This is a genomic window from Bradyrhizobium zhanjiangense, assembly GCF_004114935.1.
Lineage (GTDB): Bacteria > Pseudomonadota > Alphaproteobacteria > Rhizobiales > Xanthobacteraceae > Bradyrhizobium > Bradyrhizobium zhanjiangense.
The window spans coordinates 4,683,652-4,740,429 of record NZ_CP022221.1; the positions used below are offsets into that span (position 1 = coordinate 4,683,652).

Annotated in this window: 54 protein-coding genes (2 of these 54 cut by a window edge); 27 read left to right on the top strand and 27 right to left on the bottom strand. The window is 64.1% G+C overall.

Annotation, left to right across the window (positions count from 1 at the left end):
• Positions 1-205 carry the 5' portion of a citrate synthase gene (gene gltA, locus XH85_RS22365; RefSeq protein ID WP_128933499.1) on the bottom strand. 1,097 nt of this gene lie to the left of the window's left edge, so only the first 205 of its 1,302 coding nucleotides appear in the window; it begins with the start codon at positions 203-205; its stop codon lies beyond the left edge, outside the window.
• 148 nt (positions 206-353) lie between these two features.
• A complete protein-coding gene (gene gltX, locus XH85_RS22370; RefSeq protein ID WP_128933500.1) occupies positions 354-1,781 on the bottom strand; it encodes a glutamate--tRNA ligase in 1,428 nt (475 codons plus the stop codon).
• Positions 1,782-1,925: 144 nt separating this feature from the next.
• On the opposite strand from gltX, the gene XH85_RS22375 reads away from it, so the two are divergent.
• Positions 1,926-3,602, top strand: a complete 1,677-nt coding sequence (locus tag XH85_RS22375) for a glutamine--tRNA ligase/YqeY domain fusion protein (RefSeq protein WP_128933501.1) — start codon at positions 1,926-1,928, stop codon at positions 3,600-3,602.
• An 8-nt stretch (positions 3,603-3,610) separates the two neighbouring features.
• On the top strand, positions 3,611-3,997 hold the full coding sequence (locus XH85_RS22380) for a nuclear transport factor 2 family protein (RefSeq protein ID WP_128933502.1): 387 nt from the start codon (positions 3,611-3,613) through the stop codon (positions 3,995-3,997).
• Between the two features lie 41 nt (positions 3,998-4,038).
• Here XH85_RS22380 and XH85_RS22385 read toward each other — a convergent pair whose 3' ends face one another.
• The 6 genes from XH85_RS22385 to XH85_RS22410 all read right to left on the bottom strand — a co-directional run bounded on the left by XH85_RS22385 (position 4,039) and on the right by XH85_RS22410 (position 9,962).
• Entirely contained in the window at positions 4,039-4,524 is a 486-nt protein-coding gene (locus tag XH85_RS22385) for an adenosine-specific kinase (protein ID WP_128933503.1), read from the bottom strand.
• Positions 4,525-5,001: 477 nt separating this feature from the next.
• Complete coding sequence (locus XH85_RS22390; protein WP_245473783.1) at positions 5,002-5,667, bottom strand: phosphoribosylanthranilate isomerase; 666 nt, start codon at positions 5,665-5,667, stop codon at positions 5,002-5,004.
• A 173-nt stretch (positions 5,668-5,840) separates the two neighbouring features.
• Positions 5,841-6,989, bottom strand: coding sequence for a CapA family protein (locus XH85_RS22395; RefSeq protein WP_128933505.1), 1,149 nt, complete (start codon positions 6,987-6,989; stop codon positions 5,841-5,843).
• A 24-nt stretch (positions 6,990-7,013) separates the two neighbouring features.
• Entirely contained in the window at positions 7,014-8,030 is a 1,017-nt protein-coding gene (locus XH85_RS22400) for a ribonuclease Z (RefSeq protein WP_128933506.1), read from the bottom strand.
• Positions 8,031-8,180: 150 nt separating this feature from the next.
• Positions 8,181-9,611, bottom strand: coding sequence for a type I glutamate--ammonia ligase (gene glnA / locus XH85_RS22405; RefSeq protein WP_128933507.1), 1,431 nt, complete (start codon positions 9,609-9,611; stop codon positions 8,181-8,183).
• Positions 9,612-9,779: 168 nt separating this feature from the next.
• Positions 9,780-9,962, bottom strand: coding sequence for a hypothetical protein (locus XH85_RS22410; protein ID WP_164935201.1), 183 nt, complete (start codon positions 9,960-9,962; stop codon positions 9,780-9,782).
• A gap of 239 nt (positions 9,963-10,201) precedes the next feature.
• Here XH85_RS22410 and XH85_RS22415 point away from each other — a divergent pair, with 239 nt between their 5' ends.
• Complete coding sequence (locus XH85_RS22415) at positions 10,202-10,564, top strand: SPW repeat domain-containing protein (RefSeq protein WP_164939531.1); 363 nt, start codon at positions 10,202-10,204, stop codon at positions 10,562-10,564.
• 161 nt (positions 10,565-10,725) lie between these two features.
• Here XH85_RS22415 and XH85_RS22420 read toward each other — a convergent pair whose 3' ends face one another.
• Positions 10,726-12,048: an MFS transporter gene (locus XH85_RS22420; protein ID WP_128933509.1), complete on the bottom strand. Its 1,323-nt coding sequence runs from the start codon at positions 12,046-12,048 to the stop codon at positions 10,726-10,728.
• Between the two features lie 509 nt (positions 12,049-12,557).
• Between XH85_RS22420 and XH85_RS22425 the strand changes: the two genes are divergently transcribed.
• Positions 12,558-14,837 (top strand): ComEC/Rec2 family competence protein, encoded by a 2,280-nt coding sequence (locus tag XH85_RS22425; protein ID WP_128933510.1) that lies wholly within the window; start codon positions 12,558-12,560, stop codon positions 14,835-14,837.
• Positions 14,838-14,975: 138 nt separating this feature from the next.
• Here XH85_RS22425 and XH85_RS45260 read toward each other — a convergent pair whose 3' ends face one another.
• The 6 genes from XH85_RS45260 to XH85_RS22460 all read right to left on the bottom strand — a co-directional run bounded on the left by XH85_RS45260 (position 14,976) and on the right by XH85_RS22460 (position 20,441).
• Positions 14,976-15,410: a hypothetical protein gene (locus XH85_RS45260; RefSeq protein WP_164940408.1), complete on the bottom strand. Its 435-nt coding sequence runs from the start codon at positions 15,408-15,410 to the stop codon at positions 14,976-14,978.
• 578 nt (positions 15,411-15,988) lie between these two features.
• The gene (gene lexA, locus XH85_RS22440; RefSeq protein WP_091886069.1) at positions 15,989-16,690 is read right to left on the bottom strand and encodes a transcriptional repressor LexA; all 702 of its coding nucleotides are present in this window, start codon (positions 16,688-16,690) and stop codon (positions 15,989-15,991) included.
• Positions 16,691-16,867: 177 nt separating this feature from the next.
• Positions 16,868-18,079 (bottom strand): molybdopterin molybdotransferase MoeA, encoded by a 1,212-nt coding sequence (locus tag XH85_RS22445; RefSeq protein ID WP_128933512.1) that lies wholly within the window; start codon positions 18,077-18,079, stop codon positions 16,868-16,870.
• Between the two features lie 222 nt (positions 18,080-18,301).
• A complete protein-coding gene (locus XH85_RS22450; RefSeq protein WP_128933513.1) occupies positions 18,302-18,508 on the bottom strand; it encodes a hypothetical protein in 207 nt (68 codons plus the stop codon).
• A 161-nt stretch (positions 18,509-18,669) separates the two neighbouring features.
• Positions 18,670-19,293 (bottom strand): HAD family hydrolase, encoded by a 624-nt coding sequence (locus XH85_RS22455; RefSeq protein ID WP_128933514.1) that lies wholly within the window; start codon positions 19,291-19,293, stop codon positions 18,670-18,672.
• A gap of 14 nt (positions 19,294-19,307) precedes the next feature.
• On the bottom strand, positions 19,308-20,441 hold the full coding sequence (locus tag XH85_RS22460; RefSeq protein WP_128933515.1) for an alpha-hydroxy acid oxidase: 1,134 nt from the start codon (positions 20,439-20,441) through the stop codon (positions 19,308-19,310).
• A 319-nt stretch (positions 20,442-20,760) separates the two neighbouring features.
• Between XH85_RS22460 and XH85_RS22465 the strand changes: the two genes are divergently transcribed.
• On the top strand, positions 20,761-22,098 hold the full coding sequence (locus XH85_RS22465) for a S41 family peptidase (protein ID WP_128933516.1): 1,338 nt from the start codon (positions 20,761-20,763) through the stop codon (positions 22,096-22,098).
• Between the two features lie 212 nt (positions 22,099-22,310).
• Here XH85_RS22465 and XH85_RS22475 read toward each other — a convergent pair whose 3' ends face one another.
• The 5 genes from XH85_RS22475 to XH85_RS22495 form a co-directional block, all read right to left on the bottom strand.
• The gene (locus XH85_RS22475; RefSeq protein ID WP_128933517.1) at positions 22,311-25,031 is read right to left on the bottom strand and encodes a bifunctional diguanylate cyclase/phosphodiesterase; all 2,721 of its coding nucleotides are present in this window, start codon (positions 25,029-25,031) and stop codon (positions 22,311-22,313) included.
• Positions 25,032-25,206: 175 nt separating this feature from the next.
• Entirely contained in the window at positions 25,207-25,710 is a 504-nt protein-coding gene (gene moaC, locus XH85_RS22480; RefSeq protein ID WP_128933518.1) for a cyclic pyranopterin monophosphate synthase MoaC, read from the bottom strand.
• Position 25,711: 1 nt separating this feature from the next.
• Entirely contained in the window at positions 25,712-26,533 is an 822-nt protein-coding gene (gene trpC / locus XH85_RS22485; protein WP_128933519.1) for an indole-3-glycerol phosphate synthase TrpC, read from the bottom strand.
• A 7-nt stretch (positions 26,534-26,540) separates the two neighbouring features.
• A complete protein-coding gene (trpD, locus tag XH85_RS22490) occupies positions 26,541-27,554 on the bottom strand; it encodes an anthranilate phosphoribosyltransferase (RefSeq protein WP_128933520.1) in 1,014 nt (337 codons plus the stop codon).
• Between the two features lie 14 nt (positions 27,555-27,568).
• The gene (locus XH85_RS22495; protein WP_128933521.1) at positions 27,569-29,467 is read right to left on the bottom strand and encodes a SurA N-terminal domain-containing protein; all 1,899 of its coding nucleotides are present in this window, start codon (positions 29,465-29,467) and stop codon (positions 27,569-27,571) included.
• Between the two features lie 222 nt (positions 29,468-29,689).
• On the opposite strand from XH85_RS22495, the gene tpiA reads away from it, so the two are divergent.
• The 3 genes from tpiA (at position 29,690) to XH85_RS22510 (ending at position 32,766) form a co-directional block, all read left to right on the top strand.
• Complete coding sequence (gene tpiA, locus XH85_RS22500) at positions 29,690-30,445, top strand: triose-phosphate isomerase (protein WP_128933522.1); 756 nt, start codon at positions 29,690-29,692, stop codon at positions 30,443-30,445.
• Between the two features lie 139 nt (positions 30,446-30,584).
• A complete protein-coding gene (gene secG / locus XH85_RS22505; RefSeq protein ID WP_128933523.1) occupies positions 30,585-30,968 on the top strand; it encodes a preprotein translocase subunit SecG in 384 nt (127 codons plus the stop codon).
• Positions 30,969-31,134: 166 nt separating this feature from the next.
• The gene (locus tag XH85_RS22510; RefSeq protein WP_128933524.1) at positions 31,135-32,766 is read left to right on the top strand and encodes a CTP synthase; all 1,632 of its coding nucleotides are present in this window, start codon (positions 31,135-31,137) and stop codon (positions 32,764-32,766) included.
• On the opposite strand, the gene XH85_RS22515 is transcribed toward XH85_RS22510, so the two are convergent.
• From XH85_RS22515 to XH85_RS22525, 3 genes are all read right to left on the bottom strand, one after another.
• Positions 32,733-33,395: a class I SAM-dependent methyltransferase gene (locus XH85_RS22515; protein WP_164940409.1), complete on the bottom strand. Its 663-nt coding sequence runs from the start codon at positions 33,393-33,395 to the stop codon at positions 32,733-32,735. The genes XH85_RS22510 and XH85_RS22515 overlap by 34 nt on opposite strands.
• A gap of 101 nt (positions 33,396-33,496) precedes the next feature.
• The gene (locus XH85_RS22520; protein WP_128933526.1) at positions 33,497-34,873 is read right to left on the bottom strand and encodes a sensor histidine kinase; all 1,377 of its coding nucleotides are present in this window, start codon (positions 34,871-34,873) and stop codon (positions 33,497-33,499) included.
• On the bottom strand, positions 34,870-35,544 hold the full coding sequence (locus XH85_RS22525) for a response regulator transcription factor (protein ID WP_128933527.1): 675 nt from the start codon (positions 35,542-35,544) through the stop codon (positions 34,870-34,872). Before XH85_RS22525 ends, XH85_RS22520 begins: the two co-directional genes overlap by 4 nt.
• Before the next feature lie 197 nt (positions 35,545-35,741).
• Between XH85_RS22525 and XH85_RS22530 the strand changes: the two genes are divergently transcribed.
• The 3 genes from XH85_RS22530 (at position 35,742) to XH85_RS22540 (ending at position 38,257) form a co-directional block, all read left to right on the top strand.
• Positions 35,742-36,068 carry an NIPSNAP family protein gene (locus XH85_RS22530; protein WP_128933528.1) on the top strand — a complete coding sequence of 109 codons (327 nt, stop codon included), beginning with the start codon at positions 35,742-35,744 and terminating at the stop codon, positions 36,066-36,068.
• 117 nt (positions 36,069-36,185) lie between these two features.
• On the top strand, positions 36,186-37,049 hold the full coding sequence (gene kdsA, locus XH85_RS22535; RefSeq protein WP_128933529.1) for a 3-deoxy-8-phosphooctulonate synthase: 864 nt from the start codon (positions 36,186-36,188) through the stop codon (positions 37,047-37,049).
• Positions 37,049-38,257, top strand: coding sequence for an MFS transporter (locus XH85_RS22540; protein WP_128933530.1), 1,209 nt, complete (start codon positions 37,049-37,051; stop codon positions 38,255-38,257). Before kdsA ends, XH85_RS22540 begins: the two co-directional genes overlap by 1 nt.
• Before the next feature lie 40 nt (positions 38,258-38,297).
• On the opposite strand, the gene queF is transcribed toward XH85_RS22540, so the two are convergent.
• Positions 38,298-38,750, bottom strand: a complete 453-nt coding sequence (gene queF / locus XH85_RS22545; RefSeq protein WP_164940410.1) for a preQ(1) synthase — start codon at positions 38,748-38,750, stop codon at positions 38,298-38,300.
• A 51-nt stretch (positions 38,751-38,801) separates the two neighbouring features.
• Positions 38,802-39,779 carry a Vgb family protein gene (locus tag XH85_RS22550; RefSeq protein ID WP_128933532.1) on the bottom strand — a complete coding sequence of 326 codons (978 nt, stop codon included), beginning with the start codon at positions 39,777-39,779 and terminating at the stop codon, positions 38,802-38,804.
• 174 nt (positions 39,780-39,953) lie between these two features.
• Here XH85_RS22550 and eno point away from each other — a divergent pair, with 174 nt between their 5' ends.
• Positions 39,954-41,237, top strand: a complete 1,284-nt coding sequence (gene eno, locus XH85_RS22555) for a phosphopyruvate hydratase (protein WP_128933533.1) — start codon at positions 39,954-39,956, stop codon at positions 41,235-41,237.
• A 43-nt stretch (positions 41,238-41,280) separates the two neighbouring features.
• Complete coding sequence (locus XH85_RS22560) at positions 41,281-42,417, top strand: zinc-binding dehydrogenase (protein ID WP_091885673.1); 1,137 nt, start codon at positions 41,281-41,283, stop codon at positions 42,415-42,417.
• 29 nt (positions 42,418-42,446) lie between these two features.
• On the opposite strand, the gene XH85_RS22565 is transcribed toward XH85_RS22560, so the two are convergent.
• A complete protein-coding gene (locus XH85_RS22565) occupies positions 42,447-43,184 on the bottom strand; it encodes an SDR family oxidoreductase (RefSeq protein ID WP_128933534.1) in 738 nt (245 codons plus the stop codon).
• Positions 43,185-43,282: 98 nt separating this feature from the next.
• On the opposite strand from XH85_RS22565, the gene XH85_RS22570 reads away from it, so the two are divergent.
• From XH85_RS22570 to adh, 6 genes are all read left to right on the top strand, one after another.
• Positions 43,283-44,251, top strand: coding sequence for an AraC family transcriptional regulator (locus XH85_RS22570; RefSeq protein ID WP_164940411.1), 969 nt, complete (start codon positions 43,283-43,285; stop codon positions 44,249-44,251).
• A gap of 114 nt (positions 44,252-44,365) precedes the next feature.
• On the top strand, positions 44,366-45,364 hold the full coding sequence (locus tag XH85_RS22575) for an MBL fold metallo-hydrolase (RefSeq protein ID WP_128933535.1): 999 nt from the start codon (positions 44,366-44,368) through the stop codon (positions 45,362-45,364).
• Between the two features lie 217 nt (positions 45,365-45,581).
• The gene (locus tag XH85_RS22580; RefSeq protein ID WP_128933536.1) at positions 45,582-46,133 is read left to right on the top strand and encodes an NADPH-dependent FMN reductase; all 552 of its coding nucleotides are present in this window, start codon (positions 45,582-45,584) and stop codon (positions 46,131-46,133) included.
• Positions 46,134-46,340: 207 nt separating this feature from the next.
• On the top strand, positions 46,341-46,658 hold the full coding sequence (locus XH85_RS22585; protein ID WP_008567889.1) for an FtsB family cell division protein: 318 nt from the start codon (positions 46,341-46,343) through the stop codon (positions 46,656-46,658).
• Positions 46,659-46,870: 212 nt separating this feature from the next.
• Positions 46,871-47,830 (top strand): GAF domain-containing protein, encoded by a 960-nt coding sequence (locus XH85_RS22590; RefSeq protein WP_164940412.1) that lies wholly within the window; start codon positions 46,871-46,873, stop codon positions 47,828-47,830.
• Positions 47,831-48,102: 272 nt separating this feature from the next.
• Positions 48,103-49,620 carry an aldehyde dehydrogenase gene (gene adh / locus XH85_RS22600; RefSeq protein ID WP_128933539.1) on the top strand — a complete coding sequence of 506 codons (1,518 nt, stop codon included), beginning with the start codon at positions 48,103-48,105 and terminating at the stop codon, positions 49,618-49,620.
• A 65-nt stretch (positions 49,621-49,685) separates the two neighbouring features.
• Here adh and XH85_RS45265 read toward each other — a convergent pair whose 3' ends face one another.
• Entirely contained in the window at positions 49,686-49,835 is a 150-nt protein-coding gene (locus XH85_RS45265) for a hypothetical protein (protein ID WP_164934894.1), read from the bottom strand.
• A gap of 54 nt (positions 49,836-49,889) precedes the next feature.
• Between XH85_RS45265 and pdhA the strand changes: the two genes are divergently transcribed.
• The 8 genes from pdhA to XH85_RS22640 all read left to right on the top strand — a co-directional run.
• Positions 49,890-50,912 carry a pyruvate dehydrogenase (acetyl-transferring) E1 component subunit alpha gene (gene pdhA / locus XH85_RS22605; RefSeq protein ID WP_128933540.1) on the top strand — a complete coding sequence of 341 codons (1,023 nt, stop codon included), beginning with the start codon at positions 49,890-49,892 and terminating at the stop codon, positions 50,910-50,912.
• A 29-nt stretch (positions 50,913-50,941) separates the two neighbouring features.
• Positions 50,942-52,333, top strand: a complete 1,392-nt coding sequence (locus tag XH85_RS22610; protein ID WP_128933541.1) for a pyruvate dehydrogenase complex E1 component subunit beta — start codon at positions 50,942-50,944, stop codon at positions 52,331-52,333.
• Between the two features lie 3 nt (positions 52,334-52,336).
• Positions 52,337-52,639, top strand: a complete 303-nt coding sequence (locus XH85_RS22615; protein ID WP_027559362.1) for a DUF5076 domain-containing protein — start codon at positions 52,337-52,339, stop codon at positions 52,637-52,639.
• Position 52,640: 1 nt separating this feature from the next.
• On the top strand, positions 52,641-53,093 hold the full coding sequence (locus tag XH85_RS22620) for a nucleoside deaminase (RefSeq protein WP_128933542.1): 453 nt from the start codon (positions 52,641-52,643) through the stop codon (positions 53,091-53,093).
• 62 nt (positions 53,094-53,155) lie between these two features.
• Positions 53,156-54,499 carry a pyruvate dehydrogenase complex dihydrolipoamide acetyltransferase gene (locus tag XH85_RS22625; protein ID WP_128933543.1) on the top strand — a complete coding sequence of 448 codons (1,344 nt, stop codon included), beginning with the start codon at positions 53,156-53,158 and terminating at the stop codon, positions 54,497-54,499.
• A 22-nt stretch (positions 54,500-54,521) separates the two neighbouring features.
• Entirely contained in the window at positions 54,522-54,755 is a 234-nt protein-coding gene (locus XH85_RS22630; RefSeq protein ID WP_128933544.1) for a hypothetical protein, read from the top strand.
• 17 nt (positions 54,756-54,772) lie between these two features.
• Entirely contained in the window at positions 54,773-56,194 is a 1,422-nt protein-coding gene (gene lpdA, locus XH85_RS22635) for a dihydrolipoyl dehydrogenase (RefSeq protein ID WP_128933545.1), read from the top strand.
• Positions 56,195-56,413: 219 nt separating this feature from the next.
• Positions 56,414-56,778, top strand: the 5' end (the start) of a protein-coding gene (locus XH85_RS22640) for a threonine synthase (RefSeq protein WP_128933546.1). 877 nt of this gene lie beyond the right edge of the window; the window shows 365 of its 1,242 coding nt (coding positions 1-365); it begins with the start codon at positions 56,414-56,416; its stop codon lies beyond the right edge, outside the window.

Here is a 56,778-nt window from a genome sequence, read left to right on the forward strand (position 1 = left end):
CCGCGTCACCGTCGATATAGGTGATCTTGGACTGGCAGCTCGCGGTCGAGGTGAAGCCCGGATCGTAGGTGAACAGGCCGGACTGGCCGTAGAGCTTGCCGATATCGATCACATCGGGCCCGACGCTGCCGCTGAGGATCGGAAGATCGTAATTCTTGTTTCCGACCGTCAGCGTGGCGGTCTTGTTGCTTGGTTTTGCGTCCATCGTAGGTCCCCGATGTGTGGTGAAACGGGCCGGAGCCGGAGGCCCCTGAGGAGATCGTTGGGGGCAGGCCGGATGTTCCAGAATGTACGGGGGAGATGGGTATATTATTGCTGTGTGCGCTGCAAGATCACCCCCACGCATGGTCGACTTACGTCGTAGATTGATTTTGAAGCCGGCCCAGGCTTTCCTGGCGTCCCAGGACGTCCAAAACCTCAAATATACCAGGCGACGTCGTCCGTCCGGTCAGCGCGGCCCGTAAGGGCTGGGCGACCGCGCCTAGCTTGAGACTATTTTCCTCGGCAAAGGTGCGCAGCGCGGCTTCCGTGCTGGCACCGCTCCATGTCTCGACTTTCCCCAGCGCGGAATGAAGCTGGCCGATCAGCTTGCGGTTCTCAGCTGTCAGCAGCGCCTGCGCCTTGGCATCGAGCTGCAGCGGCCGGTCGGCGAAGATGAAGTAGGCGCCGTCGATCAGCTCGATCAGCGTCTTGGCGCGCTCCTTCAGGGCCGGCATGGCCTTCAGGAGCTGCGCCCGCGTGGTGTCGTTTAACTTGGCCTTAATGTCGTCGCGGCTGGGCACGACGTGGTCGAGCACATCCTCGAACATCTTCACGAGTGATTGATCGTCGGCGTTGCGGATGTAGTGGCCGTTGAGATTCTCCAGCTTGGCGAAATCGAAGCGGGCGGCGGCACGGCCGACGCTGCCGAGATCGAACGCGGCGATCATCTCCTCGGTCGAGAAGATCTCCTGGTCGCCATGGCTCCAGCCGAGCCGGACGAGGTAGTTGCGCAGCGCCGCCGGGAGGTACCCCATGGCGCGGTAGGCATCGACGCCGAGTGCGCCATGGCGCTTCGACAGCTTCGAGCCGTCCGGGCCGTGGATCAAGGGGATGTGGGACATGCTCGGCAGCGCCCAGCCCATCGCATCGTAGATCTGCTTCTGGCGGGCGGCGTTGATCAGATGGTCGTCGCCGCGAATGACATGGGTCACGCCCATGTCGTGGTCATCCACCACCACCGCGAGCATGTAGGTCGGGTTGCCATCACCACGCAGCAGGACGAGGTCGTCGAGGTTCTCATTCTGCCAGACCACGCGGCCCTGGACCTGGTCCTCGATTACGGTCTCACCGGTCTGCGGCGCGCGCAGGCGAATGGTGGGCTTCACGTCGGCCGGGGCGGTCGCGGGATCGCGGTCGCGCCACATGCCGTCATAGAGGCGGGTGCGGCCTTCGGCGCGCGCCTTCTCGCGCATGGCGGCAAGCTCCTCGGCGGTGGCGTAGCAGCGATAGGCCTTGCCGTCGGCGAGCAGCTGCTCGGCGACCTCGCGATGGCGGGCGGCGCGGGCGAACTGGTAGATGACCTCGCCGTCCCAGCCGAGCTCCAGCCATTTGAGGCCGTCGAGGATGGCGGCGATGGCGGCCTCGGTGGAGCGCTCCCGGTCGGTATCCTCAATCCGCAGCAGCATCTTGCCGCCGTGCTTTTTCGCATAGAGCCAGTTGAACAGCGCCGTGCGGGCGCCTCCGATATGGAGGAAGCCGGTCGGCGAGGGAGCGAAGCGCGTGACGACGGAATCGGTCATTCTTGGCAGGGCCTATGCATTGGAGGCGGTGGTATATATCAGGACCGGAGCATAACTAAAGCCCGAGAGCGGACCTGCTAAAGGCTTGGCGCGGCCCAGCGAATTTGGCAGAAGGACCGCTGATTTCCCTACAGGATTTTCGTAATGACAGAACCGGTGGCGACTGAGGTTGGGCGCGATTTCATTCGTGACATCGTCCAGGCCGATCTCGATCAGGGCAAATACAAGGAGATCGTGACCCGGTTCCCGCCGGAGCCGAACGGCTATTTGCATATCGGCCACGCCAAGTCGATCGCACTCAACTTCGGCATCGCCCAGGAGTTTCCGGGCCGCTGCCATCTGCGCTTCGACGACACCAACCCGATCAAGGAAGAGCAGGAATATATCGATTCCATCCAGGCCGACGTGCGCTGGCTCGGCTTCGACTGGGGCAAGAACCTGTTCTTCGCCTCGGACTATTTCGATCGCCTCTATGAATGGGCGGAGCAGCTGATCCGCGACGGGCTCGCCTATGTCGATGACCAGACCCAGGAGGAGATCCGCACTTCGCGCGGCTCGCTGACCGAGCCCGGCAGGAACTCGCCGTTCCGCGACCGCTCGGTGGAGGAAAATCTCGACCTGTTCCGCCGAATGAAGGCCGGCGAATTCCCGAACGGGGCGCGCGTGCTGCGGGCCAAGATCGACATGGCCGCGGGCAACATCAACCTGCGCGACCCCGTGCTGTATCGCATCCTGCATGCGCATCATCCGCGCACCGGCACCAAATGGAGCATCTATCCGAGCTACGATTATGCCCACGGCCAGTCGGACGCGATCGAGGGCATCACGCACTCGATCTGCACGCTGGAGTTCGAGGACCATCGGCCGCTCTATGACTGGTTCATCGAGAAGCTGCCGGTGCCGTCAGAGCCGCACCAGTACGAGTTCGCGCGGCTGAACCTGACTTACACGCTGCTCTCGAAGCGTGTGCTGACCCAGCTTGTTCGCGAGGGCCATGTCGCGGGCTGGGACGATCCGCGCATGCCGACCATCGCGGGGATGCGCCGCCGCGGCGTGCCGCCGGCCGCGCTGCGCGAATTCGTCAAGCGTATCGGCGTCGCCAAGGCCAACAGCGTGGTCGATGTCGGCATGCTCGAGTTCTGCATCCGTGAGGAACTGAACCGCACGGCGCAGCGCCGCATGGCGGTGCTGAAGCCGCTGAAAGTGGTGATCGAGAACTATCCGGAAGGGCAGGTCGAGGAGCTCGAGGCGATCAACCATCCCGACGATCCCAGCGCCGGCACGCGCAAGATCAACTTCGGCCGCGAGCTCTATATCGAGCGCGACGACTTCATGGAGAATCCGCCGAAGAAATTCTTCCGCCTGTCACCGGGCAACGAGGTGCGGCTGCGCTATGCCTATTTCGTCAAGTGCACCGGCGTGATCAAGAACGAGGCGGGTGAGGTGGTGGAGCTGCGCTGCACCTACGACCCCGCGACCAAGGGCGGCAACGCGCCCGATGGCCGCAAGGTCAAGGCGACCATGCACTGGCTGCCGGCAGCGGCATCCAAGCCAGCGGAGATCCGCATCTACAACCAGATGTTCTCCAATCCGAATCCGGATGCCTCGAACTTCGCCGCCGATCTCAATCCGCAGTCGCTGGAGATCCTGGCTGATGCCCGTGTCGAGGCATCGGTTGCGGAAAGCAATTCGATGGAGCCGATGCAGTTCGAGCGGCAGGGCTATTTCGTGCGTGACACGGATTCGACGCTGGGCAAGCCGGTGTTTTCGCGCACCATCGGCCTGCGCGACACGTTTGCGAAGGAAGTCGCGAAAGGCTGAGATACGACATGAACAATGAGGCCGACGCCATCGTTTCCGCCATCATCGCGAAATGGTGCGCCGGCTTCGCGACGCTCGACGCGGCCGCGCTGTCGTCGCTCTATTCGAAGAATGCGTTCTTCTTCGGCTCCAACCCGACGCTATATCGTGGCAGGGACGGAGTAGCGGCCTATTTCAATGGCCTGCCGCGCTGGCGCTCGCCGAGCGTCCGCTTTTCCGAGGTGGCCGCGGCGCAGGTCGCGCCCAAAGTGATCAACATGGCCGCGATCGCCTCGTTCGACCTCGGCGAGGAGGCCGCGCCGCTGTCGGTCAAACTTACCTGGGCAATCGTGTGTGAAGGCGGCGACTGGAAGATCGCGAGCCACCACGTGTCGTCCAGGGTTGCACTGATCTAACGCCGGGGGCGTTCTTCATCGCATCCGGCTTCATCGGGCCGCTACAGCTTGTAGCCGATCTTTCTCAGGAGGTCCTTCCGCCACGCAATGTCAGCGTCGGTCTCGATACCCAGCGGTGAGGCGCCATCCACTACGCCGAGCACGCCGCGGCCAAGCTCCGTTTGCGCGACGATCACCTGCGTGGGGTTGGCCGTCGCGCAGTAGATGCGGCAGACCTCCGGCACCGCGCGCACGGCAGCCAGCACGTTGACGGGAAAGAACCCGTCGCCCAGGAAGATCAGGAAAGTGTGGCCGGCGCCGATGGCCGATGCATTGTCGCGTGCGAGAGAGAGGGCGGCTTCGTCATTACCTGACCAGCGCACCAGCCGCTTGCCGGAAGCCTCGCAGAAGGCCAACCCGAAGCGGATGCCCGGGACCGCGCCTACCAGCGCCTCGTGGAGGTCTTCCACGGTCTTGATGAAATGCGACTGGCCAAAGATGAAGTTGGCCGCGTCCGGTTTGACGATGGGCACCACGGTGAGTTCCATGGCTACGCTCCTATCGGCAGAGTTCCACATGTTAGGCCGCCGGAAGGTGATTGCAAGCCGTACAGCCGGCCGCGCAACGAGCGCGATTACCGCACCCGATATTTGCTCGCGTAGTGCTTGCCGAGAATCTTGCGGGTCTGATCGGCCAGCCGCTTGTTACCAGTCGTCGGCCGCCTGGCGTGGCGCGTCTTCGGCTTTGGCCAATCCGTTCCTGAGCTCTGCTTTCTTGGCGTGCGCATAACTGCAGACCACGTTGCGACATAACCATCGACATAACCATCTAAGGGACGAATCTCAACCGGGCTGCCGGTCGAAAGGCCAAGATCGCGGTCCGCACGACCCTGGGATTCCCGATGGGCGCATCGGTGAAGAGGTCAATAGCGGGTATGCCAGGCGCCATGCCTTCATCTGGCCCGTCTAGGGGCCGTGCAATCCGAAATCCGTGAACAAAACAATCATGATGTCAGCTGCTCCACACTATGACGGCGCCGCCGCCCGAGCCGCTTCGTGGAAGCGGCGGACTCGATCCAGGTCCTTGGCATGCGATCCGTCCTGATCCGTTCTCGTCTTGGAATCAACACCGGCTGGACGGACGGTGCGGATCGCCTCTGCGACGTTGTCCGGTCCGAGACCACCGGCAAGGACAACAGGAACGGGGGCGAGGTCCACGATCCGGCGGCTGATACCCCAGTCATGCGTCACGCCGAGCGCGCCGATCTGCTCGTCCGTGGCTCGATAGCTGTCGAGAAGCAGAAAGTCTGCAATGCCAACGTAGCTGCGGGCAATCGCGATGCTCTCCTCGCCGAACACCGGTATGCTCCTCATCACGACCATCCCGGGCAACATGCGTTTGAGGGAAGCAACGTCTTGCGGCGAAAGCAATTCGGCGCTGGCTCCCAAATGGACGATCGCGGGGGTGAGTTCGCGCGCCCATGAGGCAATCAAGGAGAGATCGCAGGTCAGAAACAGTGCTGAGAACTTCGATGGTGGTACAATCGCCGCGGCGATTTCGGAAGCTCCTGAGATCGGCAGCTCGCGCGGAAATCGACCGTCTCCGACGAGCACACCGACATGATCGATGCCAATGGCTGAAACAGCGGACGCCTCTTCGATGGTCGAGATTTCATAAATCTGGGTCAACATCGCGCGTAACCTCCGCGGCGGACATTGAGCATAAAACATCCGAAGGCGGCGTTTGGCAAAGCCACAGCCTTCGTCGGCTAGCGGGAGTCGAAGATTAGGTCAGCTGCCCGGCGGGGACGCAGTCCTGGTCGCGCCGGCCCGCCAATTCTATCGGGGAGTGCTTGTTACGAGAGTCAGGTCGTTGCCCTCTGCGCGACACATGCAAGCTGCTGTTCGGATTCAAAAATGACCCTCGTTCCGAACGGCCGGCATTCCCTATCCAGGGTTTGCCGGATCCATTCAATGTCGCGCCGCGATGGAATGGAGAGACGAAAGTTCTTGATCTGCATGGGAACCAGTTTGAGCGCATGGAGGCTTCCGCTGGTTGGATCCAGGTCGACGAAATACATCAACGCCAGGTCGTCGCGGTAGCGCTCGTAACCACGGATCCCCTCATAGTCGTTCAGAAAATCACCGCAGCCATAGAGTATAAGGCGGTCTCGATAGATTTCGATCGCTCTCGGATGGTGCGAAGAATGCCCGTGAACGATCGACACGCCTGCCTTGTCGACCAGGGCCCGGGCAAAAATCCTCTGCTCATCGGGAATGTCATATCCCCAATTGGATCCCCAATGGATCGACACCACCGTGAGATCGCCCGGCCTTCTGGCCGCCATGACCTGGTCAGCGACCTCGAACGCGCTCGCCCCGCTGAGGTCAGGCAGCAGGTTGACGCCCGGAGTGTCTGACATTGCAACCCACTTGAACGGGATTCCGCTCGATGTCGATCCGAACGCAAAGACCAGGAGCCGCGCGTCGGCAAGGCTCAGCACTGCGGGTGCGCGCGCTTCCCGATCATTGCGGCCTGCGCCCGCCACCTTGATGTTGAGCTTCTGCAATGTCGTCAGCGTCTCTACTAGGCCGGCGCGACCCCAATCGAGCACATGGTTGTTGGCCAATAGACAGCAGTCGATCCCCGCGGCCGCGAGACACTCTGCGTTCTCGGGGCTCATGCGGTAGTTGATGCCCTTATTCGCGCGGTCGTTGCTGCCCGTCACAGCCGTTTCGAGATTGATGATCCGCGCGTCCGGCTGCATGGACTCGAATTGGTCCAGTGCAGCGCCCCAGACGTAGGACGATCCATTGCGCCGCGGAATAGGCCCGTTTGCCTGCTCGGCGAGCTGCACGTAGCCAGACGCCGATCGCATGTAATCCTCGTAAATCTCGGGGCTACAGGGGTGCGCCAGCACCTGGTCGATGCCGCGGCCGCACATGACATCTCCGCATAGGAAGAGCCGCACCGGTTTCCGACACACCGCTGGCAGATGTCGTTCCTCGGACATGACTTTCCACTCCGGTCCTGCCGCTTAGCTCTTTGCGTCAGGTGCGAGATGCCTGAACGCCGCCATCACCTCGGCCAGCATCCGCTCCTGCTCTCCCGCATAGCGCGGAGAGAAGTGGAAGGGCTCGACGCGGCGCACATTGGCTTCCCGTGCGATTTCTCCGGCAGCCGTGGTTGTAAGATGAGCCCGCTCACTCGCCAATACGGCGTCGGCCCCCGCAAACGCCGCCTCGATGAAGAGGATGTCTGCATTCTGAATCAGCGCTACGATGGCGGCACGATTGGCCGGCGTGTCGGCAACATCGGTTACATAGGCAATTTTCTGGCCCGCAGTGACCGTCACGAGATCGCGCAGGCTGGCGAGCGGAACGAGGCGATCTGACGTTGCCGTTTCATCGATGCGGATCAAATGATCGTCGGCGCGACGCTCGACGATGGCCTTCTTCAGCGACAGCAACCAGGGACCGACGGGCAGTCCGCGCTCCAACAGCCGGTTCTTCCATACGTTGACATGCGCTGCCTCCTGCAGCGCAAAGGCGAGGCAGGGCGTGCCATGTTCAAGGATCGCGGCGGACACGCGATGGGTCGGTTCATCGCAGAGTACGCCGCCAAAGGTCTTGCGAGAGACTGATGGCTCTGCTGCGAACGCCTTCCTCAGGTGGAACCGCGTGGTCGAGATGGAATCCGCCGTTCCGAGTTCGGTTACATCGAATACGAGATCGCAGGGATAGGTTTCGACCAGGTTCCAGCAATAGGCCTGAAGCTTGTGAAAGACGTGCTCGACAAAGCCGGACGGACCGAACAGCTGCACCGATTTCTCATGCCCGACGAGCAAGCGAAGCAGATGGTCGAAGCCCACGAAATGATCAATATGTGCATGCGAGACAAAGACCTGGTCGACGCGCCGTATCCTCCGCGGCGCTAGTGAAGCAATCTCTCCGACATCGAACAGCAGACTTCGCTTTTCGAACAGCGTTTCGACATAGACCGTCGGGTCGCCGTAGCGACCGTTGACCAGGCTCGGATGGAAAAGTGGTCGCATGGCAAACTATTCTGCTGCAACAGCGCCCGATCGATTTCAGCCCGAGGAGAGAGCCATGAAACTCATTTCAAGCGCCTTCGCCGATGGTGCCGACAGGGGCCACGACGCGATTTTGGTCAGCCGCGGACGATCCCGCAGTGAGGACCGCTGTCAGATGTCGTAGTAGAGGTGGAATTCATAGGGATGCGGTCGCAGCCGGATCGCATCGACCTCCTTTTTTCGCTTGTAGTCGAGCCAGGTCTCGATCAGGTCGGCCGTGAAGACGTCGCCGCGCAGCAGGAATGCGTGGTCGCGCTGGAGTGCGTCGAGCGCCTGATCCAGCGATCCCGGTGTCGACTTCACTTGCTTGGCTTCGGCCGGTGGCAGGTCGTAAAGGTTCTTGTCGATGGGGCTGCCGGGATCGATCCGGTTGTCGATACCGTCGAGGCCCGCCATCAGCATTGCGGCAAAAGCCAGGTAGGGATTGCAGGAGGGGTCGGGTGAACGAAACTCGACGCGCTTTGCGCGTGGATTCGGCGAGTACATGGGAATTCGGCAGCAGGCCGAACGATTGCGTTGGGAGTAGACGAGGTTGATGGGGGCCTCATAGCCCGGCACCAGGCGCCGATAGGAGTTGGTCGTCGGGGCGCAAAGCCCGCACAACGCCCAGGCGTGGGTCAGGAGGCCGCCGATGTAGTAGCGGCCGAGCTGGCTCAATTCGGCATAGTCGCCCTGGTCGTAGAACAGGTTGGTCTCGCCATTCCACAGCGACTGGTGCACATGCATGCCCGAAGCGTTGTCCTCGAACAGCGGTTTCGGCATGAAGGTCGCGGTCTTGCCGTGCTCATGCGCGGTATTCTTCACCACATATTTGTAGATCATCAAATTGTCGGCCATGCGGGTCAGGGTTGTGAAGCGCATGTCGATTTCGTTCTGGCCGCCCGTTGCGACCTCGTGGTGATGAGCTTCGATCTGGATTCCCAGTTGCTCCATGGTCAGCACCATTTCGGTGCGTAGCGCCTGCATGCTGTCGGTCGGAGGAACGGGAAAATATCCCTCCTTAGGGCGCGGCTTGTGCCCCAGATTCGGCGCTTCCTCCGCGCCGGTGTTCCAGCTGCCTTCGCTGGAATCGATCTCGTGCATGGCGTAATTGATGCCTTGACCGTAGCGGACGTCGTCGAAGACGAAGAACTCCGCTTCCGGGCCGAAGTAACTCGTATCGGCGCGACCAGTGCCCTTGAGATAGGTTTCAGCCTTCTGGGCGATGTAGCGTGGATCGCGGCTATAGGATTGGCCGGTCACGGGGTCGCGGATGTTGCAGATGAGGACCAGCGTCGTTGCCGGACTATAGGGGTCGACGAAGGCCGTCGTCGGATCGGCGACGACCAGCATGTCGCTCTCCTGAATCTCCTGGAAGCCGCGGATCGATGAGCCGTCGAACCCGATGCCCTCCTCGAGCGCATCGACGCGCACTGCGCTCGGCGGGACGGAAAAATGCTGCCATACCCCCGGCAGGTCAGTGAACCGCAGATCGATCATCTGGACCTTCTCGTCCTTGATCGCCTTCACGAGATCTTCGGCCGTCGCACATTTTGGAAACATGGCTCGCTCCCAGCATCGTGGAGATGCGCGTCTTGCGGGTCGCGTTGCCGTTCAGCCGCAGCCGAACGGCTTGCGACGGATTGTGGTCCATACTCTGTGTTGCCGCCCCTCCAGCCTCAATCCGGCTTGGCGGCATTTGCGGTCAGGCGGCTACGCACGCCGGCTGCTTCAGCTTTGGTGAGGCCCGCGCATCAGCTTCATGGCGTCTTCGATATGCCGCCAGGTCTTGGCGAGCTCGAGTTCGCCCTTCGACTCGAGATCGATGGCGTTCTGGGCGGCTTCCGCAATGGCCTTGGGGCCATGTGCTTCCAGCAACTGCCGCGCATAGTCGTGGATTTCGATTTCTCGCATGGCGTCACCTCCCTCTTGTCCCGGGCGCAACGCGAACGAGGTGCGGCCGGGACGATAGACGTCGACACCTGTCAAGCGCGGCTAGTCTGCATCCTGGTGCAGGCCCTCGCAAGGGCCCTTTCCGGGGCATGGGCCGCGAGGATTGGATGCGGCTTCTGTCGCGGCAACACGGCGCAGGTCGGAGGGATGCATTTTCTCAGCTGCGCCACCATCTAACCGGGAGAGAGGAGGTGAGCATTATGCGCATCCAACATTGGCAAGACGCTGCCAGCCTCCTGGTTGGCCTTTGGCTGGTTCTTTCGTCCTTTATCCTGGGCTTGTCCGGGGCGCCTGTCTGGGTCTCCATCGCGCTCGGGCTCGGCGTCATGCTGTTTGCCATCGAGGCACTTTTCATCCCGTCCTATCTGGAAGAATGGGGAGAAATGATGCTGGGCCTGGCTCTGCTACTGGCACCTTGGACCATCGGCTATGAGCCGGTATCGGCCACGGTGAGCAGCGTGCTGTCCGGCACACTAGTGATCCTACTCGCTGTCTGGGAGCTGATGACCGATCGCGACTTCAGCACCTGGTGGCACGATCGTTGGCATCGCCTGGCCGGCTGAGAAGCGGTGCTAGTCGGGCGCTTGCCGACCGCCATTTGCTGGCGGCCGGGAGTTTGAGATCGGCTCGCTCGGGCGCGGTGCCGAGGGGAACGATCGTCACTGCGCCTCGAGACGAACTCTGGTGCAGGGCCCCGCGGTCTTGCACCGGGATCATCAACCCATCACAATGCAGCTCTCGGCTCGATCGGCTCCCAGATGCTGATCTTGCGCGTTTCCGGCATCAGGAAGACGGCAAGCACGAAGCACACCGCGGGGACCACGATCGGATAAATCAGCGCATAGCCGATGCTGCCGGTCGCGGCGAATGCCGCCGACGTGATGAACGGCACCAATCCGCCACCCCAGCCATTGCCGATGTGGTACGGCACCGAGACTGACGTATACCTGATCCTGGCGGGAAAGAATTCCGCCAGAAACGCGCCGACCGGCCCGTATACCATCCCGACATAGCAAACCAGGATGAAGATGATGAAGGTCGCGACCGGATAGTTGACGTTTCCGGGGTGCGTGACAGTCCCCAGCCACAGATACAGTGGATAGTACGTGATCGCGGCGAGCAGCATGCCGCCGAGGATCACCGGCTTGCGGCCAATCAGATCCGACAGCCAGCCAAAGAAGATCAGGCTCGGCGTGGCAATGAGCAGTGCGGCGCCCACGATGTAGGCGGAGGTCAGCGGGTCCACCTTGGAGACCTGCTGCAGGAAGTACAGCGCCCAGAACTGACCGCTGTACCAGACCACGCCCTGTCCGATCAGGACCACAATTGCGATCCCGATGTATTTGATGTTGGAGCTGAGGAAAGCCTCCTTCCAAGGATTCCTCGTCATCTGGCCGCGGGACCTGATCTCCTGGAAGATCGGCGTTTCCTGGAGCTGGAGCCGGATGTAGATCGCAATCGCCACCAGCAGGAAGGACAGCAGGAACGGAACGCGCCAAGCCCATTCGTCGAAGGCCTGGTTGCCGGCATATGTCCGCGTGAGGATGATGACGGCCAGCGACACCACGATTCCGAGAGTAGGCGAGGTCTGCAGCCAGCCGGTATAATAGCCGCGTCGATCGTCCGGCACATGTTCGGCGACGTAGGTGATGGCGCCACCATATTCGCCGCCCAGGCACAAGCCTTGGATCATGCGCAGGCCGAAGAGAACGAACGCCGCCGTCAGACCAATCGACTGGTAGGTCGGGATCAACCCGATCGCTCCCGTGCCGAGTCCCATTCCGCTGAGCGTAATGAGAAAGGTGTATTTGCGGCCGACCCGGTCACCCATCCATCCGAACAGGAAGGCACCCAGCGGACGGATGAGAAATCCTGCCGTGAAGAGCGCGATCGTGCTGAGGAGGGCGGCAACCGGGTGGGATTGCTCAAAGAACTTGACCGATAGAACTGCGGCCAGGCTGCCAAAGATGTAGAAATCATACCATTCGATGATGTTTCCCACCGATGCAGCGATGATCACGCGGCGAAAATCACTCGGTACCTGCATGTGCGACTCCTATGGTTTCAAGACGTCTCCTCGCTTGTTTCAGCGATCGATCTTCTCGCGGGGAGAGCGTGATGCGCGGCGTCGCAGGCGCCAATTCAAAGAGTTGCGTCGGCAACGTCTGACTTCAGGCGCACTTTCGCGCCACCTGAGAAGAGCTCCGGCGGCCTTAGAACCGCGAGCCACCACTGCCTTGCCCGTCCGTCGGGAAGGCGGGGAACCGTAGTGTAATCCCACCTCGGGCCGGCAACTTATGAGACTTTCGGCTCAATCGATCTGTCGCAGGACGCTTTGCGAACGAGATCGCAAGGGCTCGAATACTTCGCGACTTCTGGTCAAAGACGTCTCAGGCGTTGCGAGGAATCCAGAAGAGATGCCAAGGCGGCGCTCGCCGTGACGATGGAGGGGAAAAGTAGGGTCTCGCCGCGTTCGTTCCTGATCCGTACCGCTATTCGCGCAGCCGCACGTTCCGGTAGCCTCTGCACCCGTCGCGTAGCGTAAGGTGCAGGGGAATGGCGGAGCCGGTGCAGCCAGTACGCTCCCAGGGAGTCGCTGGAACGTGGCCGGTTGGCCGCGCCACATCGGCCGGCGGCTTTGCGCCGGCGGGCTTTGGTGCGTGGCCCGCGACCGTCGAGACGCTGCGCGAATGGGCGCGCGCTGAGGCCGGCGCCGGGCGGCTATTGCCCTGGGTGCCCGTCGCCTTCGGTACCGGCATCGCGCTCTATTTCGCCGCCGATCACGAGCCCGTGCTGTGGGTCGTTGCCGCGACGGCGGCCGCGCTCATGCTCGGCGCCGTCCTGTTGCGGCGGAGCCGGCTGTTCGCGCCCGCGATCATGATCGCGGCGGTGGCGGCGGGTTTTGCCATGGCGACGTGGAAGACGGCGCGCATCGCCCATCCCGTGCTGGCCAAGCCGCTCTATTCGGTGTCGCTGTCGGGCTTCGTCGAGACCCGCGACATCCGCGAGCGCACCGATCGCTTCGTGCTGCGCGTTACCGCGATGGAGGCGCAGCGCAGCGACGTCAGGCTGGAGCGCGTGCGCCTGTCGGTACGCAAGGGGACGGCGCCGGAGGTCGGCAGCTTCGTGCAGCTGAAGGCGCGCCTGATGCCGCCGATCTCTCCCGTGCGCCCGGGCAGCTACGATTTCTCCCGCGACATGTTCTTCCAGGGCATCGGCGCCTCCGGCTTCGTGATGGGCGCGATCACCGCTTCAGTGCCGCCGGATGCCGGTGGTCTGCGGCTGCGCTACGCGGCCTTCATGCAGGGCCTGCGCGATGCGATCGACGCGCGCATCCGTGCGACGCTCGAGGGCGACAACCGTGCGATCGCGACCGCGCTGCTCACCGGACGGCGCGATGCGATCACCACGCCCGTCAACGACGCCATGTTCATCTCGGGGCTCGGCCATGTGCTGTCGATCTCCGGCTATCACATGGCGGTTGTCGCCGGTGTCGTGTTCTTCGCGGTGCGTGCGCTACTGGCACTGATCCCGGGGCTGGCGGCGGGCTTTGCCATCAAGAAATGGTCGGCAGCTGCAGCGCTGGTGGCGGCCGCGTTCTATCTGCTGCTGTCAGGCGCGGAGGTCGCGACGCAAAGATCGTTTTTCATGACGGCGGTGGTGCTGATCGCGGTCATGGTCGATCGCCGCGCCATCACCTTCCGCACGCTGGCGGTGGCCGCGCTGATCGTGCTCGCGGTCGCGCCCGAAGCGCTGGTGCATCCGAGTTTTCAAATGTCCTTCGCCGCGACGCTCGGACTGGTCGCGCTGGTGCAGATCGGCATGCCGAACCTGTTTGCTTCGCCCGATCATTCGGCGACAGCGCGCATCGCGCTATGGGGCGGCCGCGAGATCGCGATGCTGTTCCTGGCCTCGCTGATCGCGGGGCTTGCGACCACGCCCTACGCCGCCTTCCATTTCCACCGTGTCACGCCGTTTGGCGTACTCGCCAATCTTGGCGCGATGCCGGTGGTTTCGGCGCTGGTGATGCCGGCGGGGCTGCTGGGATTGCTCGCGGCTCCCTTCGGGCTCGACGGCGTGTTCTGGTGGCTAATGGGGATCGGGATCGACTGGATGGTCGCGGTATCGCGCTGGGTGGCGGCACTGCCGGGCGCAGTCGGCCGCATCCCCGCCTTCGGCATCGCGCCGCTGGTCGCGGCAAGCCTCGGGATCATCGTGATGGGCCTGTTGCGCACCCCCTTGCGCTGGTCTGGTGCCCTGCTGCTACTGGCTTCCATTGCCTGGGGGCTGTCGGTGCGGCAGCCCGATATCCTGATTGCCGGAGACGGCGCGAGCGTCGCGGTGCGCGGCCGCGACGGACACCTGCATGTGATCCGGACGAGCAAGGACGGCTTTCTGCTTAGGGAGTGGTTAGCTGCCGACGCTGATCCGCGCGACGCCGGGAGTAGCTCGCTGGCCGACGGCGTGTCGTGCGACGAGGCCGGCTGCGTGACGCCGCTCGCCGACGGGAGGCTGGTTGCGCTTTCCTTGCGGATCGACGCGCTGGCTGATGATTGCAGCCGCGCCGCGCTGGTAGTGACGCGGCGGCCCGCACCGCCCGATTGCGCGGCGATGGTGGTCGATCGGCAGCGTCTCACCAGCCAAGGCGCGCTGGCGTTGACGCAGCGTGGTGACGGTTTTGCGGTTCAGGCTGTGAGAGCAAGAGGCACAAGCCGCCCTTGGCTCCCGGCCGGCGCCGGCGAGGGTGATTTCGACGGAAGCCTCGCGCCGAAGGCCGCTACGGCCCGCAACCGGGACGCGACTCCGGCGGAGACCGACTTGCAGGCCGACGATTAAGGCCAGACGATTAAGAACAAATGCAGGAGCTGGTCCGGGTCCAGCCGGACTTCCGCAGAACATAAATCATACCATCTCGCCGGCCTCGGCCGGCGATGGCATTTTCAATCCTGGCCCGACCTGGTGGCCAGGGACGGCTCAGCCGATCGGCAGACGCGTGATCGTCGGCCGGCTGTCGGCATCGATCTGCGGCTTGTGCTCGCGCTCGCTGACCGGCTGCGTCACCGGCAGTTGCAGCACGGTTGCGTGCTGGCCTTCGACGAGCTGCGTCACCAGCACGTATTTGCCGTCGGGGAATTCGATCGCGTCATGATGGCGATCGGGAATGTGCGGATCGATCTTGCCGAACTTGCCGACGCGGGAGTTGATCGTGCGCGTCCAGATCCAACGATTGTCGTAACGGACGTTGTCGGCGAAGGCGAGCTCCGTTCCCGGCAGCAGGCAGACGGCCACGGTCGGGTCGGCCGCGGAAGCGAAGCCGCGCGTCGAGGTGCCGCGGAACGTTGTCGACACGATCGTCTCGCCGACTTCGGCGGGGCGCGATGCAACGGCATGCAGACTGTAGTCACACATCGGGTGCTCCTATTCGAAGATAGCAACCCGCGCCTCTTTCGGAGGCGCAAGCCTCTATCAGAGTGGAAGCACGTAACATTCTGCTTGGTTGTGGGCGAATCTGCGGCTGGCGTCAGTCGGATGCGATCACATTATCTTTCCCGAATCCAATAGGAACAAAGCTCGCTTCAGTGCATTTGGCGGATGCGAGCGTCAGCGGCCTGCGGGCGCCGACCATCCGGAATATGGCCAACTCGGCTGTGGCTGTCGCGCGACGGCACTTCGGGCGCTGCGGAATTGCTCACTCGTTGTCGCATGCGCCGACTTGCGGGGATGGTGCTGCGATTGTACTGCGAATGCTTGCGCTGCCGATGCAGCGATCAGCACAGTTGCGAAGGCGCTCAAAACGATCCTACGCATCGTTGTCTCCTCGATCTCTTGAGCCGCAAAGCGATGAGTGCTTCGGGCGGCATGCCGAGGACGTAGCGCTTGGAAAGGGGCCAGATAATCTGCCCAAGACCAGAAAGACTATCCAGCTGAAGCGGACAATCCGTCCGCTCCAATCGGAATCATCGGTATCGAATGACCACTGAGTCTTCTCAGTACTTGCGGTACAGTCCGATCAGCTTGCCCTGAATCTTCACCCGGTTCGGCGGCAGGATGCGCACCTCGTAGGCGGCGTTGGCGGGCTCGAGCGCGATCGACGCGCCGCGGCGGCGGAAGCGCTTGAGCGTCGCTTCCTCGTCGTCGATCAGCGCCACCACGATGTCGCCGGTATCGGCGCTCTCGTTGCGCTGGATCAGCGCCATGTCGCCGTCGAGGATGCCGGCCTCGACCATCGAATCGCCGCGCACTTCGAGCGCGTAGTGTTCGCCCGAGCCGAGCATGTCGGGCGGTACGCTGATGGTGTGACTGCGGGTCTGCAACGCTTCGATCGGCGTACCGGCTGCGATGCGACCCATCACCGGCACCGCAACGGGACGCTCGCCCTCGTCGGCGGGTGGGCTGGAGCTCGCGCGCACCTTGCCGAGATTGCCCTCGATGACGCTTGGCGTGAAGCCGCGGCGGTTGCCGGCGGCCGCCTGGAGCTCAGGCAGCTTGATCACCTCGATGGCGCGAGCGCGGTTGGGCAGGCGGCGGATGAAGCCGCGCTCCTCCAGCGCGGTGATCAGGCGATGGATGCCCGATTTCGAGCGCAGGTCGAGCGCATCCTTCATCTCGTCGAAGGAGGGCGGCACGCCGCTTTCCTTCAGACGTTCGCTGATGAACCGCAGAAGCTCGTATTGTTTGCGCGTTAACATCTCGACCAAAGTCCCCCGGTTGATGTCGTTCGATTGCGAGACGCTGAATTGGAGCGGCGAACCGCTACATCCTCGAAACAAATCATGAACGGACACTATATGTTCGATATGTGTTCCGCAACTGCTTAATTTTGCGTGAACACGACAAAGTTCGCGGAACACGTGTGGTGGATGCGCTCAGACGGGCAGGCGCAGCACCTCGCAAGGCGAGCCGGCTCCGGCCTTCGGCGCGAACGGCGCGCGCACGAGAAGTGCCTGTGCCGCAGCGAGATTCGCAAGCAGCGAGGAATCCTGGTGATGGACGGGAACGGCCACCAGCGTGCCGTCGTCGCGCTGTTCCAGACGTGCGCGAAGATAATCCGCGCGCATATCGTTTGCGCCCACATCGCGGCCGAGCACGGCGCGCTCATGGCGGTGATGAATCACGGATCGACCCGATACCGCACGAATCAGCGGGACCATGAACAGGAAGGCGCACACATAGGAGGAGACGGGATTACCCGGCAGGCCGATCACGCGCATCGCACCGAGCCGCCCATGCATCATCGGCTTGCCCGGGCGCATCGCAATCTTCCAGAACGCCATCGAGATACCTTCGTCCCTCAGCGCCTGCTGGACCAGATCGTGGTCGCCGACCGATGCGCCGCCGGTCGTGACCAGGATGTCGGCGCCGCTCTCGCGGGCGCGGCGGATGCCGGCGGTGGTGGCCTCCAGCGTGTCGGCGGCGATGCCGAGGTCGATGGTCTCGGCCCCCTCGCTGCGGGCGAGCGCGTGCAGGGCATAGCCGTTGGAATAGACGATCTGGCCGCGGCCGGGCGCGGCGCCTGGCATCACCAGTTCGTCGCCGGTGGCGAGGATCGCGACCTTCGGGCGGCGGCAGACGGCAAGCTGCGGGTGATTCATGGCGGCGGCGAGCGCGAGGTCGCGCTCGGTGAGACGGGTTCCCTTGCGCAGGAGCACGTCGCCTTCGGCGAAGTCAACGCCTGCGGGGCGGATGTGCCGACCGGGAATCGCGGCTTCCTTGATCGTGATGCGCGTGCCGTCCGCGACCGTATCCTCCTGGATCACGACCGCGTCGGCACCGTTGGGAACGACGCCGCCGGTGAAGATCCGCACGGCTTCGCCGGCGCCGACCGTTCCCGCGAACGGACGACCCGCCGCCACCTCGCCAATCACCGTCAGTCGGGAATCGATCGCCCCCGCGTCGGCCGCGCGCACGGCATAGCCATCCATCGCCGACATCGCTTCCGGCGGCTGCGTGCGCAGCGCCGCCACGTCGCGGGCGAGCACACGGTGGAAGGCTGCGTCGAGAGCAACCATTTCCTCGGCCAGAGGCTCCGCGCCGGCAAGCACGGCGGCAAGCGCATCGGAAACCGGCATGAGAGCCACGGCGAAAACTCCTGCTCGCGGACGAATTGGCAGGAAGCCTTCTAGCCGAGCGCGAGCGCAGAGGCAAAAGAGCAGCCGAGCGGAATGATCATCCCGACGACGCATTCGCAGGCAACGAAGGCGATGTCAGGCCGGGCGGGACATGATCTCCAGGACGAGGCAGATTGGTACCAGAGTGGCCATGGCTAGGACGAGAATGACGAGAGCCACGGCCAGCATCGATCAACTCTGCGTCTGTTCGCCCGAACTGACGCTAGGCGTCACGTCCGGAGCTTTGGGGCCCTGATCCTTGTCCGGCAGCGGATCGGCCTGAGATTTCAGGTCGGCGGCCTTGCTGATGAGCTTGGCGGAGAGGCGCGAATCCGAGGTGGTTCTGGCGAATTCGAGCAGCAGAGAAGCTTGCTTTGTGAGGTAGGCTTTGCCCAGCACGAGAATAAGTCCGATGTAGAAGTCCCAACGGACTCATAGAGTCCGGAGGAAGTATTTCCGTTCCCGGAACTCTGTACAAAAATGCACAAAGTGATTTGGTTCCGCATTCCCAAGCAGATTTGGTCCTCGGAACCCGACCAGATCCGGCCGGGCGTCGGCAGTCAAATTCCCAACGCTCGCAAGGCGTTGCCGACATCACCGGGCGAGGTGACATGCACCGCCGTCAATCCGCGCGCCCGTGCCCCTTCGACGTTCTCGGCAAGGTCGTCGAAGAACACGATTCGGCTGGCCGGCACGCCGATCGACGTCACGACATGGTCGAACGCCTCCGCATCCGGTTTGCGCAGGCCGATGCTGGACGACAAATAGAGCTCGCGGAAATGGCCGAGCACGCCGGCATATTCCTTCGAGAAATAGTCGACATGCGGCCGGTTGGTATTGGAGAAGACATAGAGCGGCATCTGCTTGGCAGCGCGCGGCAAGAGCTCGGCGATATCGGGCATCTCGCCGGCGAAGATCGCGTTCCATCCCTCCAGAAACTGCGCATCGGAAATGTCGATCCCGAGCGATGAACGCAGCGATTGAAAATAATCCTCGTCGCTGATCTTGCCGACCTCGTGCAGCCGGTAGGCCTCGTCACGCACATAGCGCGCAACGATGGCCTCGGGCTGGCAGCCGGCATGTCCCGCCCAGCAGGCGATCGCCTTGGAGAAGTCGATATCGAGCACCACGCGTCCGAGGTCGAACAGGAGCGCATCGGCGCTGCCGGGAGAGAGCGAGGTCATCGTGTCCTTTCACTTCAGTATCGATAGGGATCGTGGTCGAACAGGGGGAACGCGCTGAACACGCTCGGCGCATTCGTTGCAGTCGCCTGATGCAGGCAGGACTTGTCGACCTCGGCGAACGAGGTGGCACCCAAGAGGCCGAGGCAGCGCAGCACTTCGTCCTCCAGCAGTTCCAGCATCCGCATCACGCCGGCTTCGCCGGCCGCCGCCAGCGCCCAGCATTGCAGCCGGCCGATGCCGACGATGTCGGCGCCCGCCGCGATCGCCTTGACGATGTCGGTGCCGCGGCAGAAGCCGCCATCGACCATGATCTTGGCGCGGCCCTTCACCGCCTTGACGATTTCAGGCAGCACATGCATGGCGCCGCGGCCGTGATCGAGCTGACGGCCGCCATGGTTGGAGACGTAGATCCACTCGACACCATGATCGATCGCGATCTGTGCGTCCTCGGCCGTGGCAATGCCCTTCAGGATCAGCGGGATCCTGAATTTGTCCTTGATCATCTTCACGGTCCGCCACTCCAGGCCCTTCTGGAAATCGCCGCCGGTGGCGCGCAGGCGGCTTTCGCGAACGTAGCGCTTGGCGATGTCACGTTCGCGACGGCTGTAATGGGCGGTGTCGACGGTCAGGCAGAATGCGGCATAGCCGTTCTTTTCGGAGCGGCTGACGACATCCGCGACGAAGGCATCGTCGCCGCGGACATAGAGCTGATAGAGCCGCAGCGCGTCGGGCGCGGCCTCGGCAGTCTTTTCCAGGCCGGGCTCGGACACGGAGCTCAACATGTGCGCCGCACCGAAGGTGCCGGCGGCGCGGGCTACGCTTGCCGCACCATCGGGATCGAAGATTTCGAGCGCACCGACCGGGGCGAGCACCACCGGCAGCCGCATCCTGCGGCCGAGTTGCTCGACCGAGCCGTCGACTTTGCGAACATCGCGCAGCACGCGGGGGCGGAAGGCGATCTCGTCCAGCGCCATCCGGTTCCGGCGCATCGTGGTCTCCGTCTCGGCAGCGCCGACGATGTAGTCCCAGGCATTCTGGTTGAGATTGGCGCGCGCTTTCCGGATGAATTCGTGCAGGTTCTGGAACGGCTCGTTGCTGGCGCCGAGTTCGACGTTCCTTTCCGGCCGGATGCGGGGCGCGTCGTTCATTGTTGTCCTCCCGAGAATTTGAAGTCTTATCGCCATCGCCTATCGCGTCCGGCCCTCCAAAACCATCCTAAAATCGCATAGCTGCGAGGCGTAGGCGGCCGACCGATGTCCGCTTTGCACAAGGTGGTTTCGGAACGTTGCCAAAAGTTTAAGCCGCGGCGAAGGGATTTCTTCGCCGTACCGCCGGCACGGCAGGCCGGCCTTGAAGAAACCAGAATGGTGTTGTGAGACGTGACTTGGATCGCCATTTGCATGGCGGCTTCCAAGCCCGAGAGACAAGCCCCTCAAGAGAACCGCTAAGCAAAAGGCCAGTCAATCCATGCGGAAAAACCTGCTGTTCCCCCTGGGCGCGCTCACGGGAGCGTGTCTGACCCTTCTGGTAGCCAGTCCCCACGGCGGCGTGTGGGCGGCACGGGCGGCGGCGAGCGCGGACGATGCCTATTCCCAGCTCAACTTGTTTGGCGCGGTGTTCGAGCGGGTCAAGGCGAACTATGTCGAGAAGCCCGACAATGCCAAGCTGATCGAAGGCGCGGTTACGGGCATGGTGACCTCGCTCGATCCGCATTCGCGCTACATGAACGCCAAGGCCTGGACCGAGATGCAGGAGACCACCTCCGGCGAGTTCGGCGGGCTCGGCATCGAGGTCACGATGGAGGATGGCCTCGTCAAGGTCGTCTCGCCGATCGACGATACACCAGCCTCGAAGGCCGGCATCATGTCCGGCGACCTCATCAGCAAGATCGACGGCGAGGCCGTGCAGGGCATGACGCTCGAGCAGGCCGTCAACAAGATGAAGGGCCCGGTCGACACCAAGACCAAGCTCACCATCGTGCGTAAGGGGGCCGACGCGCCGCTCGACGTCGCGATCACCCGCGAGATCATCCATGTGCGCCCGGTGCGCTTCCACGTCGAGAACGGCGACATCGGCTATATCCGCATCACCTCGTTCAACGAGCAGACCACCGACGGCCTGAAGAAGGCGATCGCGTCGATCTCCAAACAGGTCCCGTCGGAGAAGCTCGCAGGCTATGTGATGGACCTGCGCAACAATCCAGGCGGTCTGCTCGACCAGGCTGTCTCGGTGTCGAGCGCATTCCTTCAACGCGGCGAGGTCGTCTCGACCCGCGGGCGCAATCCGGAAGAGACCCAGCGCTTCACGGCGCATGGCGGCGATCTCACCAAGGGCAAGCCGCTGGTCGTGCTGATCAACGGCGGTTCGGCCTCGGCCTCGGAGATCGTCTCCGGTGCGCTGCATGACCACAAGCGTGCGACGCTGATCGGTACGCGGTCGTTCGGCAAGGGCTCGGTGCAGACGATCATTCCGCTCGGCGCCGGCAACGGTGCGCTGGCGCTGACCACGGCGCGCTACTACACGCCGTCGGGCCGCTCGATCCAGGCCCAGGGCATCGCGCCGGACATCGAGATCCTCCAGGACGTGCCGCCCGAGCTGAAGGGCCGGATGGACACCATGGCGGAATCCCAGATGCGCGGGCATCTGTCGGCCGCCGACGGCACCGAGCAGACCGGATCACAATCCTACGTCCCGCCCGAAGAGAAGGACGACAAAGCCCTGCATACGGCTTTCGACTTCTTGCACGGCGTCACCGCGAATGCGGTTGCCTCCAAGCCCGGGTCGAAGGCGGCGGTGCCGAACTAATTCTTGCGACGTCCGGACTCGCCGGGAGTGGATCACCGCTCCCGGGCGATTTCGTTTTGGGGCCGCCGTCCAGGTCGGGTTCATGGCGGCAAACGTTGCTTCGTAGCGGCTGTCGCGCTCGGCCGAGCGGCGAGCGCGGTCGCGCTCTACCAGCACTTCATCGCGGGGATGAAGCCGTCAACCCGGAGGGATCAGCCCGTTCGGCCGAAGACCTAGCCTGCCTCGCGGCGGCGAATTTCCTCGCCACCGCGCTGGGCGAGACGGCTGCGATGCAGTGCGAACAACTCCAGCATCTTGTCGGCGGGTTTCGCGGCGCTGAACAGATAGCCCTGCATCTCGGAACAGCCAAGCGCGCGGAGCAGGCGCTGCTGCTCTTCGGTCTCGACGCCCTCGGCCGTGGTGGTCATGCGGCGGGCGGCCGCGAGGTTGACGACGGCCTGGACGATGCTGGCGGAGCCGTCGGGACCGGCGATGTCGTCGACGAAGCAGCGGTCGATCTTGATCTTGTCGAAGGGGAAGCGGTGCAGATAGCTCAGCGACGAGTAGCCGGTGCCGAAATCGTCCAGCGCGATGCGCACGCCGATGGCGCGAAGCTGGTGCAGGATCGCGAGCGCTGCGTCGTCGTCGCGGATCAGCACGGCCTCGGTGATTTCGAGCTCGAGCCGGCTCGCCGGCAAATTGGAGGCGGCGAGCGCGGCCATGATCTTCAGCGCCAGCGTACCGCTCTTGAACTGCACCGGCGAGACGTTGACGGCGAGGCGAATGTCGTCGGGCCAGTTTGCTGCATCCCTACAGGCGGTCGCCAGCACCCATTCGCCGATCTCGTTGATCAGGCCGGTATCTTCGGCGATCGGGATGAATTCGGCCGGTGAGACCATGCCGCGCTCGGGATGACGCCAGCGTACCAGCGCCTCGCATCCCGTGATGCGGTCGTCCTTCAGGCCGAGGCAAGGCTGGTAATAGACCTCGAGGCCGCCATGAGCGATGGCGTGGCGCAGGTCGATCTCGAGCTGCCGCCGCTCGCGGACCTTGGCGTCCATCTCCGGTTCGAAGAAGCGATAGGTGCGGCGGCCGGCGGCTTTGGCCGCATACATCGCCATATCGGCATTCTTCAGGATCTGGTCCAGCGCGGTCCCGTGTCTCGGTGCAAGCGCGATGCCTATGCTGGCGTCCGTGGTGAGATGATGGCCCATGCAGTCGAACGGCATTCTAATGGTCTCGAACACCCGTGCGACGAGTTCGTTGACCTCCTCCAGCGATGTTACTGCGCTCTGTACGATCGCGAATTCATCGCCGCCGAGCCGTGCCACGAAGTCCATCGGACCTGCGCAGCGGCGAAGGCTCTGTGCGACCGATTTCAACAGCTCGTCGCCGACGAGATGACCGAGTGCGTCGTTGACGCCCTTGAACTCGTCGATGTCGATGTAGTGCACCGCGATCTCTTCGCCGTCGGCGATGGTACCCAGCTCTTCGCGCAGATGCTCGTGGAACATGGCGCGGTTGGGCAGGTCGGTCAGCGCGTCGTAATGGGCGAGGTGGGTGATGCGTTCCTCGGTCCGCCGGCGCTCGGTGATGTCCTCATGCGTCGCGACCCAGCCGCCGTCCGCGAGCGGTTCGTTGACGATCTGGATCGAGCGGCCGTCGGAGGTGTCGACCACCATGGAGTTGCGCAGGTGGATGTCGCGCAGCACGCGCGCAACGTAGTCGTCGACATTGCCGGTGAACGAGCCCGTCGCTTTGCGATGGGCGATGATGTCGTCGAAGCTGCAACCGGGCTTCACGGTCTCGACCGACAGTCCGTACATCTCGATGTAGCGCTGGTTGCAGATCACGAGCCGCCGCTCGGCATCGAACAGCAGGAGGCCCTGCGTCATGTTGTTGACGGCGCGGTCGAGACGCTGCTTTTCCAGCGTCAGCCGTTCCCGCGAGAGGCGGTGCTGCTCCAGCAGCTTGCGCACGATCGCGATCAGCACGCCGGCGATGGCGAGCGCGGAAGAGGCGGCGACCGAGATCAGGATGCCGATCTGCTCGCGCCAGTCCGCCAGGGCCGCCGCGCGCGTCATGGTGGCCATGATCAGGATCGGAAAGTGGGGCAGGGCGCGCGAGGAGATCAGCCGGTCGTCGCCATCGATCGGGCTCACGAAGCGACCGGCGAAGTGATCGAGCCCGAAAACCCTCTGATGCGAGAACGGGCCGGTCTTGAAATTCCGCCCCATCAATTCGCTGGAAAGGGGATAGCGGGCGAGCAGCGTGCCGTCTCGATGCAGCATCGAGATCGACGCGCCTTCACCGAGCACGACGGAAGCGAAGAACTTCTCGAAATTGGCGGGCTCGATGCCGCGCCCGACGACGCCCAGGAACTCGCCGTTCGGTCCAAGGATCTTGCGGACGATCAGGATGGTCCAGGCGCCCGAGATGCGGCTGTGCAGCGGCTCGATCAGCACGTCAGGCGAATAGGGATCGTATTTGAAGGTGCGGAAATAGGCGCGATCGGCAACGTTCACGTTCGGGGCCGGCCATGCCGTCGACGAGTTGACCAGATTCCCTTCGGCGTCGATGACATTGACGCCGCCCATGTAGGGCAGCGCCTCGATCTTCGAGCGCAGCATGCGGTGGATGTCCTGCCCCGCGAGGCGTTTGCGATAATCCTCCACATTATTGATGCCGGTTGCGCGGACGTGGTCGACGAAATCCTTCTGGATGACTGCGAAATCCTGCAATTGCTGGTCGAAATGATGGGCGAGCATCAGCACGGTGTTTTCGAGCTCGCGGCCGGAGTTGCGCAGCGCGCGTTCGCGGAAATTCTGTGCCATCAGCGTCGCGCCGACGGCGATCGCCGCGATCAGCAGCATGCCGCCCACCACCAGCCAGCGGATCGGTCCGCTGCGCACGAAGGCCTGGTCAAAGAGGCGACTGCCGAATCTCGTCATCATGCTGGATCATTGCCGTGCACACGCCAGGATCAATTCTTGGCCCCGGAAACATCCGTTGGTTTACGGGAACGGTGTGGAGGCGAAGTTAGGAAGCGCGGTTAACGCGATATGAACGACCGGGCACAAAGGCAACCGATGCGCGCGACGCAGGAGGTCGGTCGCCGAAATACGCGCTTCAGGCGCGGTAATGGCCGGACTTGCCGCCGAGCTTCTCGACGAGATGGATGCCCTCGATGCGCACGCCACGCTCCACCGCCTTGATCATGTCGTAGATGGTGAGGCAGGCGACCGAGACCGCCGTGAGCGCCTCCATCTCGACGCCGGTGGGACCAGTGACCTTGACGCTGGCGCGGACGAGGCAGCCCGGCAGTTTCGCATCGGGCTCGATCTCGACCGTGACCTTCGACAGCGCGAGCGGATGGCAGAGCGGGATCAGCTCGGAGGTGCGCTTGGCGGCCATGATGCCGGCGATGCGCGCGGTGCCGAGCACGTCACCCTTCTTGGCGTTGCCGGACACGATCAGATCGAGCGTCGCCTTGGTCATGATGACGCGGCCTTCCGCCACCGCAAGCCGCTCGGTCGCGGGCTTGTCCGTCACGTCCACCATCCGCGCTTCGCCGGAGGCGCCGATATGGGTAAGGGCAGGGCCGGCCTTGGACTTGGAAGGCTTGCGCGCCATGTCAGCGCGTGCCCGTCGCGCGCGGTGCCGTCTCGCGCGCGAGTAGCGTGCGCGTGGCGGCGGTGACGTCGGCCTGCCGCATCAAGCTCTCGCCGACCAGGAAGGTCGACATACCGACGCGCTCGAGCCGCGCAAGGTCTGCGGCTGCGAAGATGCCGCTCTCACCGACCATCAGCCGGTCCGCGGGGATCAGCGGCGCCAGCGCCTCGCTGGTCGCAAGCGTGGTCTCGAAGGTACGCAAATTGCGGTTGTTGACGCCGATCATGGGCGAGCGAAGTTTCAGCGCGCGGTCGAGCTCAGCACGGTCGTGGATTTCGATCAGCACATCCATGCCGTAAGCGAAGGCGGCATCTTCGAGATCCCTGGCGGTCGCATCGTCGAGCGCGGCCATGATGATCAGGATGCAATCGGCGCCATGCGCGCGAGCCTCCGCCACCTGATAGGTATCGAACATGAAATCCTTGCGCAGCACCGGCAACGAGGTTGCCGCGCGCGCCGCCACCATGAAGTCGAGATGGCCCTGGAACGACGGCGTATCGGTCAGCACCGAAAGGCAGGCGGCGCCGCCGGCCTCATAGGCTCTGCCAAGCTGGGGCGGATCGAAATCGGCGCGGATCAGTCCCTTCGACGGCGAGGCCTTCTTGATCTCGGCAATCAGCGCATAGTCGCCATTGGCGTGCTTCGCCTTGATCGCGCGCATGAAGCCGCGCGGTGCGGCTTGCGCCTTGGCCTGTGCCTCGACAATCGAGAGCGGCTGCGCGCGCTTGGCCGCGGCAATCTCCTCGCGCTTGTAAGCTTCGATCTTGGTCAGGATATCCGACATGTCAGGCTCAGCCGTTCGAGACCGCGATCAGATGTTTCAGCCGCGCGCTTGCGGCGCCGCTGTCGAGCGACTTCGCGCCGATCGCAACGCCCTCCTTGAGATCCTTGGCGCGTCCGGCCACGACCAGCGCGGCGGCAGCGTTGATCAGCGCGACGTCGCGGTAGGGGCTCGGCTTGCCGTCGAGCACGCCTTGCAGCGCGATCGCATTAGCCTCGGCGTCGCCTCCTTTGAGTGCGCCGGTCTCGCAGCGCGACAGGCCGGCCTCCTCCGGCGTCACCTCGAAATTCCGGATCTCGCCATTGTGGAGCGCGGAGACGAAGGTCGGGCCGGTCAGGGTGATCTCGTCGAGGCCATCGGAGCCGTGCACGACCCAGGCGGATTCCGAGCCGAGGTTCTTGAGCACCTGCGCCAGCGGTTGCACCCATTGCCGCGAGAATACGCCGACCATCTGCCGCTTGACGCCGGCCGGATTGGACAGGGGGCCGAGCAGGTTGAAGATCGTGCGCGTGGCAAGCTCGACCCGGGTCGGGCCGACGTTCTTCATGGCGGGATGGTGGGCGGGGGCGAACATGAAGCCGATGCCGCATTCGCGCACGCAATGTCCGACCTGCTCGGGCCTGAGGTCGATCTTCACGCCGAGCGAGGCCAGCACGTCGGCGGCGCCCGAGCGCGAGGACAGCGCGCGGTTGCCGTGCTTGGCCACCGGCACGCCGGCGCCCGAGACGATGAAGGACGCGCAGGTCGAGACATTGACCGAGCCGGAGCCGTCGCCGCCGGTGCCGACGATGTCGACGGCGTCAGGCGGCGCCGTCACGGCCAGCATCTTGGAGCGCATCGCCGTAACGGCGCCGGTGATCTCGTCCACGGTCTCGCCGCGCACCCTGAGCGCCATCAACAGGCCGCCCATCTGTGAGGGCGTGGCTTCGCCCGACATCATGGCGTCGAAGGCGGAGGCGGCTTCGTCACGCGACAGGCTGGCGCCGGTCGCCACTTTTCCAATGATCGATTTCAGGTCGTCCATCGCGTGCTTTCAACTCACTGGTTCGCGCCGGTCACCTGCGCGAAGGCGGCCTGATTAATGGTGGTCCCGATGTCGGTTTCAAGCTTGTTGACGTAGGAAGCGACCTGCTCCTCGGTCTGCGCGCGGTCGAGGCTGTCCTTCAGTTTCTTCACCGCGTCGGAAGCGGCGTCGACCACGGGTTCGACGATGTCGGTGACGCGGAAGATGATCACTTCGCTGCCGCCGCTCACGGGGGTCTGTCCGACGCCGTCCTTGGCGGTGCGGAAGGCGGCCGATACGACGGTTGCGGGTACGCCGGCAGGCGAGTCATCGCGCTTGAAGCCGGTCGCGGTCTCGACCTTGGCGCCGATCGCAGCAGCTTCATCGGCGAGCTTGCTGCCGGATTCGAGCTTCTGCACCATCTCGGTCGCCTTGGTCTTCAGCTTGGCCGCGACCTGGTCCTGGCGCCAGCGCGCCTCGACCTGGTCGCGGACCTCGTCGAGATTGCGGTCGCGCGAGGGCGTGATCGCGATGACGTCGTACCAGACATAGCCGCCCTTGAACGAGATCGAGTCGTTGTCGACGCCGATGTCGGTGTTGAAGGCCTGCGACACCACGTCGAGCCCCTGCGGAATGTTGGCGACCGGCTGGCCGTTCGGGGCGCGGCCGGAACGGTCGACGGCGTCGATGGTCACCGCCGTGAGCCCGAGCTTCTGCGCCGCGTCGATCACGCTGGAGCCGCCGCCGCGCTCGTCCTCCATCTTGTCGCGGAGATCGGCGACCTTGACGCGCGCGCGCTCGGTCGCGATCTCGCGCTTGATCTCGCCCGCAACGCTGGCGTAGTCCGCTTCTTTGCCCGGCTCGATCTTGTCGACCTTGACGATCGCGACGCCAAGCCCGCCCTGGATCGGCTGGCTGATCTCGCCGGCAGGAAGCGCGAAGGCGGCATCGCCAACGGCCGGATCGAGCGAAGACTTGGTCACAAGCCCGAGATCGACGTCGGAGGCGCTCAGCCCGCGCTCCTTGCCGAGATCCTCGAACGTCATGCCGCCGACAAGGCGCTCGCGTGCGGTCTGCGCCTCCGCCACGTTCGGAAACACGATCTGCTGGATCTGGCGCTTCTCCGGCGTGCCGAGCCGGTCCTTGCGCTGGTCGAACGCCTTCTTGGCGTCCTCGTCCGACACCTCGGACCACTTGCCGATCTCCTCCGGCGAGACCACGACGAAGGCGATCTTGCGGTATTCGGGCGCGCGGAACTGGACCTTGTGATCCTCGAAATAGGCGGCGAGCGTCTCGGGCGAGGGCGCCTCGATCTGGCCTGCCTGCGCGGCGTCGAGCCTGACGAACTCGATGGCGCGCTGCTCGCTCTGGAAGCGCGTCAGCGCGTCGAGCATGGTTTTCGGCGGCTCGAGGCCGGCGCCGATCGTGCCGGTGATCTGCCGGCGCAGCGACACTTTGCGCTGCTCGGCGACGTAGCGCTGCTCGGTATAGCCGAAATTGCGGATCACGGCCTGGAAGCGATTCGCATCGAAGTTGCCGCCGACGCCCTTGAAGTTGGGGTCATTCATGATGACCTGGCGGATCTGGTCGTCGGACTGGCCGAGCCCGAGCCGGCGCGCCTCTTCGTCGATGGCGGCTTCGGCGATGGTCTGCTGGAGCACCTGGCGGTCGAGGCCGAAGGCACGCGCCTGATCGGGCGTCAGCGGACGGCCGAACTGGCGGCTGATCTGTTGCAAGCGGTCGGTGTAGATCTGGCGGAACTCGTTGAGCGAAATCTCGGTGCTGCCGATCTTGGCCACCGTGGACTGCCCGAAGCCGCGGAAGATGTCGGCGATGCCCCAAATGCCGAAACTGACGATCAACACGCCCATCACCACGGCCATAATGGTCTTGCCGAGCCAGTTTGATGAGGCCTTGCGCATTCCTCGAAGCATTTGGTCCAACTTGTTTGGCAGGAGGGGAACGGGAGCGCGTCTTAATGCAGATTCCGCAAAAGCGCGTCACCAAATTGATAGATCATCATAAAGTGGCGGCTTTCCCCCCGCAACCTCGCCTCATGCGACGCCTCGAAGCTGCGGTTAAAAGCCCCTGGTCTCTGGAACTGCGGCGACAGCTCTGCTAGCGCATGCACAAACCTCATTTTGCTGGACATTGACATGACCGACGCCATCCGACCGCTGATCGCCGGCAATTGGAAGATGAACGGCCTGAAGGCCCAGGTTGCCGAATTCGACGCCATGCTCAACGGCGCGGCGGACGTGGCTGCCAAGGCCGACCTGCTGGTCTGCCCGCCTGCAACCCTGATCGCCGCCTTCGCCGACAAGGCGCGGGGCAAGAAGGTCGCGGTGGGGGCCCAGGACTGCCATCCCAAGGCCTCCGGCGCCCATACCGGCGATGTTGCCGCCGAAATGCTGGTGGATGCCGGCGCAACTGCCATCATCGTCGGCCATTCCGAGCGGCGCGCCGACCACGGCGAGGGCGATGCCCTGGTCCGACACAAGGCCGAGGCAGCCTGGCGCGCCGGGGCGGCGGCGATCGTCTGCATCGGCGAGACGCAAGGCCAGCGCGATGCCGGCCAGACCCTGGATATCCTGCGTGGCCAGCTCGACGGCTCGCTGCCGGACGGCTCCACCGCGGCCAATCTGGTCGTGGCCTATGAGCCGGTCTGGGCCATTGGCACCGGACTGACCCCGACCTCCCAGGATGTCGAGCAGATTCATGGCTTTATCCGGGAACTCCTGATTGCCCGGTTCAAGGCCGAGGGTGCCAAGATGCGGATCCTTTACGGCGGCTCGGTCAAGCCCTCGAACGCGGCCGAGCTGATGGCGGTGAAAAACGTCAACGGCGCGCTGGTCGGCGGCGCCAGCCTGAAGGCGGCCGATTTCCTTGCGATCGCCAAGGGCTGTCCCTAGCTCATTCAAACCGTTGGTCCGGGCCCGATCGGGGGTGGCAATACCCCCTCCGATCGTGTAACACCGCGCAACTTCAGGAAAACCCGCGAAGCGCGATCGGCCGCCGTCAGGCGCCGCCCGCTTGTGACGGAAGGATACTATGCAGACCGTTGTCATCGTCATCCACCTCATGATCGTCGCCGTCATGATCGGCGCCGTCCTGCTCCAGAAGTCGGAAGGCGGCGGCCTCGGCATGGGGGGAGGCGCGGGCTTCATGTCGAGCCGCGGCACGGCGAACCTTTTGACGCGGACCACTGCGGTTTTGGCCGTTGGCTTCTTCCTCACCAGCCTGTTCCTGTCCTGGTACGCCGGCTACGACCGCAAGCCGTCGTCGATCATCGGCCAGCCGTCGCAGACCCAGCCGGCCGGCGGGGCGCCGATCGCGCCGCCGACCTCAGGCGGCATCCTGGATTCGCTGAAGAAGGCCGACGAGCAGCAGCAGAACCAGGCGCCCGCCGGTCCGCAGGTGCCGCGCTCGCAATAAAGCAGGGGGGCCATGCAGGGCGGCTTCTACCGTCCTGCAGCAAAAATCCCCATCAAGGCACTGTCACCACTTTCAGTTCTGGATCACCCACAGGCCCGCAGAATCTTTGGGGCGGAATACGAATCGCTTTGGCGAATCGAATTCGAGGGATTAGAGGTTAAGTCCCATGGCGCGGTACATATTCATCACCGGCGGCGTGGTTTCTTCGCTCGGCAAGGGTCTGGCTTCGGCGGCACTCGGTGCGCTGTTGCAAGCCCGGGGCTACAAGGTCCGCCTCCGCAAGCTCGACCCCTATCTCAACCTCGATCCCGGAACGATGTCGCCGTATCAGCACGGCGAAGTGTTCGTGACCGATGACGGCGCGGAGACCGATCTCGATCTCGGTCACTACGAGCGCTTCACCGGCAGGCCGGCGACCAAGGCCGACAACATCACCACGGGGCGCATCTACCAGGACATCATCTCCAAGGAGCGCCGCGGCGATTATCTCGGCGCGACCATCCAGGTGGTTCCGCACGTCACCAACGCCATCAAGGAATTCGTCCTCGACGGCAATGACGATTACGACTTCGTGCTGGTCGAGATCGGCGGCACCGTCGGCGACATCGAGGGCCTGCCGTTCTTCGAGGCGATCCGCCAGCTCAAGAACGAGCTGCCGCGCGATCACGCCGTCTACATCCATCTGACGCTGCTGCCCTACATCCCCAGCGCCGGCGAGCTCAAGACCAAGCCGACGCAACACTCGGTGAAGGAGCTGCGCTCGATCGGCATCCAGCCGGACATCCTGCTCTGCCGCACCGACCGCGCGATCCCGAAAGAGGAGCGGCGCAAGCTGGGGCTGTTCTGCAACGTGCGTGAAAGCGCCGTGATCGAGGCGCGCGACGTCGACAACATCTACGCTGTCCCTGAGGCCTATCACAATGCGGGCCTCGACGATGAAGTGCTCGCCGCCTTCGGCATCGGCTCGCGGATTCCGCCGGAGCTGCGGAGCTGGCAAGAGATCAACGAGCGCGTGCGCAATCCCGAAGGCAACGTCACCATCGCCATCGTCGGCAAGTACACCGGCATGAAAGATGCGTATAAGTCGCTGATCGAGGCGCTGTCGCATGGCGGCATCGCCAACAAGGTGAAGGTCAATCTCGACTGGATCGAGAGCGAGATCTTCGAGAAGGAAGATCCGGCGCCGTTCCTCGAGCACGTCAACGGCATCCTGGTGCCCGGCGGCTTCGGCCAGCGCGGCGCGGAGGGAAAGATCAAGGCGGCGCAGTTCGCGCGCGAGCGCGACGTGCCGTATTTCGGCATCTGTTTCGGCATGCAGATGGCTGTGATCGAGGCCGCGCGAAACCTCGTCGGCATCGAGGACGCCAACTCCACCGAGTTCGGTCCGACCAAGGAGCCCCTGGTCGGCCTGATGACGGAATGGCTGCGCGGCAACGAGCTCGAGAAGCGCTCGCAGGCCGGCGATCTCGGCGGCACGATGCGGCTCGGGGCCTATCCGGCAACGCTCAATCGTGGCAGCCGCGTCTCAGAGGTCTATGGCGGCGCGACGGAAATCTCCGAGCGCCACCGCCATCGCTACGAGGTCAACACGGCCTACAAGGACCGCCTCGAGCAGCACGGTCTGAAATTCTCAGGGTTGTCGCCCGACGGCGTGCTGCCGGAGATCGTCGAGTACGAGGATCATCCGTGGTTCATCGGCGTCCAGTTCCACCCCGAGCTGAAGTCGCGGCCCTTCGAGCCGCACCCGCTGTTCGCGTCCTTCATTCAGGCGGCGATGGTGCAGAGCCGGCTGGTTTGATCATCTAGCTTGATCGGCCGTGAAGCCTCTGGCGACGAATGCGATCCCGTGACGACCTTGATCCGCGGCCGCCGCGTCAGCCTGTAGACGGCAGCGGGTGGCACGTTCAGCATCGCCCGATCCACCAGCTTGGCGCGCAGGCCCAGCCGGTCGAGCACCGGGCGCGGCACCGGGCAGCTCATGCCATAGGTGAACTGATAGAACGCGCCGCCCGGGCGGATGTAGCTGAATGCGCCACTGACGATCGAGACGACCTTGCGCATTGACATGTTGAGCAGCGGCAATCCGCTGATCACGGCGCCGACCGGCGCGCCTTCATAAAGGCGATGCGTGGTGAGCCGGGCAGCATCCATCCACAACACGCGAGCCCCGGGAAAGCGCATCTGCAGCAGCTTCATGAAATCGGAGCCGTACTCGACCAGCGTGAGGTCTTCCTGGCGCACGCCGCGCTTCAAAAGCTTGTAGGTGAATGCGCCGGTGCCGGGGCCGAGCTCGAGGATCGGGCCAGTCGATGCGTCGATCTCGCGCGTGATGAGATCGGCCAGTGCCGCGCTCGACGGCGCGATCGCTCCGACCTGACGCGGGGCAGACATCCAGGCGAGGAAGAACGAGAGGAAATCGTTGGGCATGCGCACTCCGGTATTTTGCTTCGCGCCTCGCAAATCAGAGGCGGCTCGCAATCTCACGGGAATGCATTGCGACAGCATTGCGGAGGCGATGCGGACCAAGATCAATTGGCGCGAATCAGCGGCAATGTGATCCGGAAGCATGCGCCGCCGTTCGCTCCATCCAGCACCGAGACGTGGCCGCGATGCAGCTGCACGATCTCGCGAACCATGTTGAGGCCGAGGCCGGCACCGCGATCGAGCGGCGTGAGCCGATAGAACGGCTCGAAGATCAGCTCGTGTTGATCGGGCGGAATGCCCGCGCCCTCGTCGGTGACTTCGATGCATGCGGGCTCGCTGACGCGGATGCCGATCGTGCCGCGGCGCGGGCCGTGCTGGATGGCATTCTGCACGAGGTTGGTCAGCGCGCGTTCGAGCGCGGCCGTGTCGCCGAGTGTCTCGATCGGTGTTTCCGGTGCGTCGAGCGCCAGCTCGTAACCCGCAGCGATGGCAAGCGGGGCAAGCTCGGCGGCGACACCCTGGGCGATTGCGACGAGGTCGACCCGCGCGAAAGGATGTCCGCAACAGTCGAGTCGCTGGATGTCGAGCAATTGCTCGGCGAGCGTAGCGAGCCGCGCGGCATCCTCGATCAGGCGGGTTTTGTCGGGTCCCGGCGGAAGTGACTCCAGACGCGTGTTCAGGATCGCGATCGGCGTGCGCAGTTCGTGTGCGGCATCGGCGACGAAGCGCTTGTGGCGGGCATAGCCTTCGTCGAGCCGCGCCAGCGCGTCGTTGATCGCGGTCACGAGCGGCACGACCTCCAGCGGAATGTAATCCGCCGACAACCGCGCGCCGCGCTGGTGAATATCGATCCGCCGCGCCTGGTCCGCGGTCGTATCCAGTCCCCTGAACGCGCGCCGCAAGATCACCGGTGTTGCGATGAATGTCGCGGTCCCCATCAACAGCAGGCCGGGAAGTGCGATGCCGAGCAACACGAGCGACGTCGTGAACACGGCCTTGGCACTGGTCAGTTTTCCCTGCGTCGCCGTGATGACCTGCACATTGCCGGCCCCGGTGTCGATGCGCTTCAGCCGTGCCGGCGGCTTGCGCGGATCGTCCTCGAAGAGCTGCCAGCCGAGCCGCGCCTGGCTGATCTGGTCGAGGGCGCCGCCGATGGCGGCGAATTCGCCCGGGACGGGCCCCTCACTGAGGGAATGCCCCTGCCTGTCGCGAACCAGCAACCAGAGGTCGGGGGTCTCTGCGCGCAACTGTTTCAGCTCGTCGGTCGGTCGCAGTGTGAGGCCACCCTGGGCATCGCGCGCGAGCGCATGCTGCACGATGTCGATTACGCGGTCCTCGTCCCGCTGGGTCAGCACGAAGCCCGAGGCGCAGAGCGCGCCGACGACGATGGCGACGAGAGCGACGAGCAGCGCGGCCTGCAGTGAAAGCAGCCGCCAGCTCAGCCGCGAGCGCAGGCAGTATGGGTCGTCGTGCCGGCTCACGGCAGCTTCTTCAGGAGATAGCCGACGCCGCGGATGCCGTGGATCTCCACGCGCGCATCGGCCTCGGACAGTTTGCGGCGCAGCCGCGACACGTGCGTATCGAGCGCATTCGACTGGATCTCGTCGTCGAAACTGTAGACGGCTTCTTCCAGCGCCGAGCGCAGCACCGTCCGGCCCATGCGGCGGACCAGGGCTTCCAGCACCAGAAGCTCGCGCCGCGGCAGCTCGAGCGGAGCCCCGCCGACGGTTGCCTCGCGATGGCCGAAGTCGAAGGCGAGGCGGCCGGCGCGCATGATGTCGGGCTGCAGCCGGCCGGGCCGGCGCAGCACGGCGCGCAGACGCGCCAGCAATTCCTCCACCGCGAACGGTTTTGCCAGATAGTCATCCGCCCCTCTGTCGAGTCCGGCGACCCGGTCGGCGAGTTCGCCGCGCGCCGTCAACACGATGATCGGCACGCCGTCGGCGCGCGCCCTCAGTTTCGGGATCAAAGCGAGACCGTCGCCATCGGGAAGCTGGCGATCGAGCAGGACGGCGGCGTGGACATCGGCAGAAATGGCCTCTTCGGCCTCGGCGAGCGAGGAGGCATGGTCCACCACCATGTCGTAGCGCTTCAGCGCCGACGCCAGTGCATCAGCCATTTCGGCCTCGTCCTCGACGAGTAAAATCCGCATGATCGGCCACCTCAACCTCAACCGCGCCATTCTAGCGGCCGCATCATTGCGGCAGCATTGCGGGAACCAGTTGCGGCGGAGTGGCCCCGATTGACCTCAAGCCATGCGCAGAACGCCACAGGGGCAACCGGGCGGGGCTCGCGACACCGTCGGGACCAGCCGCTATAACCGCCGGACCTGTTCAGGGAGGAACATGAATGATCTACGAAATGCGCCAGTATCGCTGCGTGCCCGGCCGCCTGCCGGCACTGCTCAAGCGGTTCGAGACCGCCACGCTGAAAATTTGGGAGAAGCACGGCATCAAGCAGGCCGGGTTCTTCACCACGCTGATCGGTGAATCCAACCAGGAGCTGACCTATTTCCTGGCCTGGGAGTCGCTCGCCGAGCGCGAGACGAAGTGGGGCAAGTTCATTGCCGATCCCGACTGGATGAAAGCGCGCGCCGAGAGCGAAGCCGACGGCCAGATCGTCGCCAACATCGTCAGCCAGATCCTGGCGCCGACCGCCTTCTCAGTGGTCAAGTAGCGATCCCTCGCGTGGCGAGGAACCCTGGCGCAACCCTGATATTCTGTCCGCCCTGGCCGAATAGGGTTGATCCGACCCTCATCACGGCTATGGTCGCGCCGAAACGAGGGATTTGCCTTGAGCTCTTCGACGTCAGCGGCGCCGGTCGTCACCATTGGCACGGTCAAATTCGGCAATGACCTGCCGATCTCGGTCATTGCCGGGCCATGCCAGCTCGAGAGCCGCCAGCATGCGCTGGAGGTGGCTTCCGCGCTGAAGGAGATCGCGGCGCGGCTGAACATCGGCCTCGTCTACAAGACCTCGTTCGACAAGGCCAACCGCACCAGCGCATCCGCGGCGCGCGGGCTGGGCCTCGCGCAGTCGCTACCGATCTTCGCGGAGATCCGCTCCTCGCTCGGTTTGCCCGTGCTGACCGACGTGCACGAGGCCACGCAATGCGCCGAGGTGGCGCAGGCCGTCGACGTCTTGCAGATACCCGCCTTCCTGTGCCGGCAGACCGATCTCCTTCTCGCTGCGGCCGCGACCGGAAGGGTCGTGAACGTCAAGAAGGGCCAGTTCCTGGCGCCCTGGGACATGGCCAATGTCGTCACCAAGATCACCAGCGCGAACAATCCCAACGTGCTCGTCACCGAGCGCGGCGCCTCCTTCGGCTACAACACGCTGGTCTCCGACATGCGCGCGCTGACGATCCTGGCGCGCACCACCGGCGCCCCTGTCATCTTCGATGCCACCCATTCGGTGCAGCAGCCGGGCGGGAAGGGGACGTCGTCGGGCGGCGAGCGCGAATTCGTGCCGGTGCTGGCACGCGCGGCTGTAGCCGTTGGCGTGGCTGGCGTTTTCATCGAGACCCATCCCGATCCTGATCGCGCGCCCTCCGATGGCCCCAACATGGTGCCGCTGCGCCAGTTCGAGGGGTTGATCGCTAGACTGATGGCGTTCGACGCGCTCGCCAAAGAATCTGCCAAAACCGGCCCGCGCTGATGCAGCACGGCGAGGCGCGGCCGCACGATCACGGCTTGCCGACAGCGCTCTACGTCATATCAGGCGCAAGCTTCGCCGCAGCGCTCTCGGCACGCGCGCTCGATCCGGTGCTGCCGCATGTCGCCGAGGACTTTGGCGTCAGCATCGCGACCGCCGCGGGTTTTGCCGCGGTGTTCGCCTTCACCTTCTCGATCATCCAGCCCATAATTGGCGCTGCCGCCGATCTGTTCGGCAAGACGCGGCTGATGATCGGCTGCCTCGCGCTGCTCGGCCTTGCCAACATCCTCGGCGCGCTCTCGACCTCGTTCTCGGTTTTGTTTGCGACCCGCATTCTCGCCGGCATCGGCTCCGGCGGCGTGTTTCCGGTGGCGCTGAGCCTGACCAGCGATCTCGTTGGGCCCGAGAAACGCCAAGTCGCGATCAGCCGCACGCTCGCCGGCGCGATGACCGGCAATCTGCTCGGCGCCTCGGCCTCCGGGCTGATCGGCGATTTTCTCGGCTGGCGCGGCGTGCTCGCAGTGCTCGGCGTGCTCGTGATCGCCGCCTCGATCGCGGTTGCCGCCGGCTTTCATGGCGCCAAGGTCAAGCATCCGCCGAAGACGAGCCTGTCGGCGCTGAAGGCCGGCTATCGCACCATCTTCACCAATCCGAACGCCTATGTCTGCTACTCGGCCGTGTTCATCGAGGGCTGTTGCGTGCTCGGCCTGTTTCCCTACATCGCCTCGTTCTTGTTCGAGCTCGGGCAGACCTCGCTCTCGATCGCCGGTATCGTCATCGCGGGCTTTGCGGTCGGCGGCTTGTTCTACACACTGACGGTGTCGCGCCTGCTGCCGTGGCTAGGCATGAAGGGCATGATGATCGCGGGCATGACGTTGGTTGCCTCACAGCTCATTGCCGTCGCCTTCGGGCCACGCTGGGAGGTGCAGGCCCTGAATCTCATCGTGATGGGATGGGGGTTCTACATCGCCCACGGCTGTCTGCAGGTCTTCGCCAGCGAACTCTCGGTCGAGGCACGCGCCACCGCGCTGTCGCTGCATTCGTTCTTCTTCTTCATGGGGCAGATCGTGGGGCCGCTCGCCTATGGCTTCGGCCTCCAGCACGCCGGCAAGATGCCGACCCTGTTCGCGAGCGCCGTGATCATGGTGGTGCTGGGCTTCGTTTGCGCGAAGCTGCTTAAGCCGCGGGCGCCGTCAGACGCTCGGGCCTGAGCACGTCGGTCAATGCCGCGCCAAGTGGGACAACAGCGAGCTATCCCCGCCCGCGATAGGGCGCGACGCCTTGCTCCGGCGCCCACAGGCCCTTCGGCACACGGCCGGTCTGCCAGAACACGTCGATCGGGATGCCGCCGCGCGGATACCAGTAGCCGCCGATGCGCAGCCATTTCGGCTTGATCTCGCTCGCGATACGCTTGCCGATCATCACGGTGCAGTCCTCGTGGAAGGCGCCGTGATTGCGGAAGCTCGCGATGTAAAGTTTCAGCGATTTCGACTCCAGCAGCCACGCACCCGGCGCGTAGTCGATCACCAGATGCGCGAAATCCGGCTGTCCCGTGACCGGGCAGAGTGAGGTGAATTCCGGCACGGTGAAGCGCACCAGGTAGTCGGTGCCCTTTTGCGGGTTGGGCACGCGGTCGAGCTGGGCTTCTTCCGGTGTGTGCGGCCACTCGACCGCGCGGCCGAGCTGGAGGGATTTCTTCGCCATCGTCGTCACATCCTGTTTCGGATGCCGGGATGGACGCAAATGGCGCGGCCGTCAACCGGCCGCGATCGTCTGGATCATGACGATCCGGTCGTTGCCGGACTCGCAACCCCACAGCTCGCCCGGCCTGCCGTCGAGCTGGCGCACATTGGCATTGGCTTTGTCGCTGGCGAAGACGTTGAAGCGCTCGGTCGTGGGATCGAAACGGACGATGGCGTTGGCGGAGAAATCGCTCAGCCAGACCTTGTCCTTGTCGTCGACATAGACCGCGTAGGCGCGGGGACGTTCGCCCGGCAGCTTCCACGTCTTCCACGAGCCGTCGGCGGGATCGTGCACTGAGACATGCCCGCTATTCCACTCGCTGACCCAGATCCGGCTCTTTGAATCCGACCAGACGCGCCGTGAGCCCGCATTCGGTGTCGGCGGCTGCACGACGCGGGCATTGCCGTTTGCAAGATCGACTTTGGCGATGTAGCTGCCGGCGAGGGAGGCGTACCAGATGTCGCCCTTGGGCGTGACGGTGATGCCGTAGGGCCCGATGCCTTTTGGTGCCTTGAAGACCGTCATCTCGCCCGACTTCGGCGTGAGCCGGCCGTAATAGCCGGACTGGCCGGTGAACCAATACGTGCCGGCCTTATCGAACACGCCGGTGTTGAGATTGGCGGAGGCGAACTTTTCCGGCAGGCGGAACAGCGTGACCTTGAGATCGCCGGGGTCGACCCGCGCGATCGCGTTCTGGCCGCCTTCGGTGATCCATGGCGCGCCGTCGGGGCCGATTGTCACGCCATGCGGGGCGGCGCCCTGGCCGAGGCTGACCGTCTTGAAGGTGCCATCCTTTGGATCGAGTCTGCCGAGCAGGCCCTTGCCTTGCGCCGTGAACCACACGGTGCCGTCAGGAGCGGGCGTGAGATCGTGCAGGCCGATGCCGGGGCTGATCGGGAAGTATTTTGTCCGGAACGGGCCTTCCTGCGCAAAACTTGGGCGGATGGCGAGGAGGGCTGCGCTCGAGGCAAGAAACTGGCGGCGATTCATGGCGTTACCCCGACTGTCTAGGATTGAGGATGGACGCGCGGAGCAGATGTCGTCGAGCATAATCTGAGGTTCTTCACGCGTCAGTCGAAGCGGCTCGTCCAAGCGTTCACATTTGCTTGCGGCCCGTGTAAGACCCGCGACACCGATCAGCCCTAACGAACGGAAGTGCACATCATGACCGCCATCATCGACATCATCGGCCGCGAAATCCTCGATAGCCGGGGTAATCCCACCGTCGAGGTCGATGTCGTGCTGGAAGACGGCGCGCTCGGCCGCGCCGCGGTGCCGTCGGGGGCCTCGACCGGCGCCCATGAGGCGGTGGAACTGCGCGACGGTGACAAGGCCCGCTATCTCGGCAAGGGCGTCTCCAAGGCAGTCAGCGCCGTCAATGGCGAGATCTTCGAGGCCCTGAGCGGCCTTGACGTCGAACAGCAGGCCCAGATCGATCAGATCATGATCGACCTCGACGGTACGCCGAACAAGAGCCGGCTGGGCGCCAACGCGATCCTCGGTGTGTCGCTGGCCTGCGCCAAGGCGGCCGCGAACTCGCTCGACATGCCGCTCTATCGTTATGTCGGCGGCACCTCGGCGCGGCTCCTGCCGGTGCCGATGATGAACATCATCAATGGCGGCGTGCATGCCGACAACCCGATCGACTTCCAGGAATTCATGATCCTGCCGGTCGGCGCGTCGAGCTTTGCCGAGGGCCTGCGCTACGGCGCGGAAGTCTTCCACACGCTGAAGTCCGAGCTGAAGAAGGCCGGCCACAACACCAATGTCGGCGACGAGGGCGGCTTCGCCCCGAACCTGCCGTCAGCGGACGCGGCGCTCGACTTCGTCATGAACGCGATCGGCAAGGCCGGCTTCAAGGCGGGCACCGACATCGTGCTCGGCCTCGACTGCGCCTCGACCGAGTTCTTTAGGGACGGCAAGTACGTCTATGAAGGCGAGGGCAAGTCCCGCTCGATCTCCGAGCAGGCCAAGTACCTTGCGGACCTCGTCGCGCGCTATCCGATCGTGACGATCGAGGATGGCATGTCGGAAGACGACATGGACGGCTGGAAGGAGCTCACCGACCTCATCGGCAAGAAGTGCCAGCTCGTCGGCGACGATCTCTTCGTCACCAACGTCAAGCGCCTCGCCGAAGGCATCAAAGCGGGCCGAGCCAACTCGATCCTGATCAAGGTCAACCAGATCGGCACGCTGACCGAGACGCTCGCCGCCGTCGAGATGGCGCACAAGGCCGGCTACACCTCCGTGATGTCGCACCGCTCGGGCGAGACCGAGGATTCCACCATCGCCGACCTCGCGGTTGCCACCAATTGCGGTCAGATCAAGACCGGCTCCCTTGCGCGGTCCGACCGCACCGCCAAATACAACCAGCTCCTGCGCATCGAGCAGCAGCTCGGCAAGCAGGCGCTCTATGGCGGCAAGGCGGCACTGAAGGCGCTGGCATAAGCCGGCGCTTCGACTCGCGAAAAGAGGACAGGGGAGGATCGACATGAGCGACGGCAAGACCGGACTGCAGCTGCGTTCGCTGCTGAAGAAGAGCGGCGAGCTGGAATTGTCCCTCGTGAATGTCCCGACACCGGAGCCGGCCGACGATGAGGTCGTGGTTCGCGTCGAAGCCACGCCGATCAACCCCTCCGACCTCGGGCTCTTGATCGGGGCCGCCGACATGTCGGCGGCTCAGGCTTCCGGCACGAAGGACGCACCGGTCATCACCGCGAAAATGCCTGAGGGCGCGATGCGGATGATGGCGGCCAGGTTCGATCAGTCATTGCCGGTCGGCAACGAAGGCGCCGGCACGGTGATCCGGACCGGATCATCGGACGCGGCGAAGGCGCTGATGGGCAAGACGGTGTCGATGATCGGCGGCGCGATGTACACGCAGTATCGCGTGCTGAAGGTCCGCGACGTCATGGAGCTGCCGGCAGGCACCACGGCGGCCGACGGTGCCTCCTGGTTCGTCAATCCGCTGACCGCGCTCGGCATGACCGAGACGATGCGCCGCGAGAACCACAAGGCGCTGGTGCACACGGCCGCCGCCTCCAATCTCGGCCAGATGCTCAACAAGATCTGCATCAAGGACGGCATCGGTCTCGTCAACATCGTGCGCAGCAAGGAGCAGGCCGACATCCTGCACAAGATCGGCGCCAAGCATGTCGTGGATTCCAGCGCGGCGAGCTTCATGGACGACCTCACCAACGCGCTGGTCGAGACCGGCGCCACGATTGCCTTCGACGCCATCGGCGGCGGCAAGCTGGCGAGCCAGATCCTGACCGCCATGGAGATCGCGGCCAACAAGACCGCGAAGGAATACAGCCGCTACGGCTCCAACGTCTACAAGCAGGTCTATATCTACGGCAGCCTCGATACGCGCCCGACCGAGCTGAACCGCTCATTTGGCCTGAGCTGGGGCGTCGGCGGCTGGCTGCTCACGCCATTCCTCCAGAAGATCGGTCCGGCCGAGATCGGTCGCCTGCGCCAGCGCGTCGCGTCCGAGCTCAAGACCACCTTCGCCAGCCACTACACCAAGGTGGTCTCGCTTGCGGAGGCGCTCGACCCTGCCAACATCGCAGTGTACGCCAAACGGGCCACCGGCGAAAAATTCCTCATCAACCCGAATAAGTCGTGACGCGCAACGGCGTCCAGGCCTGATCGAATTTATGCCTGAGCCGTGGGGCGAATGACGATCTCGCCGACGTCCACGCTATCCGGCTGCGCAATCGCGAAGGCCATCGCCTCCGCGATTGCGCTCGCCGGAATGGCCATCGCCTTCATGCCTGCTTGCCCTTGCTCCCGCAACGCGGAATCCGTCATGGAGGACGGCAGTTCGGTGTCGACATAACCGGGTGAGATGGTCGTCACCCGAAGTGAGGGGCCGGCCTCCTGACGAAGCCCTTCGGAAATCGCCCTGACGGCATTCTTCGATCCCGCGTAGACCGCCATGGTCGGAACGATCTTGATGCCGGCGGTCGACAGGGTGTTGATGAAATGACCGAAGCCCTGACGTCGGAAGACGGGCAGGGCGGCGGCGATTCCGTAGAGCACGCCTTTCACATTCACGTCGATCATGTCGTCCCAGTCGTCGACCCTCAGGTCGTCGAGGCGGGAAATCGGGGCAATCCCCGCATTGTTGATCAGGACGTCCAGCTTCCCGTATCGGTCCGTGGCAAGTCCGACGAGCCTGGCGACATCCTCGCGTTGCCTGACGTCGGTGACGAGGTACGACGCCTTTCCGCCCTTTGAGGCGATGCTCGCGGCCAGAATCTGCAGCCGGTCGGCGCGCCGTGCGCCGAGGATCATGATGGCGCCACGTTCTGCGAGATGCCGGGCGGCGGCTTCGCCAATTCCGCTGCTGGCGCCCGTGATGGCGATGACCTTGCCTGCGATGCCTGTCATAGATGTTCCACGCAATTCGTTGCGAGATGAACTTCGCATCGGAATCGAGGTTGATCTATGCTCGAAGTGCTCGAAAATCGTCGAGATCGGATCAAGGCTTGGACAAACCCTCGGATAGGCACAAGACCCCGGACCCGCTGTCTCAGGTCTTCTCGCTCCTGAACGTTCGCGCTGCGCGTTGCACGAGGTTCGAGGCGGGCGGCAATTGGTCGTATCGGTTCCCGGCCAAACCCGCCCTTAAGTTCGGCGCGGTCATCCGAGGTGATTGCTGGATCGATTTCGGCGACGAAGCCCATCATCGGCTTGTCTCCGGCGACTGCTTTCTTCTGGCCAATGCACCAGCCTATGTTCTGGCCAACGACCAACGCCTTGCTCCCGAAGACGGTATAGCGGCGTTCGATTGGACGCAGTCGGATGTCGCGCGTCACGCGGGCCGCGATACCGTTCTGCTTGCCGGCAGTTTCGGTTTCGAAGCGTCGGACGCCGGATTGCTGCTCGATGCGCTCCCTCGCTTTCTGCTCATACCGTCGCGCAGTCCGTCCGCAGCCGTCATTCATTCCACGCTCGAGATTCTCGACCTTGAAATCAGGGGGACGGGAATCGGAGCGGCCGTACTCACCGACAGGCTTGCCGACGTCCTGCTCGTCCAGGTGCTCCGCGCGGCGCTGGATCAGGATGCCGGCGAGGGTTTGGGATGGATCAACGCACTGGTCGACGCCAGGATCGGCAAGGCCATCAGGCTGATGCACGAAGACGCCGCTCACCCCTGGACCCTGGAAGCATTGTCCGAAGCGATCGCCATGTCGCGATCCGCGTTTTCGAAGCGGTTCAAGTCCCTGGTGGGGCTGGCGCCGCTCGACTACCTGCTTCGATGGCGAATGCGACTTGCACGCGATCTTCTTCGACGTGGAGCGACCGTTTCGGCAACGGCCGCGCAGCTTGGATACTCGTCGGAGAGCGCCTTCGGACACGCCTTCAAGCGAGTCTACGGCAATGCACCGAAGCGATACTGGCGCAGACAGGCGATCGCCGAAAAATTCCCCATCAACCCGAATAAATTATCGTGATGTGCGACGGCACGTCACCGGAAGAAGGGACTTGCCTTCTGAGCGAAGCGGGGGATTATTCCCGCCGCCGTTGAAAGCGGAAAAACCGCAAGGCGTTCAGAAGGGGACCTCTGCATGACCGACCTCAATCGCCGTCACCTGCTCGCAGGTGCCGCCGCCCTCAGTGCGGCCGCCGTTACCGGGCTTGGACCGACCACCGCCAATGCCTCAGTGCCGCCGGCTGGGACGCAGGCGCCGGGCTTCTACCGCTACAAGGTCGGCAGCTACGAGTGCACCTCGATCAACGACGGTGCGCGCACCTTCCCGATGCCGGAGAAGTTCGTCGTCAACATACCGAAGGATGAGGCGCTGGCCGCGGGCGAGGCGGCCTACATGCCGAAGGGCATGGTCACGGTGCCGTTCAATCCGCAGCTCATCAACACCGGCTCCAAGCTCGTGCTGATCGATACCGGCAACGGCGTCGCCAATCTCGAGCCGAGCAAGGGCGCTGTCGGCCGCACCCTGCAAAACCTTGGCGCCGCTGGCGTCGATCCCAAGAACATCGATGTCGTGCTACTGTCGCATCTGCATCCCGATCACACCAACGGCCTCCGTCTCGCCGATGGCGCGCTCGCCTTCCCGAATGCGGAGATCATGGTGCCGGGCAAAGACTGGGAGTTCTGGACCAGCGAGGACAACGCCGCCAAGGCCGAGTCCAACCCGATGATGAAGAACTATTTCGCCAACGTGAAGAAGACCTTTGCCGGCCTCGAATCCAAGGTCACCAAGTACGAGTGGGGCAAGGAGGTCGCGCCCGGCATCACCTCGATCGCGACGCCGGGCCACACGCCCGGCCACACCTCGTTCGCGGTCGCATCGGGCGATGCCAAGGTGCTGATCCAGTCCGATGTCACCAACATTCCCGAATTCTTCCTGCGCAATCCGGACTGGCATGTGATGTTCGACTATGATGCCGCGATGGCGCAAGCGACCCGTCACAAATTCTATGACATGGCTGCGGCCGAGAAGGCGACCGTGATCGGCTTCCACTTCACCTTCCCGTCGGTCGGGCATGTCGTGAAGGACGGCGCCAAATATCGCCTCATTCCGTCGGCGTGGAATCCGACGATCTGATCGGAGTTAGCCGTTTGGGCGAGAGATCGGGCCGCCGCTTGGCGGCCCGAATGTTTTGGCCAACAGCCAAAGGGCGCGATGTCGCCCCGGAGAAGCCAAGGGGTACGTTCGAGAAACGCAGCGTTTCCAAATCGAGCCGGTTCATGCACTTGCATCCATCGGTCCGGATCGCTTAAGTGCGCTCCCGGCACTCCCGCTCAAGTTCGAAGGACATTCCATGGCCTACAATATCGTCGTAATCGCCGGCAGCGTGCGCAAGGCCGGCTTTTCGCTCAAGATCGCCAATGCGCTCGCCAAGCTCGCACCTAGCTCGCTCAAGCTCGAGGTGATCACGCCGGCGGGCATCTCGTTCTTCAACCAGGACCTCGAGGGCGCGCCACCCGCGGACTGGCTGGCGTTCCGCGATAAGCTTCAGAAGTCGGACGGCGTCATCTTCGTCACGCCCGAATACAACCGCTCCATCCCTGGCGCGCTGAAGAACGCCATCGACGTCGCCTCGCGGCCCTATGGCAAGAGCTCGCTCAATGGCAAGCCGGTCGGCATCATCTCCAATTCGCCGGGCCCGCTCGGCGGGGTCAGCGCGGCCAAGCATTTGCAAACCATCCTGCCTGGTATTAGCGGCCCGATCATGCAACAGCCGGAGACCTATCTGAACGCCATTGGCGACGCCTTTGATGCCGAGGGCAATCCGGTCAAGGAGTCGCTGAAGCCTGTGCTCCAGGCCTATATCGACGCTTTCGCCGCCCACGTCGCGAAGCATCACGGCTGAGGCCGAATACCCCGCGGCGACACCGGAAGTCCTCATCCTGAGAGGAGGCCCGCTAGCGCCGTCTCGAAGGATGGCCGCGGGCGAGATCCGGGCCTTCATGGTTCGAGATGGTCGCTGCGCGGCCTCCTCACCATGAGGGTCTCGAAGTGCGTGGCGCGGGCCGGGCGCATTAGTACTCCCTTAACCAACCTGTCCCATCTTCCCAAGATGGTCTCGCGCGCGCGCCTGAAATCGATCCTGACCGGTCTTGCCCTCTATGCGATGGCGGCGGCCATCGTCGGCTATTTCGGCGTCAACGCCTACACCGGCAAATACGGCCTCAACGCCCGCCAGGAACTGGACCAGGAGATCATCGCGCTGACCAGCGAGCTGGCACAGCTCAAGCGCGAGCGCGCCAGGAGCGAGCAGCGCGTCTCGTTGCTACGCACGTCCAGGATCGATCCTGATATGCTGGACGAGCGGGCGCGCTACCAGCTCGACTATGTCAATCCGCACGATCTCGTTCGGATGATCCCGGCGAAATAGCGTTTTCGCTGCATTCGAAACCGGCAACGAAAGCGGCTGCCGATCGCCGCCAATTCAGCCCTCGACTGTACCGAAAGTCGTAGGCCAAGAAGTGGTCGGCTGCCTTGACGGCGCCACAGCAGGGGGCTCATGCCTCGCAATCGCCCAAGATTGACGCAGATCAACCGAGCCGTGCCGGTACTGCCTAGACTGCCTTCCGGAGGAAACAAGTGATGAATGGGTCAATGCCCCCGCATCACGCGGCCCGCGTCGAGGCCGCTATCGCGTCAGGCCAGGCGGCCCGGTCCGCGCTCGTGGCCTCGTGGCGCCGTTCGTCCCGATTGCATCATCTCGATCCCGCCGGGCGCAGCTCACCGATGCGGCTCACCGAAGCCGAGCTGGATCAGGCCCGCGAGCGCATCGCGCCGCTGCTGGCAGCCGCACAAGGTGCGATGGACCGGCTGTATCAGGCCGTCGGCGCGAGCGGCTGTTGCGTGTTGCTCGCGGACGGCGAGGGCGTTCCGGTCGATCGCCGTGGCACGCCGGGGGACGATGCGACGTTTCAATCCTGGGGGCTGTGGACCGGCGCGCTCTGGAGCGAGGAGCACGAGGGCACCAACGGCATCGGCACCTGCCTCGTCGAGCAGCGTCCGCTGACGATCGATCGCGACCAGCACTTCTTCGCCCGCAACACGCTTTTGAGCTGTACCGCCGTTCCAATCTACGATCACGAGGCGGCGCTCGCAGGCGTGCTCGACGTCTCCTCCTGCCGCGCCGACCGCACCGATGCGTTCTCCAGTCTGATCGCGCTGGCGGCGGGCGAGGCGGCCAAGCGTATCGAGGCCGACCTGTTTCGCAGGGCCTTCAGCCATGCCCGCATCGTTCTGACGCAGGGCCCGGACGGTAGTTGCGGCGGCCTCATCGCCGTTGACGCGGACGATCTCGTGATCGGCGCAACCCGCGCTGCCCGGATCGGACTCGGGATCGCCCTCGGCCGGGCACTGCAGCCGGTGCCCGCGGCCGATCTCCTCGGCGGCGACACTGCACACGACCACCTTGCCGGCGGTCAGCGCGCGGTGTTGCAGCGGGCGATGCTCCGCGCGGGTGGCAACGTTTCGGCGGCCGCCAAGGCCCTCGGCGTCAGCCGCGCCACGCTGCATCGGAAGCTGAAGCGGTTCGAGCTGAACCACTGAGCTTTCTATTTCCGTCATTGTGAGCGAAGCGAAGCAATCCAGAATCTTTCCGCGGGGACAGTCTGGATTGCTTCGCTTCGCTCGCAATGACGGTGTGGTAGCTGCAAGTGCTCAATCTTGCGCTGCCTCGCCCACGACTGTCGCAGAACTGCGACAGGTCGGCGCCATCATCGCTCCCGCCCGGGCTGACAGAAAACACCTCCCGCATCATCGTCGGCGCAAGTCGCGACCACGCGACGAATTGCGCGAACAGCAAACATCGGGAGTGATCAATGAACAAGGTGGAATTCCTCAGCGTCACCAAAGTTCCCTTCGCCGAACGCTATGACAATTTCATCGGCGGCAAATTCGTCGCGCCGATCTCGGGCAAATATTTCGACAATGCCTCGCCGGTCACCGGCCAGGTCGTCTGCAAGATCGCGCGCTCCGACGCGCAGGACGTCGAGGCGGCCCTCGATGCGGCGCATGCGGCGAAGGCCGCGTGGGGCCGCACCAGCGTCGCCGAGCGCGCCGCGATCCTGAACCGGATCGCCGACCGCATGGAGGAGAACCTCGAGCGTCTCGCCATCGCCGAGACCTGGGACAATGGCAAGCCGATCCGCGAGACCCGCGCCGCCGACCTGCCGCTCGCCATCGATCACTTCCGCTACTTCGCCGGCGTCGTGCGCGCCCAGGAAGGCTCGATCGGCGAGATCGACCACGACACCATCGCCTATCATTTCCACGAGCCGCTCGGCGTGGTCGGCCAGATCATTCCCTGGAACTTCCCGCTGCTGATGGCCTGCTGGAAGCTTGCGCCCGCGCTGGCCGCCGGCAATTGCGTCGTGCTCAAGCCCGCCGAGCAGACGCCGGCTTCGATCATGGTCTGGGCCGAAATCATCGCCGACATCCTGCCGCCGGGCGTCCTCAACATCGTCAACGGATTTGGCCTGGAAGCCGGCAAGCCGCTCGCTTCCAGCCCGCGCATCGCCAAGATCGCCTTTACCGGCGAGACCACGACGGGCCGGCTGATCATGCAATATGCCAGCCAGAACCTCATTCCCGTCACGCTGGAGCTCGGCGGCAAGTCGCCGAACATCTTCTTCAACGACGTCACCGCGGAAGACGACGACTTCTTCGACAAGGCGATCGAAGGCTTCGTCATGTTCGCGCTGAACCAGGGCGAGGTCTGCACCTGTCCGAGCCGGGCGCTCGTGCATGCGGATATCTATGACCGCTTCATGGAGCGGGCGCTGAAGCGCGTCGCCGCGATCAAGCAGGGCGATCCGCGCGACGCCACCACCATGATCGGCGCGCAGGCCTCGGGCGAGCAGCTGTCCAAGATCCTCTCCTATATCGACATCGGCAAGCAGGAGGGCGCGAAGGTGCTGGCCGGCGGCGGACGTGCCGAGCTTGCGGGCGATCTCGCCGGCGGCTTCTACGTGCAGCCGACCGTGTTCGAGGGCCACAACAAGATGCGGATCTTCCAGGAGGAGATCTTCGGCCCTGTGGTCTCGGTCACGACCTTCAAGACCGACGAGGAGGCGCTCGCGATCGCCAATGACACGCTCTACGGCCTAGGAGCCGGCGTCTGGAGCCGCGATGCCAACCGCTGCTACCGCTTCGGCCGGGCGATCCAGGCCGGCCGGGTCTGGACCAACTGCTACCATGCCTATCCCGCGCATGCGGCCTTCGGCGGCTACAAGCAGTCGGGCGTCGGGCGTGAAACCCACAAGATGATGCTCGACCACTACCAGCAGACCAAGAACCTCCTGGTCAGCTACAGCCCGAAGAAGCTTGGCTTCTTCTGATCGGTCGGCGGAGAGGGCGGCGTCGTTTCGGCGCCGCCCATTCCGAATGTCAGGTCCCGGTCGCCTCAACGCTTCTTGACGCGGTCACGAATCTGCGCGTTCGGCAGCGTTGCATCGATTTGTTGCCCGATCGGCGCCAAAGATTTTCCAATATTACGATCACGTTGCAGTGCGGCATAATGAAAATCGTGCCATGCCGCCGCGGTGCTTTCCAACGGTGTTTGACTTGGGTTAGAGAGGGCGAAAGTTTTCTCTGACCCGGAATTCCCATGGCCGCACCCAAGAAAGCCGCCGCAAGCACTCCACAGGACAAGACCGACGGCGGTTCGCCCCCGGAATTCACCAGGGAGCAGGAGCTCAAGGCGCTCCGCGACATGCTCCTGATCCGGCGCTTCGAGGAGAAGGCTGGCCAGCTCTACGGCATGGGCGCAATCGGCGGCTTCTGCCACCTCTATATCGGCCAGGAGGCCGTGGTGGTTGGCATGCAGATGGCCCTGAAAGAGGGCGATCAGGTCATCACCGGCTATCGCGATCACGGTCACATGCTCGCCACCGGCATGGAGGCCAACGGCGTCATGGCCGAGCTCACGGGTCGCCGCGGCGGCTATTCCAAGGGCAAGGGCGGCTCCATGCACATGTTCAGCAAGGAGAAGCACTTTTACGGCGGCCACGGCATCGTCGGCGCGCAGGTCTCGCTCGGCACGGGTCTCGCCTTCGCCAACCACTATCGCGGCAACGGCAATGTGAGCGTCACCTATTTCGGCGACGGCGCGGCCAATCAGGGCCAGGTCTATGAGAGCTTCAACATGGCGGAGCTCTGGAAACTGCCGGTGATCTTTGTCATTGAGAACAACCGCTACGCCATGGGCACCTCGGTCTCGCGCGCCTCGGCGCAGCAGGATTTTTCCAAGCGCGGCGCGTCCTTCAACATTCCCGGCAAGCAGGTCGACGGTATGGATGTCCGCGCCGTGAAGGCTGCGGGCGAGGAGGCGGCGGCCTGGTGCCGTGCCGGCAAGGGTCCCTACATCCTGGAGATGCAGACGTACCGCTATCGCGGCCACTCGATGTCCGATCCTGCAAAATATCGCACGCGTGAGGAGGTCGAGAAGGTCCGCCACGACCAGGATCCGATCGAGCAGGTGCGTAACCGCCTCTTGGCGGCCAAGGTCACTGAGCAGGATCTGAAGGCGATCGACGCCGAGGTGCGCGATATCGTCAACGCATCCGCCGATTTCGCCCAACATGATCCCGAGCCGGATGCCGCCGAGCTCTGGACCGACGTTTACCGCTGAACGCGCGCAAGCTTTCTTTTGGAGTCGATATGCCAATTCAAGTGCTGATGCCCGCGTTGTCGCCCACGATGGAGAAGGGCAACCTCGCCAAATGGCTGAAGAAAGAAGGCGAGCCGATCAAGTCGGGCGACGTCATCGCCGAGATCGAGACCGACAAGGCGACGATGGAGGTCGAGGCGACCGATGAGGGCACGCTCGGCAAGATCCTGATCCCCGAGGGCACTGCCGATGTTGCGGTGAACACGCCGATCGCGACCATTCTCGCCGACGGCGAGAGCGCCGCCGATCTCGCGAAAGCACCCGCACCGGCCAAGCAGGAGAAGGCTGCGGAGTCCGCTCCGCCCACCGCTGCAAAGGCCGAAGCGCCTCAGCCCAAGGCCGCGCCAGCCGCGCCGCAGGCCGTGGCCGAGCCCGATCCCGAAGTACCCGCCGGCACGGAGATGGTGACGCAGACCATCCGCGAAGCCTTGCGCGACGCCATGGCCGAAGAGATGCGCCGCGACGCCGATGTCTTCGTGATGGGTGAAGAAGTCGCCGAATATCAGGGCGCCTACAAGGTCACCCAGGGCCTGCTCCAGGAGTTCGGCGCCAGGCGGGTCATCGACACCCCGATCACCGAGCACGGTTTTGCCGGCGTCGGCGTCGGTGCCGCGATGACCGGCCTCAAGCCGATCGTCGAGTTCATGACCTTCAACTTCGCCATGCAGGCGATCGACCAGATCATCAACTCCGCGGCCAAGACGCTGTACATGTCCGGCGGTCAGATGGGCTGCTCGATCGTGTTCCGCGGGCCCAACGGCGCGGCTGCGCGCGTCGCCGCCCAGCACAGCCAGGACTATTCGGCCTGGTACTCGCACATTCCCGGTCTCAAGGTGGTCGCGCCGTATTCCGCGGCCGATGCCAAGGGTCTGCTCAAGGCCGCGATCCGCGATCCCAATCCGGTGATCTTCCTCGAGAATGAGGTGCTCTACGGTCACACCGGGCAAGTGCCCAAGCTCGACGATTTCGTGATTCCGATCGGCAAGGCGCGCATCGTGCGCTCCGGCAGCCACGTCACCATCATCTCCTGGTCGAACGGCATGACTTATGCGCTCAAGGCCGCCGACGAGCTCGCCAAGGACGGCATCGAGGCCGAGGTGATCGACCTGCGCACGCTGCGCCCGATGGATACCGAGACCATCATCAACTCGGTCAAGAAGACGGGCCGTGCGGTGACGGTGGAGGAGGGCTGGGCCCAGAGCGGCGTCGGCGCCGAGATCGCCGCGCGCATCATGGAGAATGCCTTCGATTATCTCGACGCGCCGGTTACGCGCGTCTCCGGCAAGGACGTGCCGATGCCCTATGCCGCGAACCTGGAGAAGCTCGCGCTGCCCTCGGCGGCGGAAGTCGTCGAGGCCGCCAAAGCCGTCTGCTACAGGTAGACCATGGCGGGCCCGAAGGAGCAGCCACTGCCGCCCGACGTCATGACCCGCGAGGACGCGGTCGAGATCCTGCGCGTGTTCGTGCTGGACGGCGGGCTATCGATGGCGTTCCAGCGCGCCTTCGAGGAGCCCGACATGTGGGGCCTGCTGCTGGTCGATCTCGCCCGTCATGCTGCGCGCGCCTATGCGCGCGAGAGCGAATACACCGAGGAGGATGCCCTGAACCGGATCCTGGACATGTTCCAGGCCGAGATCGAGCGTCCCACCGACACCGGCACGACGACGCCACGCGGCAAGGGGCACTGACGTGGCGATCGAATCCTATCACTACGATTTCATGCTGGAGGCGATCCGCGAGGCGGAAGCCTCGATCGCGCAAGGTGGCCTGCCGATCGGCGCGGTGCTGACGCGCGACAACAAGATCATCGCCCGCGGCCATAACAACCGCGTGCAGGAGAACAACGTGATCCTGCACGGTGAGATGAGCTGCCTGCGCGAGGCGGGCGCAATCACGTTCCACGACACCGTCATGTACACCACGCTGTCGCCTTGCTCGATGTGCGCCGGCGCGCTGGCGCTGTTCAAGGTCAAGCTGGTGGTGATCGGAGAGTCCGTCACCTTCCCAGGGTCCAAGGACATCCTCGACAAGTTCGGCATCCCCTGGATCGATCTTGCCGACGACCGCTCCATCACCATGATGAAGACGTGGCGTTCCAATCCCGCCAATGAGCGCCTGTGGCAGGGCGACATCGGCAACTAAACCTGGTCTGTTCGTCTTCGCTATCGAAGGCGACGTTTTGAGAAGTTCTTCGTGAGGTCAGCATGCCCATCAACATCCTGATGCCCGCTCTCTCGCCGACAATGGAGAAGGGCAACCTCGCCAAGTGGCTGAAGAAGGAAGGCGACAAGGTCAAATCCGGCGACGTCATCGCCGAGATCGAGACCGACAAGGCGACCATGGAGGTCGAGGCGATCGACGAGGGCACGATCGCCAAGATCCTGGTGCCCGAGGGTACGCAGGACGTCCCGGTCAACGACGTGATCGCGGTGCTGGCCGGCGAGGGCGAGGACGTGAAGGCCGCGGGCGCTGCGAAGCCGACCGCCTCGGCTGCACCGCCAAAGGCCGCTGAGGCACCTGCTGCTGCGCCGGCACCGGCACCTGCTCCGGCCGCACCGAAGGCGGCGCCGGCGCCGGCGGCGCAGGCTGCAGCTCCCGCCGCGCACGGGAACGGCCATGGCGGCCGTGTGTTCTCATCGCCGCTGGCGCGCCGTATCGCTAAGGAAGCCGGCATCGATGTTGCGATGGTCACGGGCACCGGCCCGCACGGCCGCGTGGTCGCGCGCGACGTCGAGCAGGCCAAGTCCGGCAAGGGCCTCAAGGCGCCCGCGGCGGCGCCGTCCGGGGCGCCGGCAATCGCGCCGACCATGTCGGATAAGCAGATCCTGTCGCTGTTCGAGCCTGATACCTACGACATCGTCCCGCATGACGGCATGCGCCGCACCATCGCGCAGCGCCTGACCGCATCGATCCAGAACGTCCCGCACTTCTATCTCACCATCGACTGCGACATCGGCAAGCTGCTGGTCGCGCGCGAGGAGATCAATGCGGCTGCTCCCAAGGACAAGGAGAAGAAGCCGCTTTACAAGATCTCGGTCAACGACTTCGTCATCAAGGCGATGGCGGTCGCGCTGCAGAAAATCCCGAACTGCAACGTCAGCTGGACCGAAAGCGGCATGGTCAAGCACCACCATTCCGACGTCGGCGTTGCCGTCGCGATGCCGGGCGGCTTGATCACGCCGATCATCCGCAAGGCGGAGACCAAGACGCTCTCCACCATCTCCAACGAGATGAAGGATTTTGCCGCGCGCGCCCGCTCGCGCAAGCTGAAGCCTGAGGAATACCAGGGCGGCACCACTGCCGTCTCCAACCTCGGCATGTACGGCATCAGCCACTTCACCGCCGTGATCAATCCGCCGCACGCGACCATTCTGGCCGTGGGCACCAGCGAAGAGCGTCCCGTCGTGCGCGGCGGCAAGATCGAGATCGCGAACATGATGAGCGTGACCTTGTCCTGCGATCACCGCGCCATCGACGGCGCGCTCGGCGCCGAGCTGATCGGTGCGTTCAAGCAGCTGATCGAAAATCCCGTCATGATGATGGTCTGACGCGGCGGCAGAGGGGGCAACCTTGCATGTCCGTACCCGCTGGCCATGGATATCGCTGCTGCTCGGAGCCGTTGTCGCGCTCAATCCGATCGGGCTTGATTTTCTTCAATCCGCCTTCCTGTCGGGAGAGCAACTGTCGCGAAACATCGCTCAACCCATTGTGTTGAGCGCGCTGGCCATTCTGGTCCTGGTCGGGATCATCGAATGGCTGGTCAGGTTTGTTGTCTTCAAGCGCCGCGCCCGCGGCGCTTCTTGAGTTGAACGGGAGCCGCCATGGCCGATACATCCTTCGACGTCATCATCATTGGCTCCGGTCCCGGCGGCTATGTCACCGCGATACGCGCCGCCCAGCTCGGCTTCAAGACGGCGATCGTCGAGAAGTCGTATCTTGGCGGTATCTGCCTGAACTGGGGCTGCATCCCGACCAAGGCGCTGCTGCGTTCGGCCGAGATCTATCACTACATGCAGCACGCCAAGGATTACGGCCTCTCGGCCGAAAAGGTGTCGTTCGATCCGAAAGCCGTGGTGCAGCGCTCGCGTGGCGTCTCGAAGCAGTTGAACACGGGCGTCGGCTTCCTGATGAAGAAGAACAAGGTCAGCGTGATCTGGGGCGCGGCCTCGATCGACGCACCCGGCAAGGTCACCGTGAAAAAGTCCGATGTCGAGGCGCCGAAGGGCTCGCTGGGCGAGGGGACCTACCAGGCCAAGCACATAATCATCGCGACCGGCGCGCGGCCGCGCGTGCTGCCGGGGCTCGAGCCCGACCAGAAGCTGGTCTGGACCTATTTCGAGGCGATGGTGCCGGACCGGATTCCGAAGTCGCTGCTGGTGGTCGGCTCCGGCGCGATCGGCATCGAGTTCGCCTCGTTCTTCCACACCATGGGCTCTGACGTCACCGTGGTCGAGGTGCTGCCGCAGATCCTTCCCGTGGAGGACGCGGAGATCGCAGGGCTCGCGCGGAAACGCTTTGAGAAGATGGGCATGAAAATCATGTCCTCGACCAAAGTCACAAAACTCGAGAAGAAGGCCCATAGCGTCGTCGCCACCATTGACGACGGCAAGGGCAAGCCTGTCACGACCGAGTTCGAGCGGGTGATCTCGGCGATCGGCGTCGTCGGCAACATCGAGAATCTCGGCCTCGAAAAGCTCGGCGTCAAAACCGACCGCGGCATCATCGTGGCCGACGGCCACGGCAAGACCAATGTCCCCGGGATCTACGCCATCGGCGACGTCGCTGGTCCCCCGATGCTCGCGCACAAGGCCGAGCATGAGGGTGTGATCTGCGTCGAGGCGATCAAGGGCCTCAATCCGCACCCCATGGACAAGAACATGATCCCGGGCTGCACCTATTGTCATCCGCAGGTCGCCTCGGTCGGTCTCACCGAAGCCAAGGCCAAGGAGAATGGCCGCGAGATCCGAGTCGGCCGCTTCCCCTTCGTCGGCAACGGCAAGGCGATCGCGCTCGGCGAGGACCAGGGTCTGGTCAAGGTGATCTTCGACAAGAAGACCGGCCAGCTTCTCGGCGCTCACATGGTCGGCGCTGAAGTCACCGAACTGATCCAGGGCTATGTCGTCGCCATGAATCTGGAGACCACGGAAGAAGAACTGATGCACACCGTGTTCCCGCATCCGACGCTGTCGGAGATGATGAAGGAAGCCGTGCTGGATGCTTATGGACGGGTGCTGAATATTTGACGGGCTGGGCTTCGCGTCTCTCGGCTCCGTCATCCTGAGGTGCGAGGCCAGCGGTGCAGAGCACCGTTGGGCGAGCCTCGAAGGATGAACGGCTGAGATGCAGCAGCCGGGCTCGTCGCCCTTCGAGGCTCTCCATCCGGCGCGTGGCGCCGCATGGAGAGCACCTCAGGGTGACGGGTCTGATAGAGAAATACGAAAACAAGAAGAGGGAATGAACCCATGCACGACAACGACAACCTGACCATCGAACGTCCGACCTTCGTCACGCATCTCGAATGCGCGATGGAGGGCGATCATTACCCCGCCGACCAGGTCCATAACCTCTCCAAGGCCGGCAAGCCGCTCCTGGTGCGCTACGACCTCACCGGGGTGAAGAAGGCGCTGACCAAGGACGCTTTGGCCCAGCGTCCCGGCGACATGTGGCGCTACCGCGAGCTGCTGCCGGTGCGCAAATGCAAGGACATCGTCTCCCTCGGCGAGGTCACGACGCCGCTGATCCGGCTGCCGAAGCTCGGCGCCAAACTCGGCGGCGGCGAGATCATCGTGAAGGACGAAGGGCGGCTGCCGACCGGCTCGTTCAAGGC

Excerpts from the sequence above, each read along its gene's own strand:
- gltX (WP_128933500.1), bottom strand. The coding sequence starts at position 1,781 with ATGACCGATTCCGTCGTCACGCGCTTCGCTCCCTCGCCGACCGGCTTC.
- XH85_RS22375 (WP_128933501.1), top strand. The coding sequence starts at position 1,926 with ATGACAGAACCGGTGGCGACTGAGGTTGGGCGCGATTTCATTCGTGAC.
- XH85_RS22380 (WP_128933502.1), top strand. The coding sequence starts at position 3,611 with ATGAACAATGAGGCCGACGCCATCGTTTCCGCCATCATCGCGAAATGG.
- XH85_RS22385 (WP_128933503.1), bottom strand. The coding sequence starts at position 4,524 with ATGGAACTCACCGTGGTGCCCATCGTCAAACCGGACGCGGCCAACTTC.
- XH85_RS22390 (WP_245473783.1), bottom strand. The coding sequence starts at position 5,667 with ATGTTGACCCAGATTTATGAAATCTCGACCATCGAAGAGGCGTCCGCT.
- XH85_RS22395 (WP_128933505.1), bottom strand. The coding sequence starts at position 6,989 with ATGTCCGAGGAACGACATCTGCCAGCGGTGTGTCGGAAACCGGTGCGG.
- XH85_RS22400 (WP_128933506.1), bottom strand. The coding sequence starts at position 8,030 with ATGCGACCACTTTTCCATCCGAGCCTGGTCAACGGTCGCTACGGCGAC.
- glnA (WP_128933507.1), bottom strand. The coding sequence starts at position 9,611 with ATGTTTCCAAAATGTGCGACGGCCGAAGATCTCGTGAAGGCGATCAAG.
- XH85_RS22410 (WP_164935201.1), bottom strand. The coding sequence starts at position 9,962 with ATGCGAGAAATCGAAATCCACGACTATGCGCGGCAGTTGCTGGAAGCA.
- XH85_RS22415 (WP_164939531.1), top strand. The coding sequence starts at position 10,202 with ATGCGCATCCAACATTGGCAAGACGCTGCCAGCCTCCTGGTTGGCCTT.
- XH85_RS22420 (WP_128933509.1), bottom strand. The coding sequence starts at position 12,048 with ATGCAGGTACCGAGTGATTTTCGCCGCGTGATCATCGCTGCATCGGTG.
- XH85_RS22425 (WP_128933510.1), top strand. The coding sequence starts at position 12,558 with ATGGCGGAGCCGGTGCAGCCAGTACGCTCCCAGGGAGTCGCTGGAACG.
- XH85_RS45260 (WP_164940408.1), bottom strand. The coding sequence starts at position 15,410 with ATGTGTGACTACAGTCTGCATGCCGTTGCATCGCGCCCCGCCGAAGTC.
- lexA (WP_091886069.1), bottom strand. The coding sequence starts at position 16,690 with ATGTTAACGCGCAAACAATACGAGCTTCTGCGGTTCATCAGCGAACGT.
- XH85_RS22455 (WP_128933514.1), bottom strand. The coding sequence starts at position 19,293 with ATGACCTCGCTCTCTCCCGGCAGCGCCGATGCGCTCCTGTTCGACCTC.
- XH85_RS22460 (WP_128933515.1), bottom strand. The coding sequence starts at position 20,441 with ATGAACGACGCGCCCCGCATCCGGCCGGAAAGGAACGTCGAACTCGGC.
- XH85_RS22465 (WP_128933516.1), top strand. The coding sequence starts at position 20,761 with ATGCGGAAAAACCTGCTGTTCCCCCTGGGCGCGCTCACGGGAGCGTGT.
- XH85_RS22475 (WP_128933517.1), bottom strand. The coding sequence starts at position 25,031 with ATGATGACGAGATTCGGCAGTCGCCTCTTTGACCAGGCCTTCGTGCGC.
- moaC (WP_128933518.1), bottom strand. The coding sequence starts at position 25,710 with ATGGCGCGCAAGCCTTCCAAGTCCAAGGCCGGCCCTGCCCTTACCCAT.
- trpC (WP_128933519.1), bottom strand. The coding sequence starts at position 26,533 with ATGTCGGATATCCTGACCAAGATCGAAGCTTACAAGCGCGAGGAGATT.
- trpD (WP_128933520.1), bottom strand. The coding sequence starts at position 27,554 with ATGGACGACCTGAAATCGATCATTGGAAAAGTGGCGACCGGCGCCAGC.
- XH85_RS22495 (WP_128933521.1), bottom strand. The coding sequence starts at position 29,467 with ATGCTTCGAGGAATGCGCAAGGCCTCATCAAACTGGCTCGGCAAGACC.
- tpiA (WP_128933522.1), top strand. The coding sequence starts at position 29,690 with ATGACCGACGCCATCCGACCGCTGATCGCCGGCAATTGGAAGATGAAC.
- secG (WP_128933523.1), top strand. The coding sequence starts at position 30,585 with ATGCAGACCGTTGTCATCGTCATCCACCTCATGATCGTCGCCGTCATG.
- XH85_RS22510 (WP_128933524.1), top strand. The coding sequence starts at position 31,135 with ATGGCGCGGTACATATTCATCACCGGCGGCGTGGTTTCTTCGCTCGGC.
- XH85_RS22515 (WP_164940409.1), bottom strand. The coding sequence starts at position 33,395 with ATGCCCAACGATTTCCTCTCGTTCTTCCTCGCCTGGATGTCTGCCCCG.
- XH85_RS22525 (WP_128933527.1), bottom strand. The coding sequence starts at position 35,544 with ATGCGGATTTTACTCGTCGAGGACGAGGCCGAAATGGCTGATGCACTG.
- XH85_RS22530 (WP_128933528.1), top strand. The coding sequence starts at position 35,742 with ATGATCTACGAAATGCGCCAGTATCGCTGCGTGCCCGGCCGCCTGCCG.
- XH85_RS22540 (WP_128933530.1), top strand. The coding sequence starts at position 37,049 with ATGCAGCACGGCGAGGCGCGGCCGCACGATCACGGCTTGCCGACAGCG.
- queF (WP_164940410.1), bottom strand. The coding sequence starts at position 38,750 with ATGGCGAAGAAATCCCTCCAGCTCGGCCGCGCGGTCGAGTGGCCGCAC.
- XH85_RS22550 (WP_128933532.1), bottom strand. The coding sequence starts at position 39,779 with ATGAATCGCCGCCAGTTTCTTGCCTCGAGCGCAGCCCTCCTCGCCATC.
- eno (WP_128933533.1), top strand. The coding sequence starts at position 39,954 with ATGACCGCCATCATCGACATCATCGGCCGCGAAATCCTCGATAGCCGG.
- XH85_RS22560 (WP_091885673.1), top strand. The coding sequence starts at position 41,281 with ATGAGCGACGGCAAGACCGGACTGCAGCTGCGTTCGCTGCTGAAGAAG.
- XH85_RS22565 (WP_128933534.1), bottom strand. The coding sequence starts at position 43,184 with ATGACAGGCATCGCAGGCAAGGTCATCGCCATCACGGGCGCCAGCAGC.
- XH85_RS22575 (WP_128933535.1), top strand. The coding sequence starts at position 44,366 with ATGACCGACCTCAATCGCCGTCACCTGCTCGCAGGTGCCGCCGCCCTC.
- XH85_RS22580 (WP_128933536.1), top strand. The coding sequence starts at position 45,582 with ATGGCCTACAATATCGTCGTAATCGCCGGCAGCGTGCGCAAGGCCGGC.
- XH85_RS22585 (WP_008567889.1), top strand. The coding sequence starts at position 46,341 with ATGGTCTCGCGCGCGCGCCTGAAATCGATCCTGACCGGTCTTGCCCTC.
- XH85_RS22590 (WP_164940412.1), top strand. The coding sequence starts at position 46,871 with ATGAATGGGTCAATGCCCCCGCATCACGCGGCCCGCGTCGAGGCCGCT.
- adh (WP_128933539.1), top strand. The coding sequence starts at position 48,103 with ATGAACAAGGTGGAATTCCTCAGCGTCACCAAAGTTCCCTTCGCCGAA.
- pdhA (WP_128933540.1), top strand. The coding sequence starts at position 49,890 with ATGGCCGCACCCAAGAAAGCCGCCGCAAGCACTCCACAGGACAAGACC.
- XH85_RS22610 (WP_128933541.1), top strand. The coding sequence starts at position 50,942 with ATGCCAATTCAAGTGCTGATGCCCGCGTTGTCGCCCACGATGGAGAAG.
- XH85_RS22615 (WP_027559362.1), top strand. The coding sequence starts at position 52,337 with ATGGCGGGCCCGAAGGAGCAGCCACTGCCGCCCGACGTCATGACCCGC.
- XH85_RS22625 (WP_128933543.1), top strand. The coding sequence starts at position 53,156 with ATGCCCATCAACATCCTGATGCCCGCTCTCTCGCCGACAATGGAGAAG.
- lpdA (WP_128933545.1), top strand. The coding sequence starts at position 54,773 with ATGGCCGATACATCCTTCGACGTCATCATCATTGGCTCCGGTCCCGGC.